The sequence below is a fragment of the Listeria sp. ILCC792 genome (assembly GCF_900186135.1).
GTDB classification, from domain to species: Bacteria; Bacillota; Bacilli; order Lactobacillales; family Listeriaceae; genus Listeria; species Listeria goaensis.
In genome coordinates this window covers 346,029-400,471 of the sequence record NZ_FYBO01000002.1, presented here as the reverse complement: position 1 = coordinate 400,471, position 54,443 = coordinate 346,029, and the positions used below count along the sequence as shown (strand labels likewise).

The following is a 54,443-nucleotide window of genomic DNA, read 5'->3' as shown; positions in this document are numbered from 1 at the left end:
TGTTAGAACGGGTAGTATTCCAAGTCATAAAAATAAAATGAAACGAATAGGAAATGGTCAGTCATGGTTTCCTAAAGAGTGGAATGATTCTAAAATTCGTGATGCTGGTAATCACATAAATAATCTTCCACAGAATAAGAACTTACCTGATGATCAGGTCAATGGGCATTTGGAGATTATGATGGTGTTAGAGTGGGGATAATAAAGAAAGATGGCAAAGTGACAACAATAATACCTGATAACTCTAAACAAACGTAAAAGAAGGAGAGGGCTAAAAATGATTGCTTTTGAAAAAATAGAGAATTTAATAAATGAAAGAAAAGAATTATTACCGGATGACCCAAGAATTAATGAAATATGGGATGAACTGACACAAATATTTTCGGAAGATGAGAAAACGACGATTGAATATCTGAATAATTGTTCTGAAAGTCAATTAAAATGGATAAGCGAAGTATTTGAAGATATATCAGAAAATTTACAAAGTGAAGATCTTATTGATACATTAGAAAAACTGCAGAAAAAATTTCCGAATTTAGATTTGGAGATGGATATTTCATATGCCAAAGAAGCATTGAATAATTAAATTAGTAAAATAAAAAGGCGCTTTACTATCTGATTGGAGTCGGATAGTAAAGCCTTGATTAGTAAGCGTGAACTCACTAATCAAGTTGTCAATAGTTAAAAAAACTAACTGTATTTTTAGAAAATACTTTTCTAGTATTAATAAGTATTGCCAGAAAATATAAGTGAATAATGATAGGTTTTAATGAATCCTTAAAAGCCATATACTGTGTTGTAAAATGATACAGAGATTCAACAAATAATCCCCAACTTACAATACTTGAGGAATTATTGGCAGAACTGGACAAAGATAATCCGGATGTCAAGTTGCTTGAGGAATTAAATCATTCTTTGTATCCTCCGTATGCTGGATTAAGTGAATTCTTTATTTGGGACGATGATTTTGATAAACGCATAGAGTTAAATAATCCTGTCGATAATGCAAAAAGAATCACATGGGAAATGCTAAACTAAATATTTTGTGTTTTTTTTGCAACAGAGTGTAGTATTTTCAAATAATTCCAGTAGATGAAGAAAAAATCTTGGGTAGCTATTTACAAATTGGGCTGCTTTTTGGGATACTATAACTGGATTAGTTGAATCGCTAGAGTGAATATTGGCCAGAATTAGAAAATCCTATTCCAGTGGAAGCAAATTCATTAAAAGAAATGCCTCATAAATTTAACGAAAAGTACCCTACAATGGAATCTGAAATAGAGTATAAATAAATTTGAAGATATAATAGCTAATACATTGAGCTTATAGGGTTGTAGCATAATGGGATTAAATTAATGTTGATTGATCATTTCACTCAAAGAGGACAGCTAAAAAAATGCTACCCTCTTTCTTATTACTCATTTATCGACTAGGTATGAAGCTATGCCCCCCTCGCTTTGCTAATGCTAAACTCTGGCGACACAACTTACCGTTTGCTACCCGTCAGACCGTTTTCCAGATGCACGCCCACTTAGAGCTTTTCCACCTCGAAAAACAAAGAAAATAACGCCAAGTACCGCGCTAATAATTCCGCCAAGTAAAGAAATACCAACAAGCACAATCGCCCCAGCAAGTTGCATAATTCCCAAAATAACAACAGCGGCAACTAAACCGTAAATAAAGCCGTAAAGAGCAAACCACCCTAAACTCACTTTTTGGCTAAAACCGTAAAAAATTTCAGCTATTGTACTGCCCACTAAAACGAGTGGGGCGGCAAAGAGAATCGCTGAAAAAATATCGGCCGTTGTAAGCGCGTCAAATAGGAGCGCCTCAATTCCAAGAACAGCCAAAATCCCTAAAATAAATACCGTTAAATAGGCGATGATAAAACGCAATTTGAACACTCCTTCCGTTAACAGTATATCATAAAATAAGTGTGAACTTTTTGTTTAAAATAAAAAGCACCTGCTTGATTCACCTTGAACGTTTCAGTGAATCAAACAAGCGTTTTTTTATTCCGTGAGAAAAGCATCTTCTTCTCGACCAACTAGCATGCGCACACCTTGAATGATGTTAAACAGGAACAAAGTGGCTGTTAAAATAACCAAGGTAACCACAACCCCAAAGGCAACAAAACCTACTGTATGTGAACTGTCCGTGCTGACGGCAACGAGTGAAAGAATGCAAAATGTTAGAAATACGCCAATTGTAGGCAATATATGTGTGAACAGGGCGACTTTAGAATGATGTTTAACATCGCGAGCCTCTCCAAAGACCCAAATGAATAAAGGGACTAATATCGGTGCAAATAAAATACTGAAATAACTAAGCGCATTGACAATTCTATGGTTATTCAATTTTGAACACCCTCCTTTAACTGATAACTTTATTATAAAGAAGGGAGAAAATGACAACCATCGAATGAAGTGACAATTTTAAGTTTTGGAATGACAGTTTTGTAAGTTTAGATAACAGATTTAAGCGTCCATACTTTACTGCGCCAGCGCCTGAACATCAGGAAAGAACGAATGCCTTCGTCAATAATATAGGCGATCCAAACGCCGACTAGTCCAAGTCCTGCTGTAATACCAAGCACGTATGAAAACGGCAAGCTGACAATCCACATGACGATGATGCCAACAATAAATGGAAATTTAACGTCGCCAGTTGAATTTAAACTGCTAATAATGATGATGTTGGTTGCTCGGAAAAGCTCGAGCGCAATGGAAAGCAAGAATAAATTTTTCGTCATAGCAATCACGAGTTCATTGGACGTAAAGAGGCTCATAATTGGTTCGGCGAAAAGGTAAAGTAAAATACTGACGACGAGCGCGATAACTACGCCGATTTTCCAACTTTTTATACCTTGCTGATACGCCTTTTCAACTTCCTTTGCGCCAACTGCGCGGCCAATTAAAATTTGTGAAGCTTGACCAATCGCTATTGCAAAAAGCGCAACGAATTGACTGACGCTAGAGGCGTACACCTTGGTTGTAAGGGCTTCGGTGCCTAGAATGGCGATAATTGCTGTTATGACCAGCTGCGAGCCAGCGTAAGACATATTTTCGCCAGCTGAAGGAAGACCTAGTTTTAATATAGAATAAAGAAGTTTTTTGGAATAATGCTTTAGCTTCCCAAAAGTAAACGTGTAGCCGATATATTTTTTGAGCATGAAAATAGCCATAATCATACCGATGAAATTGGCGATGGCTGTAGCGATTCCAACTCCGGCGACACCTAAGTCTAAGTAAGCAAATGGTCCGTAAAGGAATACATAGTTCCCGACAACATTAATGACACTAATTGTGATGGGGACAAGCATTGCTTGCCTCACGTAACCGTGGACACGGATAATCGGTAAAATGGACGAATGAATTGCGATGACAATAGAGCTGCCGCCAATAATTTCAAGAAAAGGTGAGCCAACACGAATAAGTTCTTCATCTAAACCGACAAGTCTAAGGAATGTATCGCTTGCAAATAAAAAGATAATACTCATAATAATTCCGATAATAAAAGCGACAATTAGGCCGTTAGTTATGACGCGTTCAATCATTTTATGGCGTTCGGCGCCAATCATTTGGGCAACTAAAATTTGCACACCGACACTGATAAAGCCGTACATAATAATGGAAATTACGAGAATTTGGCTGGCGACACCGGTTGCGGCAACAGCCTCATCTGAGTAATGCCCTAGCATGAAAACGTCAACATAATTTATCATGATGCGTAAAAATTGTTCAATAAAAATAGGCCACGCCAATGTAAAAAGACTCATTTTTGCGATATTTGTATGATCTGCCATGTGAAAACCCCCTTTTGATGTTTGTTTTTCCGGGCAAATGTGAATAATAAAAAAGTACGTGTACAACAAGGAACATTATAAGGGATTCAACCTTAAAAGTATAGGCTTTTTTAGGACTTCGCCTTTTTTAGTTGACTTTTAATTCAAACTAGATATAATTAGTTAGGTAAACTAATTAAAAGGAGGGGCATACATGTACCCGTCTGATGAAGATTTGGGGCAGTCAGTCATTAAAGCGTTCATGAATTTTAAGCGAGCTGAAATGTCGAGTTTCCACATGGAAGGCTACACGAAAGCTGAAACGCGTTTTATGTTTGTTCTTTTTCACGGGATTAAAATGAGTGATTCAGAGCTTGGCGTGCGCGTTTCTGAACTTGGCAAGCGACTGCGCATTTCGAAACCAAGTGTGACCCAGCAAATTAATGCGCTTGAAAAGAAAGGGCTCATTATCCGCACTCAAAATCCGACCGACAAACGCGCTGCTTATTTGAACTTTACTGAAAAAGGAAAAGCGCTGACAGAAAAAATGATTCAATCTTTTCATAAAAACTTCGAAGATATGCGCGATTTTCTCGGGGAAGAGGATATGCGCACACTCATTATGCTACTTGAAAAATTAACGGATTATTTGAACGAGAAGGCGAAACAAGAAGGAGGCGCAGTGCCAAATGATAAAACTTTTTAAGCGACTGAAGCCCTATTCATGGGGGATTATCGTTGTATTAGTTTTAACTTTTATCCAAGTTATTGGGCAGCTTTATTTGCCTACACTCATGTCAAACATCATTGATAAAGGTGTTGTGACGGGCGATAAGCCCTATATTTGGAAAACCGGTGGGCTAATGCTCTTACTTTCGGCTGGAGCAGTTGTTTTATCGGTTATTATCGTGTATATCGCATCACGTATTTCCATGGGCTTTGGACGTGATTTACGGGATAAAATCTTTACACAAGTTGAAAATTTCTCTTTGCAGGAATTTAACAAAGTGGGGACATCATCGCTTATTACGAGAACGACAAATGATGTTGTCCAAATTCAAAATGTACTTTATATGATGCTTAGAATGATGGTTATGGCGCCGATTATGCTTATCGGCGGGATTATTATGGCGGTTGGACGTGATGCAAAACTATCGTTAATTTTTGTGGTCGTTCTGCCAATCTTGCTATTACTTGTCGTGTTACTAGGCGGTAAAGCGATGCCGATGTTTAAAAAACTGCAAAAGAAAATGGATAAATTAAATCAAGTTATCCGTGAAGGCCTAACAGGTATCCGCGTTATTCGCGCTTTTAACCGCAATCAAGATGAATTAAATAAATTTGAAGAAGCGAATAATGATTATGCCATAACGGCAATTGGCGTAAACCGCCTGCTGTCGCTTATGAGCCCACTCATGATGCTCATTATGAATTTAACGTCCATCGCCATCATTTGGCTTGGGGCGCACTTCATTAGTGACGGTAACATGATGGTCGGCGACTTGATGGCTTTCATTCAATATGCCATGCAAATTATGATGAGCTTTATGATGCTTTCTGCTGTCTTCATTTTCATTCCGCGTGCTGGTGCTTCCGCAGAACGTATCAACGAAGTGCTCGATATGAGCGCAGAAATTTTAGACCCCGCTGCACCAAAAGCGGCTGACGGACGCGCAACGCTTGAATTCCAAAACGCATCTTTCCGTTATGAAGGCGCAGAAAAACCAGTTATTGCAGACATTAGCTTTAAGGCTAAAGCGGGTGAGACGATTGCCATAATTGGGAGTACAGGCGCTGGGAAATCCACATTAATTAATATGGTTCCCCGCTTCTATGACACCGAAAACGGCAGCATCCTAATGAACGGCGTCAATGTGCGCGACATGTCGCAAGAAGAATTGCGCGAAAAAATTGGACTTGTGCCACAAAAAGCGGTTCTTTTCACGGGCGACATCGAATCAAATCTCCGCTACGGGAAAGAAGACGCCACGGAAGAAGAAATGTGGAAGGCTCTCGAAATCGCCCAAGCGAAAGACTTTGTCTCCAAATTACGAAAAGGTCTTCATTCGCGCGTTGAGCAAGGCGGAAACAATTTCTCCGGCGGGCAAAAGCAACGGCTTGCAATTGCGAGAGCGCTCATCCGGAAGCCAGAAATCTACATTTTCGACGACAGTTTCTCCGCACTCGATTTTAAAACAGATGCGAAGTTGCGCAGTGCGTTAAAAGAAGAAGTAGAAGATGCCATTATGATTATTGTGGCGCAGCGCATTACATCTGTTGTTGATGCAGATCAAATCATCGTTTTAAATGAAGGTAAAGTTGCCGGAATTGGTACGCATAATGAGCTAAAAGAATCCAATGAGATTTACCGCGAAATCATGCGTTCACAACTTTCAGAGGAGGAGATAGCATGAGTCCAGGACCAGGTCCAGGTGGAGGCTCTCACGGCGGAGCAATGGGTGTGAAATCGAAACCAAAAGACTTTAAAAATACATTATTCCGTTTGCTTGGCTATATGAAGCCCCGAACGGTAGCGATTTCAGTCGTCTTTATCTTTGCGATTCTCTCCACCATTTTTAATATTTTTAGCCCGAAAGAATTAGGGAAAGCAACAACTGAAATTTTCAAAGGCGTCATGAGCCCAGCTGGCATTAATGACGATAAAATTTTCAACATTCTATTCTTCGTGTTCCTCCTTTATGTCGGAAGTTCAGTCTTCAGCTTTGTTCAGCAATACGTGATGTCAAGTGTCGCGCAACGTACCGTATATGATATGCGTCGCGATTTAAAGGAAAAAATGGCACGTATGCCGCTCAAATATTACGATACCCGTTCTAACGGGGATATTTTAAGTCGCGCTGTCAACGATATGGACAACATCGCGAATACGCTCCAACAATCCTTGACGCAGGCCATAACGGCGATTGTTCAAATTGTCGGCGTACTCATTATGATGCTAACAATTAGTTGGCAGATGACCCTAATTGTTGTGGCGACTGTACCGCTAAGTATCATTATTGTAGGTATCATCGCGAGCAAGTCGCAGGCATTCTTCGCGGCGCAACAGCGCAATTTAGGGATTTTAAATGATACGGTCGAGGAAACTTACGGCGGTCAAACGATTGTGAAGGCGTTTGGTCAAGAGAAAAAAACGCTCGTCAAATTTGATGAAGTCAACGAAGATTACTACAAAGCGGCTAAAAAAGCCCAATTTATTTCGGGTATCATGATGCCGATGATGCAATTTGTAGGTAACTTAGGTTACGTAGCCGTCTGTGTTGGCGGTGGGATTTTTGTGACGAACGGCACCTTGCAAGTCGGTGATATTCAAGCCTTCACGCAATACGTGCAACTGTTCTCACAACCCATTTCTAGCGTAGCAAACATCGCGAACGTTATTCAATCAACCATTGCTTCTGCGGAACGTGTTTTTGAAATTATGGACGAAGAAGAAGAACAAGACATGATTCCGGAAACTGTTCCTACGATTAACGAAGAAAATGGTAAGATTGTTTTCGACCATGTAGAGTTTGGGTATTCGCCTGATAAACCGCTCATGCAGGACCTGAAAATTAACGTAAGCAAAGGGCAAATGGTAGCAATTGTTGGCCCAACTGGTGCAGGTAAAACAACGATTATCAACCTGCTCATGCGTTTTTACGATGTAGATAACGGCGCGATTCGCATCGACGGCGTAGACACGCGCGACATGACGAAAGACGAAGTCCGCGCGAAATTTGGAATGGTGCTGCAAGACACATGGCTCTTTAGCGGAACCATCGCTGAAAACATCGCTTATGGTCGGGAAGGTGCCACGATTGATGAAGTAGTCGGAGCTGCCAAAGCGGCGTATGCAGACGATTTCATTCGCCGCTTGCCAGACGGTTACGACACAGTTTTAAATGAAGAGGGGACCAATATTTCACAAGGGCAAAAACAACTACTAACGATTGCCCGCGCGATTTTATCCGACCCAAGCATTTTAATTCTAGACGAAGCAACGTCTAGCGTTGACACAAGAACCGAGCTAAACATTCAGCTCGCAATGGGGAACTTAATGGAAGGCCGAACAAGTTTTGTCATCGCCCACCGTTTATCCACTATCCGCGACGCCGACTTAATTCTTGTCATGAACCACGGTGATGTTATCGAACAAGGTACACACCAACAACTCCTTAGCGAAAACGGCTTTTACGCCGACCTATACAATAGCCAATTTACAGGTTCGCAAGCAGTGTAATAGTCAGAAAAACCGAATGATAAGTCATTCGGTTTTTCTGTGCTTAAAAAATAAAGTCACACCTTATTTTTTAGTTAAAATTTCTTTTGAGCAGTCTTCTTGAATGTTAGGAGAATTTTTCGTTATGATGAAGGTAACTTATTTCCCGGGAAATAAAAAAAGTTGAGGTGGAATAAAGATGTTTTTATCAATCACAACAAGTGAATTAGAAGGAAAACTAGATGTTTATGAAATACTAGACGTACGCGATGCAGATGATTTTAGTGCGCGACACATAGAAGGTGCAACGAATATCCCCATTTCCGAATTGGAAGAAAACGTAAACACGCTTTCCAAAGAAAAAGTATACGCAGTCATTTGCTATGCAGGTGGACGCTCTCAAAGAGCAACTGAATTTTTAGACAGCCAAGGCTTCCAAGTGACCAATGTAAGTGGCGGCATGAATGAGTGGTCAAAATAAAAAGCAGACGTTATAAAAACAGCTCTCGGTACTAATCCGAGAGCTGTTTATTTGGTTGTAAAAGGAAAGCGATTTAGCATAAGTGAATCAAATTGTGGAATATGGACATTATTAAAGGCCATATACATTAAGTTATGACAAAAAATACAAATTTTGAAAAGGCATTAAATGATACAATGAATAAGAATTAAAAAAGGAGGTAGGAAAATGAAGAAAATATGGATGGCAATTAGTTTCATTGGTATTCTATCATTTAGTTACGTGGGGATTACGATTATTGACTCGCCTAAAGTAGTTGAAGCAGCAGGATGTTCTGGGAATATTAAGCGAGATTTAGGTGCATCGTACTTTAATCAAAGCAAAGACAGCAGGTACTATAAAAAAGCCGTAAAAGTTATTCAAAATAACTATAATGCATGGCTGTTTAACACGCATTCCTACAGTTACTACAATAACCATAAACTTAATGTAGATGGCTACTTTGGCTCGAAAACAACGCAAGCAGTGAAAGTGTTTCAAAGTTATGTGAAAAAATATTGGGACAGAAATTTAGCTGTTGACGGATCAGTAGGACAGCATACGTGGCATTACTTATACTGGCAATAATAAATATTGACATACATAAAAACACGAACAACTCTTTTCTGTTTAAAATAAGACTAGCGTGGTTAAAATTGTGAGAAAGACAGGAATCTTCCGGTGTTACCGATTAGCGTCTTAAAAAGTGAACCGCCCCCCAAATCTAACTTTTGGGGGGCGGTTCACTTTCTATTTTTTAAAATTGTTCAGCAAGCTTAATAGCTTCATCACGACCAGCTTGGATTAAATCTTTTGCTTGATCAGGACGAGCGTTGTGTCCTTCAACAACAACCATTTCCGTTTCCGTAACACCGAAGTGGCTTAAAATGTTTTTGACGTAGTTTAAGGACATTTCATAACTTTCTAGTGGACCGTCAGAATAAATGCCACCACGTGCATTAAGCAAAGCAACTTTTTTATCAGTTACTAAACCAACAGGACCTTCTGGCGTATATTTAAACGTCTTACCAGCTTGGTTTAAATAAAACAGGTAAGTTAAAAATTGCGCGGGAATACTGAAATTCCAAAGAGGGAAAGCCATAACGACTTTATCAGCTTTTAAAAATTGGTTTAAGTAGCCGTTTGCAATATCAGAAAGGCGTTTTTCGTCTTCTGTTAAAGGCTCGCCGGCAGCTTCTTTATGTAGCCCACTCATCATCACACCATCGTAGTAAGGCAGGTCTACTTCAAATAAATTCAGTTCAGTAACTTGGTCTCCGGGATGACTTTTTTTATACGCATCCAAAAATGTTTCATAAAGCGTCACGCTGACAGAACGCTCTGCAGGTAATCCATTCGCTTTAATAAATAATACGTTTGACATAAGATTGATTCCTCCAAATTTTTAATAATACTTATACAGTTTAGCTGAAAACCACACAAAATAGCAAGTTCTTAGCTTACAAAAAATTAGTAGCTTTTAAGAAGAATTCTAAATAGGAACATGATACACTAAAGGGGACAGGAGGGATTTAATTTGGAAATAAGAAAAATTGCGGAAGAAGAAATCCACCAAATTAAACGATTGCGAGATTATGCTTTTCGCACACCAGGCGGCGGTGGGGAGGAAGACTTTTTATTTTGGATGGAGCGGGCAACTAGGTTAGGGGCCTTTTCAGACGGAAAACTAAGCGCACAAGTGATGACGTATCCACTAGACGTATCGTTTTTAGGTCAGAAAATAAAAATGGGCGGTGTGGCTTATGTAGCTACATTTCCAGAAAATAGACGCAGTGGTTTTATTCGGGCACTCATGACAGCGTCGCTAAACGAGATGAAGGAATTAGGTCAGCTTGTCTCTTATTTACACCCTTTCGACATTCCTTTTTATCAAAAATTTGGGTTTGACCTTGTGGCAAATGAGGTTAGCGTGAGCCTAAAGCTGAAAAATCTGAAGCGGCGTTCGAGTGGTCGCGGCGAGATTGTGCGGACAAGTGCCAACCAGCCTGACTTTAGCGATGTGCGGGCGGTCTATGAAACGTATGCGACAAATCACCACGGCATGCTGGTTCGCGGTGACGACTGGTGGGGCAGACTTAGTCGGCGCGGCTATACGAATGAAGTGGCCTTATTTCGAGATGAGCAAAATGAACCGCGAGGCTACCTTCTATACGGATTCAAAGGATCAGAAATGCTTGTGCATGAACTGGTTGCGCTTGATTTCGCTGCGGAATGTGAGCTGTGGGCATTTATTTCGAGCCATGATTCGATGTTTGAAACCGTCCAGGCGACGCATTTTGGGACGCCAGCTGAAGTGGCACTAGCGCTACCAAATGTGACGGGTCTTAAGATGGAAACGGAATTCAATTGGATGGCGCGCATTGTTGAGGTGGAGGCGTTTTTAAACGCAATTTCATTTCAAACGGCAGAAAAAGTCTATGTGGAAATCCAAAATGATGTCGCTGACTTCAATCATGGCATTTTTGAGATAGGTGACAAAATTCGGCGGGTCGAAAGTGCACCAAACGATTTGCTTTTACAAACAGATATAGGAACGTTTAGCCAAATGATGTTTGGCTTTATGCGCCCGAAAGAACTTGCCTATTACGGAAAAATGACGGCGAGTGATAAGGTGCTTGCGATTTTTGAAGCAGCAATTCCAAATGTGAAACCCCGATTTTATGATGGGTTTTAAAAAATAGAGACCATTTTGGTCTCTATTTTCCTATTAAGTCCGAAAAGATTTATTTCGGACTTTTTTTAATTACATAGAAGAAATAGCAATAGACGGGTCATAATAACTTGCCAAGCCTTCAATATCTTTAATAATAAATGGTTTAGAGCTAGATTCTAAAATACCCTCTTTTACGAAAAAATTAAGGTGTCCTGAAATGCTTGATTGAGCGCAGTTGCACAAAGAAGCTAAGACAGACTGGGAAATTGCTGCAGGGAGGTGAGAGGCGTTGCCTTGCTTCTCGCCAATATAAGTGGCTAAAATTTGCAAGTTAATCGCTAGCGTTTCAACAGGAGGTAATTTATTGACAGCTGTCATAAATGTTGAAAAAGAAAGAGCAGCTAAACCTAATTCGGCTAAAAAGTGGAAAAATTTAGGCTGAACGTAAAGGTGATCAACTAAGAAATCACGATTAATCTCATATACTGTCATTTCTGTAGCGGCTCGAACTCGGTAAGGTAACTTAACTTCGAACGTGAATAAATTTTTTAAGATGGGTTTAGCATGAAACAATGTCCAATCAGAATAAAAAGTAGTCACATGCGGTTTATCTTGATAAAAGACTTCAAAAAAAGCGAGACCCTTTTGAATAAGATAAATCGTGTGCTCTTGATCACTTTGGCTTGAGGTGATAATTTGATTCCTTTTTATATGAAGTTTTCGAATGTGACTATCGGATAGACTGGTATTTTGGTGCAAATAATCAAGTAGTTCTTTCATTGGCTTGGAAGTGGAGCCTTCTGAAATAAATTCCATACATTCCTCCAGAAAATTGATTTTATATATAGTATACGATTATACAATAATAAATATAACCGTTATAGTCAATTTGAACAAGAGAAAACGAATGAAAATCCCCTTTTTTTAGACACAAAATGTTCAAAAGTAACATTTATTTGTATAAATCGCAATAAATAAAGTGGTTTATTTTATTTTCAGACACAATTTGTTCACAATTATGTTGCGGAATTATCGCTGTAAATATTTCCAATGATTTTATCCTTGTATACTAAAAAGTATCAAAGGGAGTCAAACTTACCTTTTGATTCATTTCAAGAGTGAAAGAGGTGAGAAAATTTGAAAAAGGGATTTCGCATCATCACAACGATATTTCTTGTTGCGAGCTTAGCTATCATAATTCCACTACAAGGAAGTGGGGTTTTCGATAGGATGTTTCAAACGGTCAAAGCTGAAGCCGAAAATGTTGCGAATGTGACTACATATCAGGAACTTGAAACCGCAATGGGAAATCAAGCAATTACTGAAATAAATATTATGAATGATATTGAATTTACGAACTATCCATCAACAAGCGCGGGTGAAGTGAATGTAACAGTTCCAGCTCGGAGCATTACAATAAATGGTAACAATCATCATGTGGATTTTCGTAAGCGGGGTTACTTGATGAACTTTGGTTCGACAAAAATTAACATCACCCTTCAAAATATTAAGATGTATGGCCAAAACTACTGGGGACCATTCCGAATTTACGGAACGGCTGGTGTTGGTTCTACTTTTACTTTCGATAATATCGAATACACAGGGGCCCAACTAACCGCTTCCTATCAAGCAGATGTCATTGTAAAAGGAACAGTGAAGAATGCTTCTGTTAACTCGTATGTAAGTCCATTTAATGGAACCACTTACAATGCTTTAACAAACCAAACAAACCTTGAAGTGACGAACATCACCTTCACAAGCGGATCTAACTATACAGGAACAACAGAAAATGCCACAGTTTTAATGCTTGGAACTGGCGGGACTAAAGGAAACGCCGTGATTGAAGAAGGCGCTAAGCTTAACCTGACAGGAGGCGGCAACGGACTTAGTGGCGAAGGACAATGGACAACCATTCAACTAAATGGAAATTTTGAGATGCAAAGAAATTCCGAGGTTAACATTACGACGCCGAATGCCTCAACCCGTGGAGGGATTCAATTAGGTAACGACTCAAAACTACTCGTACAAGACGATGCAAAGCTAACGCTTAATATGGATGGTCCGTTTACTGACGCTTATAATAAAAATCCAATTAACGTAGGAACAAACGCTTCATTTGAAGTAGCAGACGGAGCAAGTCTCATCGTCAATGCAACGAGTCAAGGAACTGGAACTGGCGCTCTAGTTTATACGGGAACAAGTAGTCTATTTAAGATTGGCAAAAAATCAATTTTCAAATTAAAAGCCGACGGAACCGGAGCAAAAAACCTCATTCGTATCGGCGGAACATCCACTTTTAGTTTTGAAGATGCAGGGGAAGTTGACATTGATGCTTCCGCCAATACAAATGCCAATACACGCCCCATTTATATGGTGAGTGGAAGTTTCAAAGCCTCCATTCAACGTGTAAAAGCATGGACGACAGCCAATGTCGCTGGCACGCCAACGTATGATTGGTATCCGATGTACGACATGAATATCCCGTATGTCGGCGCCAATGTTCAAACGACACTAACTGGGAATAGCATTACTCAAGAAACCCAAGATAATTTCATTGCGAACTACCGGACGCAAAACTTCAAGCGTGTATTATTTGAATATATTCCAGATGTTTCCGTCATCATAGATGCACTATCCGATAATAAAACGCAGGCAAATAGCCATACGATTACGGGAATTACAAACCCCAATGCGTGGGTCATGTTTTCCGGTGATTCAGCCATTCCAACAGGAACAATACCCGCGCAAGATAAAAGCGACACTAAGATGTACCATGTCAAAGCTGACGCTTCTGGAAATTACACGTATACACTTCCAGATGGGCAATTTTTCTCTGCAGGAAATACGGTTGTGGCCTATGCGTATTTAGACGGAAAAAACGCCACAACAAATACAGTTGTCTCGGATGAAACCCCGCCTGATAAGCCTGTTTTAAGCCCCATAAAAGATGTGGATGCATCCATTAAGGTGAAAGCCGAACCAAACGTGACAGTTACCATTTATGATTCATCGGATAAACGTATATTGGCAAGCGGGACATCAAATACAGAAGATTATGAAATTTCGATTCCGGCAGATAAGCGCCCGCTAGCACCGTATGTGTCTTACTATGCAACCGCGACTGATTCGGCAGGAAATATTAGTGAGCAGTCCAATTTTGAACTGGTAAGTGATACAACACCGCCAGAAGCAAATCCAATTACTCAAACCGTGCAACTTGGTGCGCCTTTTACAACAGATGCTAAAAGTCTTGTAGAAAATGTTTTTGATAATGCGGGTTTGGAGGATTTGACCTATACGATTATTTCAGAGCCAGACGTGAGCCGAATTGGTCATTCGACGGCTGTTGTAAGGATTCAAGACCGTGCGGCGAACTATCGTGATTTTACAATTCCAGTTTTTGTGGAAGATGGTAGCACGAGTTCGAATAATGATGCGATGTTAACAAGTACTGATTTTACGATACTAGCACAAAGCGTACCTGCTACAGAAGCGGAATTAGATGAATTAATTGTAACGAACGGTCAAGTAAAAGCTTGGAAAAAGCCTTCTGGTGAAGATATTACAGATCAAGTTGTGATTGTAAACAGAGGCGGGCTATCAAGCACACCGGGTGAATATGATGTGAAAATTTCTGTTTTAGGTGTTGAACGGACAATCCACGTAACCGTTAAAGCAGGAACGCTAGAATTTAAAGAAATTCCAACTGACATTTCATTTGGCAACGTGACCATCAAATCGAAACCACAACTTGTTACTCCAAAAAATGATGTAAAGATTACGATTGAAGATTCACGAGCTACTCCTAAAGAATGGACGCTGATGGCACAACTTACGACGCCGCTTGCAACGGACAGCGGAGATGCGCTAAACAGTTTGGTTATTCGCACAAAACAAAATGGCGTAACCGACTATTTAGAGCTGACGGATCAAGGAACTACACCTGTATACACGAATAAATCAGCTACTACAGGTACAACGGTCATCGACTTAAATACGATGCAAGATGAGGGGATATTGCTTAATGTTTTACCTGGGCTGGCAAAAGCTAAAGCTTACTATACAAAAATTAGATGGACACTTCAAGACGCCCCTTGATGAAAGGAGAGAACGATGCGACGCATAATAAAATGGTCAAGTTATCTTCTGTTACTTTCTGTGTTACTCACAACGAATCCGCTTTTTACAAAGGCTCAAAACTATGATGTTGAAGTAGGGATTTCATTTAGTGGGCAGTCGATTGAAAGTGAAACACCACATGGAAATTTACCCGAAGGAGGCACGTCTAATTGGCAGACGCCAACGGATCAAGGTGGAACTAAGCCGAATCAATTGGAGCAAACGGCTTTAGGCAAGTTACCGACTACGGGGGACCAATTTTCAGTTTTCGGATTGATTATCGGTATGGAGTGTTTGGCGATTGGCTGTAGCTTATTTTTACTACAAAAAAGAAAAGAAGATAACGATTATGGGAGGAGTAAGAAATATGAATAAGGGAACGAAATGGCTAGTAGCGAGCGCGGTTTTAACGACTGCAATTTTTAGTGAAAGTATCCATGTTTTGGCGGTTGACGGGGGGAGTATAACGTCAGATGCAGACCTGACTTATGAAAAAAACACAAGTACGACAAACCCGATTGACCCGACTGAGCCAGGCAATGTTATCACACCTGACCCAGATAATCCGGGACAACCTGGGACTGCTGGGCCATTAAGTATTGATTTTGCTTCCAATTTACGTTTTGGTTTGCAAAAGATGTCGGGTAAACAAGAAACCTACTATGCTCATTTAACTAAAGTTGTTGAGACTGCAACTGGCGCTAAAAAAGAGGTGCCAAACTATGTGCAAGTAACGGATAACCGTGGCTCAAACGGCGGTTGGCACTTGACTGTGAAGCAAAATGGTCAACTTATGAACGGAGCGAACGCTTTAGAGGGAGCCCAAATTAGTTTGCTAAATAGCACGCTTGTCACTTTGCATGATGGAAATGTCCCAACGGCTAATACGCTTATAACGCTCGATCCCGTTTCTGGTGATGCAGTTGAAATTGTCAATGCACAAGCCGGAACTGGTAGTGGAACTTGGGCGAACTTGTTTGGTAAAGATGTATCCGAAGCGGCAACGAGTGTCAAATTAGTTGTGCCAGGAAAAACACAAAAAGTAGAAGGTCAATATAAAACGACTCTCACGTTTGAACTTGTAGATTCACCAGCGTGATATTTTATTTAAAAAAAGGAGAGATTTTTGATGGAGAAATTATTAAAAGTAGCAGCAATTAGCGTTATCGTAGCAGGAGGAGTAGGGTACGGGACAGAAGCCTTTGCGGCTGATGTAACGTCTAAAGGGGACATTACTTTTACTCAAAATACAGATCCAGGAAAACCAGAAGTTCCAGGAACAGGTGAAGAAATTGATCCAGGAACGCCAGCGCCAACTCCTGGGCCGCTAAGTATTAACTATGTTTCCAATATTCATTTCGCGGACCAAATGATTTCTGGTAACAACGAAGTTTATTATGCCAATCTAGATAAAGTAACGCTTTCCGCATCTAGTACAGAAGTGGAAGTACCAAACTTTGTGCAAGTATCCGACAACCGCGGCTCAAATGCAGGTTGGCACTTAACGGTAGAACAAGTAGGTCAATTTAAAAATGGCGCAAGCACACTAACAGGAGCAAAATTATCCTTCCAAAATGCAACGATGCAATCATCAAAAGCGACTGCAACAAACACACCGACAGCGTATTCATTTGAACTTGATCCAGCGGGCACTGCATCAGATGTTGTCGATGCAGCAGCAAATAAAGGAATGGGAACATGGTCAACATCATTCGGTGACGCGACTACAGCTGCGCAAAGTATCTCACTTTCCGTACCCGGCGACACAGCAAAAATCGTTGGGAAATATGAAGCTGAGTTAAAATGGACATTAACTGACACTCCTGCTTAAAACGGTCAAAAAGTCGCGCGGAAGACCCACTTTCGCGTGACGCCATTTTAAAGGAAGGGAGAAGCATAGATGTGTAAACTAAAATGGAGCATGAGTCTCCTTACCATACTTGTCGGCTGTATGACTTTTTCCGGCAACGCTTTCGCTGTAGGCACAGAAACAAATGCAGATGTCACGTTCCAAGCTGATGATACAGGAGTCACACCACCAATTGATCCAACCGATCCTGGAGCGGATGTGACACCAACAGAACCTGTAAATCCAACAAGTGGCGCGCTTCGCATTGATTTTGCTGCGGCATTAAATTTCGGTACACAAAAAATTTCTGGAGAAGCCAAGAACTATAACGCGCTTTATACAGAAGTAACAACCGCTTTAGGTGGAAAGAAATACGTACCAAACTTTGTGCAAGTAACAGATAATCGCGGCTCTAATTCTGGTTGGTCACTTTCGGTTTCGGGCACTGAATTTGTTTCAGCTAGCCATGCTGTTTTAGAAGGTGCTGCCCTTACAATGTCAGGGGTTCATCTCACCTCCACTATGGATTCTAAATTTACACCAAGCGTTGTTGCAACAGATGTAACTTTAAATGCGTCAGGTCAAAATTTAGTCACTGCTAGAGAAAATGAAGGCATGGCAACATGGGCAATCGCATTTGGTAACCTTTCAGGAGCGGATGAGTTGGCAACTAATCCTAACGTATCACTCCACATTCCTGCTGAGGCAAGGAAAATAGCAGGCGAAACATATACGTCAACGATAACATGGACCCTTGAAGCGACACCATAAACAGAAGGGGGAACGCAAAATCCCCCTTTTCCCAAAAGAAAGGGTGGCTAAGGAGTAAAAATATGAAAAAATTTTTAGCAAGCATTTTAATAAGCCTATTAGGCCTAGGAATTTGGCTAGTTCCTTCTCATGCTGACGCAGCTTCGACGATGAACTTCTCAGTAACAGCCGTGATACCAGATAACCAAATCGATAAATCAAAAACATACTTCGATTTGAGAATGAAACCGGGTGAGACGCAAGCCCTCGAGGTCGTCGTAACAAACGGCCTAAATCGCACCATCACAATTGAAAGCCATGCTAACACAGCCGTAACGAATGATAATGGGATTGTCGACTACAGCAATACGAAGCCCAATTTAGATAAGAGTTTGAAAACCCCATTTTCCGAAATTGCCAAAATGGACGAAGAAATAACAATCCCAGCAAATGGTACAAAAACTGTTAAAGTGAACGTAACCATGCCAAAAGAAGAATATGACGGACAAATTCTAGGTGGACTTCATTTTACTGAAAAACTAGATAAAGAATCGGAAACAGAAGAGGAAGGCGTACAAATTAAAAATTTATATGCCTATGTTATTGGCGTTTTACTGACAGAAAACGACACTGAAGTCAAGCCAGACATGCAACTAGGTGACATTAATCCAGCGCAAATTAATTACCGCAATGTGCTAAAAGCGAACTTGCAAAATACGCAGCCAGTAATTCTAACAGATTTAGAAGTAAAAGCGCGAGTTACTAAAAAAGGCCGCGATAAAACATTACATGAAACAAATAAAAAAAATATGCGTCTCGCTCCAAACTCTAACTTCAACTATGGTATAAATTGGGAAAATCAAGAGTTTAAAGCGGGCAAATACACCCTCCACATGACCGCTAAATCCAATGAAAACGAGTGGAAGTGGACAAAAGACTTTGAAATCAAAGGCGATGAAGCGAAAGCTTTGAACAATAAAGCAGTGGAACTAGAAAAAGACTATACAATGTGGCTCATTCTAGGCGCCGTCTTGTTAGGCATTATCTTGCTTATCCTTGTGTTCTTACTTGGCAAGCGTTCTAGTCGTAAAAAAGATAAGTAAAGCGAGCCTTTTTGGCTCGCTTTACTTATTTCCCCGAACATATTCAAATAAGAAATCTAATTTTTCAGTGTCCGTGATATGCGCATTGCAAGTTGCCTCATCTTGGCAAATATAGTTGCTAAGCGCTTTGTAATTATGATTTTTCGTATCCGTCTTAACATCTACTGTAAAAAGTCCAACAGCCCCCATATGGTGACAAAAATGACAAATGCCTTTTTGCGGGCTAGGTAGGAAACTTCCGGACAAGCCGCGCATTGTCCCGTCAATTTCACGAACAATAAATTTTTTCATACTTCCTTTATCGTACCAACTTAAATAAGTCAGGTGTGAAAAATCAGCAGGACTTAAATGAGGCGGATGAAGTTTCTTCGCTTTTTTAAACAGTTTTTTTAATTGCGCATCTGTAGTAGCGCGAAATGGAATGCAATAAGGCTCAAGCGAATCTTTAAAATGCGTATAATCCGACTCGTTTTTTATAGAAACAAGAGGTTTCAAAAGCTCTAATTGGTCTGTCATTAAAGAGTCAAATGCTTTTTCAGCTTTGTTTAGCGAGTAATATGCAAATTCTTGCTTTACTTTAATATCATTTACTCTTTGCTCTGCATCAAGAACATGTTTCGCTTGCCGTAAAATTTGATTTAACACGTGATTTTCGATAAATGCTTCCATATAAAATCACCTCCAATCCTTATTTTACAACGAAAGAACACTTAAAATATAGTCTAAGAACATTTTATAGTCAAATAAAGCAGCTGACTTTATTTTCGATAAACAATATTTTTGATAGTGCTTTCAGATAAAAAGTATTTTTCAGCAAGTTCTCGAATCGTAGAACTGCTCTCAAAATCCTTCTTTATCAGTGCATTTCGTTCTTTTAGCCGCAGTTTAATTCCAGACTCGCTTCCCCAAGCCTTTTTTGACCGTACAGGGATATAAAGAAATTCCCCATCTACATATTTTTGAATTTCAAGAATTAATTTTTCAGGTAATATATTTTCAACAGTTTGATACTTCATAAGGCTAGCTCCTTTATTATTTAATCCATAATAAGTAGCAAAGCCCAGTATTGGCGATTAAGAATAATCCATACAAAGAATCGCCATTTCAGGCTTTGCATGGAACAGCATTACATTAGCAGACATGCTGATCACCTCCTAAATTTAAAAATAATTTTATAAAAGTAGCTAACAAATGTCGAATTCTTTTTCTGACATTGCTATAATAGAAAGTAGAAAAGAGGTGGTTGAAGTGGATTTTGGTGAAAAGTTAATTAATCTACGAAAGAAAAATAGACTAACACAAAAAGAACTTGCTAAGAAAATTGGTGTGACACCTTCAACAATCAGTAAATATGAAAGCGCAACACATAAACCACCAATTTTTATTTTAGCCAAATTAGCAGAAACACTAGGGACAACCACAGAATTTTTGCTTGACGATGTAGCAGGTTTAAGAGAAAAAAATTCTGTCAATGCATTCCCGCTAATTGGAAATCCAGAACTAGAAAAATGGTATTTAGAACTACCATACTCGTTTTCTGAAAAAGATTTGCAGTTACTTAAAGATATTTCAAGTGCTATTGAAAACCAAAAATAACGATACATCGAGGTATTCAACATATAGTTGAATGCCTATTTAGTTTACCATATACATACTCGAACGATTATGTTATTGGTGGAGTTATTTAAAACTCCACTATTTTTTTACTCTATGAATGGATTATGCGGCCCATTTTTGGGCGATGTTTTGTACGATGTGAAAGGTTCAGCCACAATTCCAGATGGTGGAAAGAATGCATTATTATACGGGAATTGTGTTTCCATCATACGCATCTTCTGCGAGAACTTCATGTGTAACATAGATGTACGTGCAACTTGATTATTAAAAGAGGAAATCGAAACATCAATTTTAATCATTTCAAAATTAGAAAACTGTACAAGTGTCTGGTTATCTTTTGTCCCGTGGTATTCTTTAATATGTTGCGGAAAAACCCAAATGCAGTTTGGATTTGTTGGTGAAGCTGTCGGAAAAGTATACGTAAATGAAATAGGATCAATAATAATTGGCGGCTTATGAGTGATGCCTATTAGATGCTTAGTTCCTTCCCTCCTACCATTAAGAGTTCTCCATGAACTAAAATCCACCTAAAGCCACTTGATTTCTATATCTTCTTTATTTATTATAACCATATCTATTATAGCTCTCAATAGTTTTTGTTTGTCTTTAAAATCCAATTTTTTTATATCCTTGAATTTTGTTGCCTCCAATATTGATTTGAAATCTTCTCTCTGCATTTTTTCTTGTTGAACTTTTTTTTCGCTGAGAATGGTTGAAATTTGAGTATCAATTTTCAAAGTCATTGAGTCAAGTTCTTCTTTTTTGTAGTTGGAATTTAAATATAGTTCTAAAAGCCTTGCCTTTTTATTTTGCAAGTCATTTAGTTTATTTTGCAGTTTGATTAATTTATTTTCTTCTTGTTTTATTTTAGATGAACTCGAATATTTTGTGATTCGATTTAAAACTATTTCCTCAAGCTTATCTGCTCGAATGATAATATTTTCACAGTCGTCATATTGATATAGACGTCTTTTAGACTTACATTGATAATAACGATATTTCATTTTTTTACCTTTGTAAGAGGTTGACTTTGAAGTGTGAGAATAAGGCATACCACATTTTCCACAAACAACTAATCCACTTAGTAGCGATTGTGATTCTTGATTGACGTTTGGCAAGTCTGCCACTCTTTTAAAAATTTGCTGAACACGATTAAATTGCTCTTCTTTTATAATAGCCTCATGAATCCCTTTTTTATGAACTTTATCCGCATAACTAACATAACCAATGTAAATATCGTTTGTAAGTAAGTTTTTGTAACGTCTTCGATTAAACACCTCATACCCTAATTCCTTCATTCTTTTTTGAACTTGCAAAATGCTTTGCGTTTCTTCAAATAAATTATAAATAAGTTGTAAATGTTCAGCTTCCTCTTTGTTTATGAATAATTTAGTGTCAATAACGTCATAGCCAAATGTCCTTCCTCTAGCAGTAACAAGCGGAAGTCCATCCTCGATACGTTTAATTTTACCCATGACAAGCCTGTCCCTGATTGTTTCGCGTTCTAGCTGTGCAAAAACGGACAATATCCCAATCATTGCGCGCCCGAAAGGTGAACTAGTATCAAGTGTTTCAGAGAGACTCACAAACTCCACATCATTCTTTAAAAAGTATTCTTCGATTAGAAGAAGTGTGTCACGTTGTGAACGCGATAAGCGATCGAGACGATATACAACAACAGCATCTATTTTATCGAGCTTAGAAAGCATGTCTTGAAGTGCAGGACGGTTGATATTAGAGCCAGTAAAACCACCATCAATGAAAATATCGTATATATCCCAACCTTTTGACAAACATAAGGCTTTCAATTTTTCGGTTTGTGCCGATATAGAATAATTCTCGGTTTGCTCTTGAGTTGAAACACGTATATAAATAGCCGCTTTCATTTTACCCCTCCTAAATAGCACGTACGTTCTGTTCTTGGTTAAAAGAAAAAGCCTTTCAGCTCTTTCTTACTTCAAGTTAATATCGACTGTTTCGTCTCCCCAATAGCTTGTTTGATATTGTAATTTTAGTGATTTCGAATCTGTTTTGGATTGCCCAATAAGATTACCTGTTACACTTGCTCCAGGGTCTAAGTCTCCTGAGTTGAGAATTTCAATATCATCTTCAACAAGTAGCTCGTCAAGATCAGTTTTATTCCCATCATCGTTTAGCTTAAAATCATATGGATTATAGCTTTGAGATTCGTCTGTGTTGTTTGTAATAGTTAAGTTAATAATGATATATTGTTTCCCACTATCAGGAGTATCAATTTCGCTACCTTTGCTATAATTGACTGTATTTACTTTTAATTCATAACCGTTGTAGCTCACTGTGTCGCCGACTCCATATGTCTTTTCCAAAGTCTTGTCTTTAGATTTACTATCGCCCGAACTTGAAACGCTTGTTTTATTAGAATCTGAATCTACTTTTTCGGTTGCTGAATCTAGTGCATTTGCTCCGATATTAGTAAGTATAATAAGAATTATAATACCAACTACAGAAATAATTGTACCGGCAATCGCTAACCCTTTTGGACGTTTAAACAAGCCAATGACACAAAATACAATCCCCAATATCCATACTATCCAGCCTACTATAGGTATCCATCCTGTGAATAATCCAATCAAAGCTAAAATGAAACCTGCAGTTCCCAATCCGTTTTTAGTTCTTTTTATTTCATTCATTTTTATTCTCCCTTTGTGATTTATTTATAATGAATTCTCTAGCGAGAATTTATTATCTGTGTTGTTGGTGGTGGCTAGCCCGTTACAATTTTCCCGTATTTTTGCATGTAGTGATCACAGGCTTCTTTTAAAAATTCCTCTGTAATTCCAAGATGGTCAGCTACTTCATAGTAATTCCGCAAACCTTTTTGGTAGCAGTCTTCTAACAAAGAGCGAGGTACTAAATATTCATGCGCTTTACGTCTTGCAAAAAATTCTTGCTTTCGATTCGTTGTTTTGCTCACATCGAGTATATTTCCATTTGAATACAGTTTATGACTAATTTCTTCTATGATTGTACAGACTTCCTCCGCTTGTGTAAGTCCTTTTAAGATGTAAATGGTGTTCTCGATAAGCAAAGCCTTTGCTCCACATGGTAAGCTTTTTTCATAGATGATTTTTAAGTCAAGTTTATCTAGTAAATAGTTTGCATCGTTCATAAACTATCCCCCTATAACACTAAACATCTGACCCCTTTTCTATGAATGTTAATATTCTGTTTTTATCGGTGTTACTTAAACCGTTTTCAAATCGCAACAGCAAAATTTCAGTTTGTGTTTCGTTCTTCCTACCAAATAACTCATCAATAGACACATCCAGTGCATCAGCAATCCGTTCAATTTCTAAATGTTTAATCGGGCGCTGCCCATTTTCAATTTTGCTCATGGTGCTGTCATCTAGCTTAACCATTTCGGCAAAATCTTTTTGAGAGATGTTTCTTCGTCTACGTAACAGAGCAATTCGTTCATGAATGTTCATGCACCACCACCAGCCTTTACTAAAGTTCAAAAGTTATTGTAATACATTTAGACGATTCTCTAAAGCAGAAAGGGTTAATATTTCGAAAAAAGAGAATAATTGAAATGTTCAATTCTGAAATAGAAATAATATTGCATAGAGGCAAATAAAAAACCACATTCTCATCACCATAAATTCATTTTACTTTTTAATGATGTAGAATGCAGATTGAGGTTGCTACTTTCACAAGCGAACAAACGTTCCTGTTTTTATTATACTAGGATTAGAGTATAAATCAAGAAAAAAATAAGTCAGAAAGTTATTTGGAAAAATTAATATTAGGAGTTTGTTGGAAAATATCTAATACCTGTTCAATAAGAAAATACAATCTGTTGAGTTGAAAAATAGTGACCTGTATTTTAAACATGGTATAATTGCAGTAACTTACTTTAAAAATTGATGAATGATATAAAGGAGCTTTAATTATGTTAACTGATTCTATGATTAGAGATGAATTGATAAAAGTCATACGAAAAGAAAATGATAAGAAGCAATTCAGAGTCATTGAAGAATTAAGTATTTGTGACGGGGCAGCAAGAGCAGATGTTGCAGTTGTTAACGGTCTTTTACATGGGTATGAGATTAAAAGTGACCATGATACCTTAGAACGGTTACCTAATCAAATTGTAAATTACGAATTAACTTTTGAGAAGACCACGATTGTAGTTGGCAAGAAATTTGAAAGTAAAATTTTAGAAATTGTGCCCGTTAATTGGGGAGTTTCTGTTGCCTATCTTAATAAGTTTGGAGCAATTAGTATCAAAAAAATAAGAAGCGCTAAAAATAATAAAGCAGTTTCTACTGATAAGTTATTAGATTTACTTTGGAGCAAAGAAATCAAATTGTTATTGAAGGAAAATAAAATCAAAGGTTACTCAAATCTTCCCAAAAATGAGTTGGCAAGTTTGACGAAACAATGTGTACCCCGAAAAGAAATTTTGGAGTACACACGTAATATTTTAAAAACTAGAGTTGGCTGGAGAGCTGATTTACCATAAAAGTAATGTGATGATTTGTCCCATATGCTCGCCAAGAGGTAAGATTACCGCCTTTATTTACTTCATTATGAGCTATTTTATAAATCATGGAGTCTCCCCATGAATAATCGAAGCCCATATATAATGGATGAATACATAATTTTTTACAAGCTTCATTTATATTTTCAAAATTGAGGCCACCTTTTTTTATAGTTTCTCCTTTATATACTAGATACTCTGACTTTGTTGTATACCGTATATTAAAAGAGGGTTGCATACCTGGTACGAACTCAAAGTCAGAGCAGTGATTGATACAATAGTCAGAATAAATTATTTCTATGTCCTTCAGTTTTTTAGATAATCGATTAAAAAATTTAGATTCTAAACGATTAAGTAAAATAAATTCATGTTTATCAAAGCCTTGGAAGGATTTTGGAAAAGAGCATGAAGCAACAATTATCTTTTTAAATTTATTTAATGATGGTATTGTTTCAATAGCAGCTTTTGCTGTGTAGACACTATTATTTAAATTTTCTATTCTTAGCTCCTCTACATCGACTATTAAAAAGGTTTTTTCTGGTGGTATGGTTTCAAAAAAACTTTCTATTATATCTTCAAAGTCATCATCCATGACTTCATTTGTTGTCACTCTGAGAGCGTATTCATTTTTGCTTTGAGAAGCTAATTGTTTGCATATTTCATTAGAGTAATTTAAATGGAACACAGGAATTGAAAAATCTGTGTTTATTCTGTTGAAATCCTCAAAAAACTCTGTAACTGAAAATCTTTCTGCCTTACAATCAGTTGAAAAATCTAAGAAAAATTCTCTGTTTTTCCAATGGGTTGTTACGCAGGCCATAGACTTTTCCTTGCTTTTTACTGTGTCTAGTGGTAATTCAAATAGAGGGACAATCTGATCTTTTACCTCATCAGTTAGATGTAATAGTCCATCTTTTTCTCCTTGCTTAGCTTTTAGTATGGGTACATACATTTTAATTCCTCCTCTGATGCAATTTTATATTATCGCCTAAACGTTAATACCTACTTATGAATAATATTCAGCCTTTTTAGTGGGGAAGCCGGCAACAATTATTATTTTTGTAATTAATTGAACTACTATATTATTTTTTGATTTGCAAAAACAATATTATTATGCGTATACTATTTATTGGCAACTTGCCCCGTTAGGGGGTGTGTTTCGATGTATTCAATCTTTTCGTTAATTGTCGCACCAATTATCGTTGGTCTAGTACTTAAGCTAGTTTCTTTGTGGTTAGAGAAGAAAAGTGACAAGTAAGCAAGTTGCTCGCTAACCCACATGTTTGATTAAATCGAACAAAAAATAAACGCCAGTCTATCGCACTAGACTGGCGTTTTGTGTGTTTCGAATTCAATCTTTTCGTTTACAAAACCATTATAGCATAAAACGCTAGTCTATACCACTGCAAGTTATTAAATTACAGGTTATCCCTCTTAATCAAATATTCCGCATATCTCTCTAACTCTTCAATCTGCTCAGGTGTCATGTCCTTAGGAGCGTGCGCAGCGATCAAATAGCCGTCTTTGTTCTTTATCTCGACTCGTTCTGTTTCTCTGCCATGTAAGTAATCTAATGAAACATCAAAAAAATCTGCAAGTTTTATTTGTACGTCAGAGTCAGGAACGCGTCTGTTTTGTTCATATGATGCATACGATGTTCTCGCAACTCCAATTTTTTTAGAAACATCATCTTGAGTAAGCTTTCTTTCTTTGCGAAGTTTAACAAGTCTATCTCCAAACAAAACCGCCACCTCCTCGACATATCAATATCGACATGTCAATATCAATATATCAATATTACTATACATTAAGCGTAGTTAGTATGAAAAATATTAAAATGCGTCAAAAAGAGTAATTGTTTCTTGACAGTAGTCAAAATGCGTAGTAATATTAAAGTACGCAATATGACACAAAAAGAAAGGAGTGTTCTCATGCGCACATGGTTAAGGGAGCTAAGAGAGGAAAAAGGTCTAACTCAAGAATCATTAGCTATTAAGGCGGATATTGAGAGAACCACTTATTCATCAATTGAACAAGGGAGAAGAAATCCATCAGTTAGAAATGCTATGCGAATTGCGTCAAGTCTTGATTTTGATTGGGTAATTTTTTTTGATGAAGAACTACGCGAAATGACGCGCGAGGGGAGTGATAAAACTCATAAACAGCCAACATAGCAATAAAACACCTAACACCAAAACAGCATACAAGCTAATCCAGTAGCACTACATTAAATATTGATACGGATAGAAAAGGAGCTATATGTATGGATTCATTCCAAATTGTAGTAATTAGCACACTTGCATATTTAATCCGAAAGGTATCGAAAATAGACTATCCAATCAATAAATCTGAAAAAAAGTCGGATAGATTTTATGAGTATTTTTACGAGTTGTTGCAATTGATAATTATTATTGTTCTATTGCAATTGGAGATTATGCTCTTTAGCTATTTGAGTAATCTCGTTTTTTAATTTGTCTAGCTCATCGGCATTCGATACTTGCAATAAGCCAGAGCGCATTTCTTCTTCTTTTTGTTCAGAAATGTATGGTGCAATTATTGTTATGTTGTTATCTATTGTTTTACCAGCAGGAATAACAATTATTGAATACAGTATTGTTATTACGAACAAAAGGCTGAAAATAATCATCCCAGTAAAAACAAATGCTATCTTACCTTTGTAAGCACCTAGTTCTTTTAAATGGTATCCAAATTGAAGAGAAGCAATCGCATTGAATCCCAAAACAAAGAGTAGGAATAAAAACCAAACTACATGTGGGATATTAAATGATTTAATCCCCTCGTAGTAAAAATAGGAAAAGACATTGATTCCTATTTTCCAGTTAGAAAAAATTATATTGGCGAAATATCCGAACACAGCAACACCCGCTAGACCTAAAAACTTTAAAAAGCTGACGTAAAATATGTTTTCATCTTTCTTCATCTCTCCACCTCATTATAAGGCGGGAAGTCGAAGAACTCGTGGACGGATATTTCTAGGGCTTGGCAAATCAAGCGTATTGTATCGGCTTTAGGAACACCAGTAGGACGCGCTTCAAGCGAACTAAGTGTAGATTGTCTTAGTCCTGATAGTGTAGCAAGTCTGTTCATTGTTAAATTTCTTTCTCGTAACAGAAAGTAGAGACGTTCAAAAATTAATTCGTGGTCATTCATCTCTCCACCTCGTTGTACGGCGGGAAGTCGAGGAACTCGGTGACGGAGATGCGAAGAATGGGACAAATGCTAGTGATGATATCGAATTTTACAGATTTACCTTTTTTGTTAGCTAAATCATTTAATGTAGCGCCTGGTAACCCAGCGAGGGTTGCAAGTCTATTTATAGTTAAATTTTGTTGGTTGGCTAATGTAATCATTCTATCTGCAATTAAATCTACGTTATTCAAAATAATATCCTCCTTACGAAATACCGTTATAACTAGTGTAATCTACTTACTTGAAAAAGTTTCCGAAAACTTGTTGACATGTTCCGAGTTTTCGGATAAACTATAAATAAAGTTACGAAAAATCGTAATGTTTAGGAGGTGAGAAACTTGAAAGTCGGTCAGCGAATTAAAAAAATACGGCTCCAAAAAAACTTTAGCTTACAAGTATTAGGTGAAAAATCAGGGATTCCAGCATCAACGCTTAGCGACCTTGAAAACAATAAGTACTCCCCAACATTAGAAAAAGCCGATAAACTCGCCAAAGCGCTAGGGGTAACCGTAAACGATCTACTAAGTGATAGACAAACAACATAGCTATAAAACACTTAGCGACAAACAGGAGGTGTAAGGAATGAATGAATTAGTTATTATGAAAAATCAAGAAGCGGTTACAAGTAGTTTAAATGTGGCAGAAGGTTTTGAGAAGGAACACAAACATGTATTAAGGGATTTGGATAACCTAAAAGGGGTGGTCCAAAATTGGACAGACCTATTTCGCGAAGATATTTACACCCATCCTCAAAATAAACAACAATACAGAATCGTTTACATGAACCGTGACGGATTCACTTTACTTGCAATGGGTTTTACTGGAAAGAAAGCTCTTCAATTTAAGCTTAAGTATATTGAAGCTTTCAACAAAATGGAGCAACACATTAAAAAGCAACTTGATACTTCAAATTTAAGCCCTGAATTACAAATGTTTAACCAAATGTTTCTAGCAGTTGCAAACGCTGAAAGAGAAGCAAAAGAAGCGAAATCAGAAATCAATGATATGAAGATGATTTTCAGCGTGAACGCTAACGAGTGGAGAGATAAAGTTAAGACTATTTTGCGTAAGATAGCTAATAACTTTGGAGGAACTGAACCTTACAGGTCAGTTATTAATATGAGTTATGAAAGGTTTGAAAGTCGTGCTCATTGCGATTTAAATAGACGACTAGAGAACAGAAAAATAAAAATGTCTGCGAAGGGCATGAGCAAGACGAGTATTCAGAAGCTGAACAAATTGGATTGTATAGCGGAAGAAAAACGACTGATTGAAATTTATTTAACAGTTGTAAAAGAAATGGCTATTCAATTTGGAATTAGAACAGATAATATAGACCATTTAAAAGTTATTTGAACAGTTTAAAGATACTAATAAACCAAGTAGCACTACAATTTAATTTACTACACATAAAAAAAGGAGAAAGACATGCAAAAAGAAATCATCGCCACATCAGCAAACGTGGCATCAGAAATGCAAGAACTTAAAGGGAAGTATCAGCAAAAGGAGTTAGCAGGTATAGCACATGTTAGTAGACCTGCGATAGGTCATTACTCAACAGGCGAAAGGAATATGCCACGGGAGATTATGCAAGGTATTACCGAGAGCTTAGATGAAAATATTTTAGCTCGTAAGTTATTGGCGAAATTCTCGCCGTATGTAGTACCGTTTGCGGACGAGGTAAGTGGTCACCCGCTATGTTTCAAAACTCTAGCTACTAAAGAACAGCTGGAGGAAGACGAGAGCGCTAACAGGATAGCGCACTTGCTAGCAAAAGATATGAATCATTTGAAGCAAGGCGAGAGAAGAGAAATCAGGGAGTACGTTAACGAGTTATTAGATGAAGTGATGATAAAAAATAGCCTATTACCGTCAATATGCGACAGCTATAACTTTAATTTACCTGAAATGATTAGGTACAGGCAAAAGCACTGGAAAGAACTAGGATATTTAAAATGAAATGAGGTGTTAGCATGGCAAGGAAAAAAGCTACGGAAGTAAATAATCTAGATTTAAGTAATTATGAAATCGTAGATTATTTTGACCCTGAAACTGGTTACAGACCGAACGTTGATTTGAAAGTGGTTAATGACATATTCGACCGCGCACCAATGAAAGACAAACCAAGCGAACCGTTAACATTCCCAAACGATCAAAATATAATGCTTGAAAATGGAAGAATGAAGACGGTAATACCGATTGAAGAAATTAAGTCAAGCAAGAGAGAGGTTGAGACACAATGATTTTATTTTTACTTTTTGTTATTTCTATAGTAATCGTGTGCCAATTAACCGTGTTTTCTTACCAAAAAGCCATCGAAAAAGAGAAGGGCATAGAACGAGAGCGAAAACCATTTATTAACTATATTTTTACTAATGAGTATTTACAAGCGAGACACGAAAAGAAAATGAAGAAGGTGACAAAATGTTAAAAAAACTAGAACATTTCTTCTTTTATGAAGATGAAGAAACGGAATGGAGTGTTTCAGATATATGTATATCAATCGTGTTTGGGTGTGCTGTAGTGTTTGCGCTCATTCTATCATTGACAGTTTTAATTTTGAATTTTGCACAATAAAAAACACCACTCGGCAAAGTGGCGTTCAGGGAAAAATGCTTACAAACATACACAAATGTATTGTAGCATCAACTCCCAAAAAAGTAAATGGAGGGATAGTAGATGATAAATACTTCTGATTTAGAAGACGGAACGATGGAATCATTCGAAATAACGAATCTTAAGGAAACGGTTTTTGATCACACGAAAGAGCTAAGAGAATTCTACGAAGCATTAAAGAAACACGCTAAATCTTTAGGCGGCTCACAAGTGTACGAAGATTTACTTGAAGCGTATGAGGAAGTAGGCGAGCACGTCGCTGAGTTAAAAAAAGAAATACCAAGATATTGGTAGGAGGTATTTAAGATGGAAAAAAGTGAAGAAATTACAGAGATTGCTAAAAGTCTTTGCGAATTCAGGGAGAATTTAAAGCAACCGTTAAAGGATGCCAGCAACCCATTTTTCGAAAGTAAATATGTACCTCTTGAAAATATCGTAGAAGTCATAGACGATGCTTTAAAAGGTACAGGTCTGTCTTATACGCAACAAATTTCTAGTGATGAGCAAAGTGTTGCAGTATCCACACAATTGTGGCATGAAGAAGGCGAGTTCGTCTTTTATGACCCAATAAAATTGCCGGCAACAAAACGAGACGCTCAAGGATTTGGTTCTGCGGCAACATACGCTAGGCGCTATGCTCTATCTGCTGTTTTCGGAATCACGAGCGACCAAGATGATGATGGAAATACAGCTGTTGAAACGATGCCTAAAAAGATAGAAGCAAATGAAGTTCCAATTATAAATGGTTTAGTTAATAGTTTATCTGCGGAAATGAATTTAGATTTTAACACAACGTGGGAAACGCTTAAGAGAAAAACAAAAATACAAGTGGATTTAATTGAGAATCTAAATACAGAGCAATCTGGTCTAATAAAAAAATGTATAAACGATGTCCGTTCAGAGAACAAAAAGAAGCTGAAACAAACAAAAAAACCATCTGAACAATTACCAGAAGGAACAGAAAGACAAGGGAGTATGTTGTAATGGAATACGCCAAAGTGCTAAAAGCAAAAGATAATCGAATATTGCTCGAGCTAATAGACGATGAAATCAACGAGAATTATTTACAGCTTTTAGCTCGCGGCGGTGATAACTATGTCAAACTTCGTTTATTGGACAACCGAGGCATCACAGTCAAGCAAAGAAAGCTCTCATACGCTCTCATACGCGATATTGCGTTGTTCACTGGTGATGAACCAGAATGCGTAAAAGAATTCTTAAGATTTGATTATGAGGCTAAAACTGGCGAAATGTTTAGCCATGCTTCCGCTACGTGCAACGAAGCCACGGAATGGATCGCGTTCTTAATAAAATTCGTGCTTAAACACCGTATACTGCTGAAACAGCACTATGAGTACTTGCTCGAAAATAACGCATGGTTCTACTATTGCTTGATGTACGGACAGTGTTGCATTTGTCGCGATAAAAGCGACATAGCGCATGTTGAAGCAGTTGGAATGGGACGCAATCGAAATAAAATTAATCACGAGGAACATCGTTTTATGGCGCTATGCCGCAAACACCACACAGAACAGCACCAAATAGGACTAGAAACTTTCATGAAGTTGTATAAGGTTATTCCAGTGAAACTAGATAAAAAAGATTTAGAAAAACTAAATTTAAGGAAGTGATAGCGTGGCAAGGCCTAAAAAAGAAGGGCTGGATTACTTTCCTTTAGATGTTCATATTTTTGAAGACGAGAAAATAGAAGCAATTGCTGGGGAATTTGGTATTAAAGGTGAGCTAGCTGTCATCAAACTGTTATGTGCGGTATATGAAAAAGGATACTTCGCTGTATGGGATGAGCTGATGAAAGCAAAACTTTTAAAAAGATTGCCAGGTACCAGCAAAGAATTATTAGATCAGATTGTAAACCGCTTAGTTGTATGGGGGTTTTTTGACGAATCCCTGTTCAACTCGGCTAAGGTATTAACGAGTTCTAAAATTCAAGCGACATTTTCGGAAGCGACAAAAAGGCGAAAAACACGAAAACCGACACTTCACTGGATTAATGTAGACAATAACAACGAATTAAGGGAAGTTAATGTAAACATTAATCCCCAAAGTAAAGTAAAGGAAAGTAAAGTAAATAAAAGTAAAGTAAATAAAAGCGATAAGACTAATTTACAATCCGATTTTTCAAAGCTTTGGCAATTATACCCTCGCAAAGAACGCAAAGAAGACGCTTTTAAAGCATATCAAAAAGCTATAAAAGAGGGTGTGAGCAATAAAGAAATTCAGAACGGCATCATGGCATATAAACAACATTTACAAGCTAAGAATACAGAGCATCAATTTATCGCGCAAGGCGGAACATGGTTTTATCAACGCCGTTGGAATGATGAATATGATATGACGACAGAAACTAAAAATAATAATACATTTAGAAAAAACACGAAGCAAGAAGTACTCCCAGATTGGTTCAACAAAGAAGAGCAAGCAACTTCTCCGCAAAGCGAACGATCAAACGAAGAAAAAGCCGTTATTGCAGCTGAAGTTGAAAAAATCAAGAAAGAGTTAGGAGTGAAGAGAAATGCGGAATCTTGACAAAACTTACACCGTCAAGCTACGAGTGAAGTTTTTAAAACAAAAATTTAAATATTTTGAGTGCGATGTGGACGCTCAAAATTACAGGTCCGCTTTTGTAAAAGCGGAAAAAAAGGCGCGAAAACTTGGAGCAGTTCGCACAATGCGAATCGAAGCTAACTTAAAAGGCTATTTCTTCGAGCCGGACGGGACGGTAAGAAATCGATGAAAAAAGCTGAAATCATAAAAAAAGTACCTAACGCGCCGTTCGTAGTTGGCGAAAAATACGAAATTTATAAAGAGCGCGATAAAACGCAATGTGTTTTGGTTTATTTTAATGAAACTATGGTGTATCAAGTACCGCGAGAAACACTAATAATCTCAAATATATAAAAGGAGATGCTAGTAAATGCAAAAAGACGTGTTAACCAAACAAGATAAAACTCTTTTAGAACGTTTAGAAAAAAGAAATTACGATACACAACGTCAAGTTGCTAGTTTAGTGCATACAAATTATTTGACGCTCAAAGAAACAGATTCTATGTCAGATGCTTCTGTTGAAGAGGCATTCAACCAAATGCGTTCAGAATTACTAAGCTAAAGAGGAGTGAGTGAAATGGTATTTACTATCGCATTGCACCGTACGAACTTAACTGAATTAGAGAAAGCAATAGAAGACAATAAAAAACGTGGATTTGTGCAAAAAGGACCAATTAGACTATTGAACGAAGGCGGAAGAACATACGTGAAAGATCGCGCGTTTTTTAAAGAAACAGGTTATTTTGCAAATGAAAAATTTGCTGTGCAGATGATAAAGGAAGTGGATAAATGAATTTTACAGAGTATTATTCCGCTGTGATTTTAAGAGAAATATTAAAACGAATAAATTCAAGTATGAAAAAGAAAGAAAAAAGAACTAAAAAGTTGATGAAAATGCCGCTCGATTCTAAAACGCGGCGTTCACAAAAATACTGGTTTGCACAACGTGATTTGGAATTTGAGATAAAAGAAATTGAAGAGTATTTTCATCAACTCTATGAACTTGATAAACAAACAAAATGGAGCAAGCATTTAACTTTTGACCAATACAATTTTACAGAAAAATATCACGAGATTATTAATGAATATTTTGACAAAAAGAAAATGAAATAAAGCGTTTTTTGATAACGAGATAGAAAATTTATACTATCAAATGCGAATGGAGAGGGAAAGTTAATGAAAAAATTTATAGCTATCACAGAAACGGATATGGGTGATAACTTTCACGAAATTGATTATTTAAATGAGTCGTGGCTTTTGATTAATGCAGAAAATGAAGCGGAAGCGATTGAAATAGCACTTGAGAATAAGCAAGTGTTGCGCGTGAAAGCAATTGATGAGGTTAATGTCAGTGATGAAAAAGGCGTTACACATCATTTTATTCTGAATGAGGGTGAGTGAATGAAAACTAATCTGTTTTATGAATCTGAAAGAGAGGCGAACAAAGATCACGTAGCTACACCGCGTTATGTGGTCGAGAATATTTATAGTTTGATTGATATTCAGAGCTTCAAGAGTCTCTGGTTTCCGTTCAATCACTACGACAGTGAATTCAAACTTATGGCAGATGAACTGCAACTTAAATATAGAGCAACTCATATTTTTGACAACTTAGGCAATGACTTTTTTACGACTGAACCTCCTAAAAACTGTGATTTGATGATTAGCAACCCGCCATTTTCACAGCAGAATGAAATCATCGAGAGAAGCTTCAAATTAATTGATTGTGGAAAAATTCAGTCGTTTGCTTTATTACTTCCGCTAGCAGCGCTAGAAACAGAAAAACGGGCAGATATGTTTGAGAAGTATCAAGATAAATTAGCCATCTTGATATTTAAAAAACGGATTAAATTTTTAGGGCATACAAATAGTTTTAATCGGGCGTGTTGTTGGGTGTGCTACAACATTCCAGTATTACGAGAGAAGCCAATACAATGGGTTTGAGGAGGAATCGGAATGAAACACGGTAAAAAGCCCACGGTGGCACAGAGTCGATTATTAGAACAAAATGGTCTAAATGTTAGCGAATGGCTTATCGTTAAGAATTTGAAAGATAAGATGTTTGTTAAACACCGAAAATCTGGAGAAGTAAAAGAGGTTGATAAATAATGATGAACCGTGTCATTTTAGTAGGACGTTTAACTAAAGATCCTGAACTTCGCTACACTCCTTCTGGCGTTGCAGTCGCGACATTTACACTTGCAGTAAACCGCACATTTACAAACCAACATGGGGAACGTGATGCAGATTTTATAAATATTGTTGTTTGGAGAAAACCCGCTGAAAACGTAGCAAATTTTCTAAAGAAAGGAAGTCTTGCTGGTGTTGATGGTCGCGTGCAAACACGTAGTTATGAAGGGCAGGACGGCAAGCGTGTATATGTAACCGAAGTTGTTGCTGAAAGCGTACAGTTCTTAGAGCCAAAGAACGCACAAGGACACTTCCCTAGCGATTTTAAACAAAATCAAGGCAATTCAACTCAACAAGCAAACCCTCAAAAACAAGCTTATTCAAGTGATTCTAAGCCCGTAGAAATTAATGAAGATGATCTACCATTTTAATGTCAACGCCACTTTTAATAAGCGACCTAATTAAAAGGAGTGGTAATATGGATAAATTTTCAGATGTTGAATTAGAGATGATGGTAGAAGAGCTAAAAAAAGTAGTGCCATTTCAGTTAGATTTAGTTGAGGAGTATTCTAAAGTTGTTGAAAAGTACTATAAAATATTCAAAGAATATCCAGAAATTAAAAAAGAAGACATACCGCAACTGTCAGTATTAGCGGCGTTTAAACAAATGGGGATTGAATAAAAAAAGCCGAGGCAGCACCCCAGTTAAGGAACTGGAAATAGGAGGAATATAAGATGGTTGAAGAGAAAATTTATAATGGATATGCATTTAGTGAAAACGAGGGTGAAAAGATACAAGTAAACAGAAAAATTTATAATCAAATGTTGGAAAAATATAAGGTTTATAGAAATGATCTTCGTTTAAATCCAGATGTCGATTTGAATGAATTTGATGTTGTGATTGGTAGAGAGCCTGGTTACCATCGCGCCAAATATAACATTATAAAAAATGCTCCAAGCCTCAATGATTTAGAATTGTTGCTACTATGCGATTCGGGAAATCTATGTTTTGGAGGCTCTAGAAGTGGTGGTTATCTAGTAGTTTCTGAGGATTAAAAAAGCCAGAGCATGCGCCCCAGCTAATAGGAATTGAACAAGTCTATTATAGCATAGGGGTGTTGAAATGTTGAGTTTATTGCCAGAAATAAACGTTCATAAAACGGTTTTAAATGCTAAGCAGGTGCTTTCATGCTATCGAGCTTTGCAACGTATTGCTGGTACCGAGTTTACTCAAAGCTTGACAGCTAGATATTCATCAGAACCAAAAGGACCAATAAACAATAGCTCGCAGATTGAGGATATAGTTATCAATCGCATTAACGGAAATAAAGCAATTGAGGAAGTAGCGAAAATAGATTTTGCTGTAAATCGACTAAATCAATTAAGCCAAGAAATCATAAAATATTCTTTTTTAACACAAAACGAATACACCGAGTTAGAGGTTCAAGAGATTGTTAGAAAATATGGTGGGAACTTTCGCGAGTTAAAAAAGAAGTCATTATTAATGTTTGCAGAAGCTTATGCTCATGGGGAGTTACTGGAATTTTAAAAACGGGCAGAAATCAGGCAGAAATCGGGCGTTTTTCGGGCAGATTTCAGACATCTTCATGAGTTATAATGCTAGTATGAAGAAATTGAGCATTAGTAGCTTATCCACATCATAACCTATCCTCGTGAAGCGTTAGTGTGGATTATGCTACATCATGTTAGGAGGGATGAAAAATGCTGAAACATCACATCACAAAGTACAGTGACGAAGCGGGGAATCGCTACGCGGTATCATGGTTACAAGTGAATTTATTTGGAACATGTCACTGCTTAAGTCAAAAACGAATGGCTTTAAAATAAAAGGGGCAGACAATCGCCTGCTCCTTTCGTCAATCATTTAGTATACGTGGTTTTGTTGCAATGTGGGCAAGGTGGTAGAGTATCTGTTGTATCGTCTAATACCACTTTATGTCCGCATGCGGCACAAGTATAAGTACCCTTACCAGGCTTTTCGCCAGTTGTGTGTTGTGACATATCATTTCACCTCCTGACTGTTAGAATGGGTTAATTATAACACTTATCTAAATATTATGCGCTTGTGTACAAAAATGGACGATAGCAAGTACAAATCCTCTTAATTTATAATGTGGTATTTGTTTACTTCGATTACAGCCCATCCTATCCGCACTGGATGTAAAACACGCTCGCGGAAACTACCTTTTTTCCTCCTGTTTAATCGATTAACAATTGAACAGGAGGTTTTTGTGTTGTATACTAAAAATAAAAACACAAAAAGGTAGGGAATGACGATGGAAACAAAGATAAGACATAAAACTCAAAAGGTTGAGTTAGTTGGCTTTAGACTTTCAACTCCTAAATTTTATAAAATAGAGGGTGAGGAAAGTGTTGATATTAGACGATATGATCACGAAGTAATCAGTAAATATTTTGAAATTCTTTTGAATTATGGAGAGGTTGAGATAAAACAAAAGATAGACAATAGGAGTATCACGTTATTGGAATATAGTGAAAACGATATCAGTTCTTATGGTTTCGGTAAATTATTGGTCTTTAAATCTGGTAAGACTCAGCAAATAATAAATGAGGATGATTTGAGTGGTGGTAGCAAAAAAAAGATGAATCAGGGTTTGAAAAATGAAATTTATTTTATAATTAATAAGACAACAGGTGTTATATTAATTGAAAGAGACTATGACAAAATATTTAATTCGAAACTATTGAATTCTTTACTCTATCATAACAAAAAATTGATGTATGATTATATAGATCAATTTAATGAAGTGAACTATAATAAAGAAACAAAAGATTCAATTGAAATGCATAAAACTAAAATAGTTTATATCAATCCCTTACCGAGTCAAGATTTATTTGACGAATTAGATGAGTTTGCTAGAATAAAAAGATTTAAAATTATAAAACGTGTAGAACCGCGCAAAAAAAATCGTGGCATAGAGAGCTGTGAAATAGAAATTGAAGATTTATTGAATATAGCAGCTGGTGGTACTAGCTTAGGTCAAAATGTTGTTTCTGTTGAATATCATATGGATGAGAGAGGAAGAGGCTTAGAAATTGAAAACATAAAGGAAATGGTTAAAACGATTTATCAATCTCATGAGATAAAAGATTTTGTGATAACTGGTAGCAGTATCGGTAGGGGAACAAAAATATTAACAAAGGATAATATTACTAAAAAATTTGAATTCGATATGGATGTAGATATTGAAGGCGAATATGTTAATATTGGAATGTTCTTTAACAATTTAGTGGATTTAATACAAGAATACATAGAAGAGTACTATGAAACAGATATATTTGAACAGGATAAGGTTAGTGAACTCGTAGTCAATCCTTAGGAGGGGTACTCATTGAATAATAGGTTAGATAGAGATTTCGGAGAAGAAATAATAGAGAAGAAAAGGAAGAGACAAAAATTTAAGTTGTTGAAAAATTATTATAGGGCGTCAAGTGGCAAAGAAAAGGTGATAGATTTATTGTTGCCATTTATACTCATTTTAATTTTAATTAGCATAACAAGCGTAAAAACTGAATGGAGTAACATTGGATTTGCTAAATCAATATTAAGTTCTACTGACATAATTGTGAATGTAATGGCTATATTAGCAGGATTTAATACAGCTAGTTTATCTATTATAGGTACAGCAAATATGAAAATGGTGAGCGAAGACACTACAAATAAAATAATTGATTATTTTTCATTTGCAATCTTGTTCCAACTAGTAATTCTTATTATAGGGATAGTACTTAAGTTTAGCTCAGGATATCTTTTGAATATAGGAAACTCAATTACCTTGAATTTAAATGTTATTTTTCTTGAATATGTTTTAATTATCGTTGGTTCTATATGGTATGCCGCGGTAATTAGTAGTATATTAATTTCAATTAGAAGCCTACCCATAATCTCTAATATTATAAAATTAATGGTCAAAAAATAATATTTTTATATAAGTCCTCACCCGAGGGCTTTTTATTATGCAAGGAGTGATTCAAATGAACTTCGAACATATGATGCGAGCAGATTTCGAAAGCGGAATAGTTGTATATCCAAAAATGGAATTAGTCAAATGCGGTACGTGCTACGGCAAAGGAAAGATATTTAAAGCTAATACTTTGTCGTTGCTAGAACTGGTGAAAAGCGATCGCATCACATGCAAAAAATGCAACGGATACGGATATGTGGAAGTGCCTGTTTAGCGCAAAGTGAACCTATTTATAAGGGAGTGTGGTGATATGTAAGTGGAGAAAGTCAATAAAAATCAATTACTACCGCTTTTTGACAAGCTTAACAACAAGCAAAAAAAGTGCATTCTACTAATGGCTGAAGGAGATTTTACACAGGCAGAGATAGCGTCGCAAATTGATGTAAGCCCCGAAACGATAAGCAGATGGAAAAAACAAAAAAATTTCATTTCTGCGTTAGATGAATACACTAGATATTATTTACATTCATTTGCGCTCGATGCAACACGGACGTTAAAAAAATTATTGAAAGCTCGCTCGGAAATGGTAAGGCTGCAAGCAGCAAAAGACATACTCGATAGAGCTGGCTATACCCCAGATGCAAATACAAGTGGAAACTCAGAAGTTCTAGACGATGGTTTCATTGATGCTATTGATAACGCGATTGAAGAGGTGTGGGAAAATGAATAAAACTATATTCAAATTTACTCCTTTTTCTCGTAAACAATTACAAGTGCTGACTTGGTGGCGTTATGAAGGTGCAAGAGATTATGAATCGATTATTTGTGATGGTTCAGTGCGTTCAGGCAAAACGTTAATTATGTCCCTCTCATTCGTTTTGTGGGCGATGCATAACTTCGAAACACAACAATTTGGAATGGCTGGCAAGACAATAGGGAGTTTTAGAAGAAATGTTGTGAGACCTCTTAAAGTGATGCTGGCAGGAAGAGGCTATAACGTTAAAGACCGCAGAACTGACAACCTTTTAGAAATAACTAAAAATGGTGTAACGAACTATTTCTTTGTTTTTGGTGGAAAAGATGAGGCTTCCCAAGACCTCGTGCAAGGTCTGACTTGCGCGGGTTTTTTCTTTGATGAAGTTGCACTTATGCCACAATCTTTTGTAAACCAAGCAACCGCTCGTTGCTCGGTAGACGGTTCTAAATTATGGTTCAATATGAATCCTGATGGACCTTATCACTGGTATAAGCTTGAATGGATAGACAAGCTAAAAGAAAAGAATGCCCTCCATATCCATTTTACGATGGACGATAACCCTTCACTAAGCGACAGTGTCAAAGATAGATATAAACGCATGTATTCAGGCGTATTCTATCAGCGTTACATTCTAGGCTTGTGGGTGCTTTCTGAGGGCATTATTTATGATAACTTTGATAAAGATGCTATGACGCTTCAAATACCCGAAAATAAGACGTTCTCGCGTTATTATGTTTCATGCGACTATGGAACAATGAACCCCACTGTATTTCTGTTGTGGGGTCTTTCTGATGGTGTCTGGTACTGTATCAAAGAGTATTATTATTCTGGTCGTGACAGTAGTAAACAACAAGATGATCAAGAGTATTTAAATGATTTAAAGAAGTTCGTAGGTGATTTAAAACCTAAAATCATTGTGGACCCTTCCGCCGCTTCATTTATAGCAGCACTAAAAAAAGCTGGCTTTACTGTTATCAAAGGTGTAAATGATGTGCTGAATGGTATTCGGGAAACGCAAACAGCAATGAACACAGGGAAAATAAAGTTTGATTCTGGTTGTAAGCATTTGTTTAAAGAGTTCGCAAGTTATATTTGGGACAGCAAAGCAGAACAACGTGGCGAAGATAAGCCGATAAAAGAACATGACCATGCGATGGACGCACTTCGGTATTTCGTTTACACAATTTTAGTACGCAAAGCGAATGCAACAATTGTTAAAAATACGTTATTTTAAAGGGGGTTTTCATTATCGCAAATACAGGAATAAAGGTTGATGGGAAAGGTTCAATTCTTCAAGGAGATATATTTATTTTTCCTTCAGATGAAGAATTGACAAGCGAAGATTTAGAGGGGTTTGTTAAGGCACATCAAAGTTTAGTGCCATCTTATCAAAGTAAGTTAAATTTGTATCTTGGTAACCATGAAATATTAACTCAACAAGAAAAAGGCGGAAATCGTCCAGACAATCGAATAGTGGGGAATCTAGCACATTACAATATTGAAACATTTAACGGATTTTTTATGGGTATCCCTCCTAAAATTACACTAGATGAACAAGCGAATAATGAAGCTTTGCAATTATGGAATAGCATTAATTCTGTACAAGATAAATTAACTGAAATAAGTAAGCAATCGAGTATTTTCGGACGTTCGATTGCTTTTTTGTATCAGAATGAAGAATCTGAAACTTGCATAGCGTATAACTCACCTCTCGAGTCTTTTATGATTTATTCGGATTCTATTTCACGTGGTCCGCTTTATTTCATTCGCTACTTTTATAACGAAGATAACGAACTTGAAGGGCAATGTTATAGTGCGACAGAAATTAACTCATTTAACAGCGATTACACGCTTTCAAGCGAGGGTGTGAATGTTTATGGTGAGGTGCCCGCTGTTGAATTTTTCGATAATGAAGAAAGACAGGGGCTTAATGACAATGTTGCAACAATTATCAATGCTCACAACAAAGCGTTAAGTCAGAAAGCAAATCAAGTTGAGTACTTTGATAATGCTTATTTAAAAGTATTAGGTCTTGCGCTTGAAGAGAACGAGGACGGGACGCCGAAAGCGAATATTGATGGAAACCAGATGATATATTCAAGCGACCCAGATGCAAAAGATGCAGTGGTTGAATTCATCGAAAAACCAGATGGAGACACAATGCAAGAAAATTTATTAGATCGGTTGATGAATTTAAACTATCAAATCAGCATGATAGCAAATATTAACGATGAATCATTTGCGGGTAACAGTTCAGGTGTTTCTCTTGAATATAAACTATTGCCAATGCGAAATTTAGCAGCAGTAAAGGAACGTAAATTTACACAGTGTTTGCGGAAGTTATATAAAATTGTTTTTTCAGTTGGCGTAGTAACAAATTCACCTGATGCGTGGCAACAACTCAATTTTAAATTCTATCGTAATCTTCCAGTTAATGCTGCAGATGAAGCAGGCACAGCGCAAGCGCTAAACGGTATTGTTTCAAAAGAGACACAACTTTCTGTATTGTCATATGTCGATGACCCAAAAGCGGAAATTGAGCGAATGCGAAAAGAACAAAATGATGAGGTTGACAACGCTGTTAAAAATTCTCCTTCATCATACGATTTCGAGAAAACAAGCGGTGATATAGATGCCGAAGAATGAAGAATATTGGATTAAACGAGAAAAAAAGTGGATTGAACAAAATATTAAAAATGACCGTGCGTATGCTCGCCAACTTGAAAAGCGATGTCAAGAGCTAATCAAACAGCTTGAACTTGAAATCAACCAAAATTATATAAAATATGCTGACGCTACAGGTCTATCCATGCAAAAGGTTTTAAAAAAAGTTTCTAAAGCTGATATAGCATCTTTTGAAAGAATTGCAAAGCGAATGGTTAAAGATAAAGACTTTAGTAAATACGCAAATGCGCGCCTTAAATTGTACAACGCAACAATGCGAATCAATCGACTAGAGTATTTAAAAGCGAAAATAGGCATTGAATTAATCGAGTTCCACTTAAAAGAAGAAGCGGTTCTTAAACAATGGCTATCACAAAGTTACGTTGATGAGATGGAGCGCCAAGCTGGCATATTAGGACTTAACAAAAGTACTAGTATGCTTTCTAAATTAAATGCAGTTTTAAATGCAAGTTTTAACGGTGCGACATGGTCGGACCGTCTTTGGGTTAGCCAAGATGAATTAAAAGCACGTTTAGATGCTATTATAAGCCGCGCGATGGTTCAAGGAACAAATCCCAAAACATTAGCCAGAGAATTAATGAAAAATGTGCGTGAGGAAGTTTCAAATAAACGATATACGATTGAACGACTTCTTCGCACTGAAACGGCACGAGTGCAAACTGATGCACAAATAGGTAGCTTTAAGCGAAATGGATACACAAAAGTCATGTTTATTGCTGAGCCGACAGCATGCGAAAATTGCGCAGATATCGCAAGTGCTAACAACGGGATATACTCTCTTGAAAAGGCACCTAAGCCACCAATCCACCCATGTTGTAGATGTAGTTTAGCGGCTTATGCGTGATTGCACGCCTTTTTCCGTGCTGTTGCAGGCGTAAAAGAACAACCTGAGTAAATTAATAGCCTCCCAAGGCTTTAAATGCGTGAAAGGAGCGTTTTAAATGGCAGAAGAAATAAAAGAAGCTTTAGAAGATAATGAACAACAAGCGGCGGAAGAAAGTAACTCGGTTGATTCAAAAGTGCCGGCTGATGAACAACCGAAGCTTGAAGCTGATAAAGTTGTCGAAAAACTTCAGAAGCGAATTGGCAAAGAACAAGCTGATAAAAATGAATTTGCTGAGCAACTCAAACAAGCGCAGTCGCGTATTTCTGAACTCGAAAAACAAAAAGATGTCAAAGAACTATCTGTTGAAGATAAAGAAATGGCGGAACGTGCCGAGCAAGAAAAAGAAATCGAGCGGTTAAAAGCACAATTAGCAAGAGCGGAAACCGTGAAGCAAACTGATGCTGTATTTAAAGAAGCAGGCTTGTCCGTGACAGACGATGTTTTAAGCATGGTCGTTTCAAACGAGTCAGATATGACATATAAAAACGCTAAGGCTTTGATTGATTTTGCGAATCAAGTTCAAGAATCAGCAGTTCAAACTTTACTAAAAGGAAAAACACCAAGAAGTTCGGGGAAAACAACAAAAACGATGTCTAAAAAAGAAATCATGAATATTCCAGATGACTTCGAGAGAAAGAAAGCTATTGCTGAGAATATTAATTTATTCAAATAAATTTTTTAAAACGAAGGAGAATGTAAAATGGCAGAAGAAAATTTAATTAAAGTTCCTGATATGGGAGAGGTAGAAGCAATTGATTTTGTAAATAAATTTGGTACGAGCTTAGATAAGTTGAAAGCGGCGCTAGGTATTACACGTCCGCAGCCGTTAAAGCAGGGAAATAAAATCCAAATGTGGAAATTCACGGTTACTTTACCGACCGATGCAAATGCCGCACAAGGTATTGTAGCAGAAGGTGCAGATATTCCACTTACACATGTTGGACGTGTGAAGGACCGTGAAATTGAGGTAGGATTCAAAAAATATCGTAAATCTGTTTCCATCGAAGAAGTTCAACGTGTAGGTTATGACTTAGCGGCGAACCAAACGGATAGAAAAGTGTTGAACAAAATCCAAAAAGATGTGCGCACGGATTTCTTTAGTTTTTTAGCAACAGCTCCAACAGATTTAGGCACAGTTTCAGGCTTACAAGAAGCGTTTGGAAAGGCGTGGGGCAAACTTGGTGATTTATTCGATGATGAAGAAATTGGTGTAATTGTTTTCATTAACCCGCTCGATGCTGGAGATTATTTAGGTGATGCCGTGATTACTAATGGGGAAGCTGTTGGTTTTGGTCTAACTCTTCTAAAAGGTTTTACGAACGTTACGGTTATGATCAACAATTCAGTACCACAAGGCGCTGTATATGCAACTGTACAAGATAATATTAATCTTGCCTATATCGATGTAAACGGAGAAGCAAGTAAAATTTTCCACAATAAACAAGTTGTATCTGATGAGCTTGGACTGATTGGGCTTGTAAAAGATGATAATACAACAAATTTAACAGACCAATCCTCAATTTTTACAGGAATTACACTATTCCCAGAAGTGGTAGACGGCGTTGTTAAGGTAGCAATCGGAACTACTGAAACACCAGTAGCATAATAAACGAGATTCGAGATTAAGGAGGCGTGAACATGTATAAAGTAATTCAAGCTTTTTCTGATAAAAATGATAGTAAGTATATTTATGAAATTGGTGCAGAATACCCTCGTAAAGGTGCAAAGAAACCGACCAAAACTCGTTTGAATGAGCTTTTAGGCGATAAGAACGCCCTGAAATCGCCAATTATAGAAGAGCAAGCGGAAATTGATAATGAATGATATTGAAGTTTTAATTTCTGGAACATTTGAAGAGAAAATAGAAGTGATAAAACGAATGACGGAAGAGCGACTTCTTCAAAAAATTGAGGAGAGCACAGTTCCAGACCAGCTGAATTACATTGTAACGGAAGTTGCTATAAAACGGTTTAATCGCATTAAAAACGAGGGAATGACTGCATATTCTCAAGAAGGCGAATCAATAACGTTCAGCACAAGCGATTTTGATGAGTTTTCAGATGATATAAACCGCTATATTGACAAAAAAAACAAGTCAAAAAAAGCGGTTAAGTTTATTAATCCGTTCGGAGGGTGAAATATGCGTTTTGACACTGCTGTTGAATTTTGGGAAGAGGATAAGAAATATAATCCTGCAACACACGAATACGGTGCTGATAGACTTATTGAAAAGGTTTTTTGCAACGTTACAGATGTCGGAACAAATCGAACAAAAGAGCTTTTTGGAAGCTACAATCAAAATGTGAAAGTGGTTAGAATAGCAGGACAAAGAGCCCCTATTTTTGATTACTTGATGATTGATAAGAAAAAATATGAATTAAAAACTTCCCGTTTCCCTTTGAAAACAAGTGTTTTACTCGTTGGCGAGGTGAAATAAATTGAAATTAAACGGTATTCAAGGACTAGAAGCGGCGTTAAGAAAAGGTGTATCACATGAAGCTGTTAAGCGAGTTGTGAAACAAAAAGGTGCAGTGATGCAACAACGGGCAAAAAAATATGCACCGGTGGATACAAGTTTTTTGAAGAACCATATTTTTCTTGAGCTCGAGGAAAACGGCGAATCTGCTGTTGTTTCAAGTGATGCGGAATATGCTCCTTATCAAGAAAATGGTACGAGGTTTCAAGCTGGAACACCGCATGTTGGACCAGCTTTCAATGATACCAAAGGTGAGTTTGTAAAGGAATTAAAGGATTTAATGAGGTGAACAAATGACTATACCGATGATAGCACCTGAACAAGAATTGTTTGATGCTTTTTTTATTGCATTAGAAAAGGAAGGCTACCGAGTATTTGACTACTTGCCACCGAAAGAAACAAAATATCCCTTCGCAGTTGTTGGAAATACACAGTTAGTTGCAGAGGCAAACAAAAGTTACATTAGCGGAAATATTAATATTTTGCTTCACGCTTGGGGAGAGCAAAAGCAAAGAAAACAGGTGAGTGATATGCTTACCTGTTTTCTTATGGTTGCTAGAGAACTAAAACAAACGGACCATTATAAATTTCAAGCAGTTTTTAATTCGGCAAGTAGCCAAATGGTGGGTGACACTTCTGTCGCGGACACGTTTTTATGGCACGGGGTTTTTTCGATTGATATGAGATTAATTTAAGAATGGAGTAGATAAATATGGAATACACTGCAAAACAAGGTACAAATACATTTCTAGCTTTTCGATTGTTAAGTACAGCGGCAGAACAAACGGGAATTAAACTAGCGCTTCAAACTACGCATAATTTTACTCGCTCGCGCGATTCAGATTCAACAGCGACTAAAGACGGAAATGTCAACTCAACTTCACCTTTAACTGTTGAAGCGAGTGTGGAGAATATTCTTAGCGATGATCCGTTGAATGATTTACTAATTGAAGCGATTGAAAAAGATGAGATTGTGGAAATTTGGGAGATTGACCGTTCTAGCAAAACAACTGAGGGCAAGTATAAGGCTTGGTATTTCCAAGTAAATGTTACAAATATAGAAGAAGACCATGATGCTGATGGAAATTCGACAAATAAAGCAGACTTTAGCGTTATTGGAAGCGGAGCAAGAGGAGAGTTAACTCTTACTGCTGACCAAGAAGAAGAAGTAAGCTACGCTTTCCGCGATTTATCTGTGTATACAGAAGTACCAACAGCGTAACCTAAAAATTAAAAAATAAGGAGCAATAAAATGGAACTGAAAATTAATAATACGGTATATATGTTTAAATTTGGAATTGGCTTTGTTCGTGAACTCGACAAGAAATATTCAATTAATCAAAATGGGCTTAAATTTGGGTTTGGATTGAATGCAACATTACCGCTTTTACTTAGCAATGATGTGGTTATTCTTTCTGATATTTTGAAAAATGCAAACGCAACAGAAACGCCGAAAATTTCACAAAATGAGTTAGATTCTTACTTAGAATCTTGCGACAACATCGAAGAAGTGTTTGAAGGTGTTCTTAAAGAATTACGAGAATCTAACGTGTCAAAGTTAGCATTGAAGACAGCGGAAGAGAACCTTCAAACAGCGCAATTGAATCAAGCGGAGGAAGCCTAACCGATATAAGGGAAGAAAGCGAGCGAGTTTACCACGAAATGTTAGTAAATTCGCTTCGCTTTTTAGGTTTTCATGCTATCAACGAAATAAAACGAATGACGCAGGTTGAATATGAAATAAGAATGGAAGCATTCCGTTTGAAATCGCTTGATAAAGAGCGAGATTTGGCAATGTCAGCTTGGTTTAATCAAGTTGTAAAAGCGACTAAAGGCAAAACAGGAAAACCAGTGTATGAGAGGTTTTCGGATTTTTTCAATTACGAAAAAGAAGAAACTAAAATTAAGCAGTCTTTCAATCCTCAATACGTTCCATACAACGAAAAAGGTACAAAGAAACTACTTGAACAAGAAAGACTGAGGAAAATTAGAAATAATTTAGCAGAGTACAGGCAGAAAAAGCAGGAAGAGGTGAGGTGATTGGGGGAATCTTATTCTGTTACAGCGGTACTTAAAGCAGTTGATTCAAGTTTTAGCCCTGTTTTTAAAAACGCACAACGTACTGTTGAAGCTTTTAAAAAAGGAACAGAAACTAGCATGGGAGCAGTTGGGAAAACACTTGGAAATGTTGGAGGTAGCCTTACAAAAGGGGTTACACTACCGCTTATGGCAATGGGAGTGGTAGCGAGTAAAGTATCAATGGACTTTGGTGCGCAAATGTCGCGCGTTCAAGCGATTTCAGGTGCAACAGGTAAGGAGTTAGAAGCACTAAAAAAACAAGCTATTTCCTTAGGGGCTAAAACAGCTTTTAGCGCTAAAGAAGCAGCGGAAGGCATGGAGAATCTAGCAAGTGCAGGTATGAAGCCACAGCAAATTATGAAATCAATGCCAGGCGTTTTAGATTTAGCAGCTGTATCCGGTGGAAATGTTGCAAATGCGGCAGAAAACGCGGCTGTTGCGCTAAATGGATTTGGTCTAGAAGCGAGTAAATCGGGTCACGTAGCAGACGTTTTTGCACGTGCAGCGGCTGATACAAATGCAGAAGCAAACGATATGGGCGAGGCGTTAAAAATGGTAGCTCCTCAAGCGCATGGAGCAAGGCTATCACTTGAAGAAACAGCAGCAGCCATTGGTATGTTATCCGATGCAGGTGTAAAAGGGTCAATGGCGGGTTCGAACTTGGGTATGGCACTGACGAAAATTCAAAATCCCTCAAAAGCAGCGGCTGACGCAATGGCTCAAATCGGGTTCAATGCTTATGATAGCAAGGGGCGCATGAAGTCACTTTCTACACAAGTTCATGAACTGAAAGGCAAACTTTCTGGTATGACTGATGAACAAAAAGGCTATTACATTTCTCAAATGTATGGTGTTCAGGGTGGGCGCGCTATGAATATCCTCCTTAATGCGCAAAAAGGAAAGCTAGACAAGCTAACTAAAAGCCTTGAAAATTCAGATGGGTCAGCGGCTAAAATGGCTAAAACTATGCAAGATAATGCTAAATCTGCTATTGAGCAACTTGGAGGTTCATTAGAATCGGCGGCAATCACGATAGGGGATAAGTTAGCGCCAACAATTAGAAAAGTAGCAGATTTTATCGGGAAAATGGTCGATAAATTCACAAATGCGTCACCACAAGTTCAAAATTTTATCTTAACTTTGTTAGGGATTGCGGCGGCAGTTGGTCCAATCATGCTAATAACTGGAAAGCTTATGATGTTTACAGCAAATGTTAAGACGGCGGCAACAGCAATTGGATTGCTTGGTAATTCGGGCAAGTCCATTTCATTATTGAGTAAAGGATTTGGACTGTTAAAAAGTCCAATTTTTTTAGTTATAGCGGCAATTTCTTTATTAGTTGTTGGATTTGTTCAGCTTTATAAGCATTCAGAAACATTCAGAAACATTATAAAAACAGTTGGGGACGCGCTTAAGAAGGCGTTTTCAAATCCTGACGCACTAACATTTGGTCTTGCAGGTGGCATTACAGCTTTAATTGGTTTGTTTATGAAATTCGGTAAACAAATATTAGGTGCGTTGAATCCATTCAAAGCTTTTTCAAAAGTGGGTTCAAAAATGGAAGGGACTTTCTCTTCTCTAACTAAACCACTTTCATCATCAACAAAAAGCATGGGTGGGATGGGTACCTCACTTGTTAAAATTGGCGCTGTTATTGGACTAGTAACAGCGGGAATTGGTGTGTTTGCGGCTGGGATTGCTAGGCTTGCAGAGACTGGAACGAAGGGTATTGTTGCTGTCACAGCAGTTACTGTAGCGATTGCGGCACTGGCTGGTGTATTTGCCTTGCTGGGACCAGCCTTAACAGCTAACGCTTTAGGTATTGGTGTATTTGGTGCGGCAGTTGCTGCTATTGGTCTTTCGATTGCGGCGGCAAGCGCAGGACTTGCCATGTTAATAAATGCAATTGTAACACTTAGTGCACATATGACCGAAATAATTCCAACGCTGACAACTTTAGGTGTTGGGTTTGCGAATATGATTGTTGGATTTGTAAAAGTTATCAATGCGAACATGCCTTTGATTATCAATACATTTGTAAATATGGTGACTACTTTCTTGACTACTTTAGCAAATGCGATGCCTCAGCTCGTGCAGGCAGGGATCCAAATGATTCTTTCGATTCTTAGCGGAATTGCGGCAAATATGGGTAAAATTACTACAAAGGCTATAGAAATTGGTGTGAACTTTCTTAATGCGTTAATTAAGAAACTCCCTGCTTTAGTAGAGGCAGGCGTTAAATTTGTTGTGAGCGTTCTAAATGGAATTGCTAAAAATATCGACAAACTTGTAACAGCAGGCGCAAATTTAATTGCTAAATTTTTGAACGGTATTGCTAATAATTTAGGAAAGATTGTAAACGCAGGTGTGAATATCATTGTTAAATTTTTGAACGGTATTGCTAAGAAAATACCTGCAATTGTAAGCGCGGCAATGAATTTAGTTGATGCAATGGTTCGCGGGATTGTCCAAACTTCAGGGAGATTGCTTGATGCTGGTATAAATTTAGTAAACGGACTAGCCAACAAGATCAGTTCTAGGCAAGGAGCAATAAAATCAGCCGCTTTGAATCTACTTAAAGCGATTATAGGCGTTTTCGTCCCTGATTCTCTAGTAAATGCTGGTAAAGCAATTATTAATGGATTTTTAAAAGGATTGAAATCGGCGTTTGGCGGTGTTAAGAAATTTATTGGTGGAGTAGCAGATTGGATTAAAGACCATAAAGGACCTATAAGTTATGACAGAAAGTTGCTTATTCCAGCAGGAAACGCTATTATGCAAGGCTTAAATAAAGGATTGGAAAATGAATTTAAAAACGTCATGGGGACCGTCAAAAGCATGACAGGGTCAATTTTTGATGCTTTTTCTTCTCAATCTCAACTAGATTTCACTTCACTTTTTCCAGAAAACGGAAAAATAAAGGTCGAAACTGAACTATCAAGAACAGTTAACACAAATTCTAATGACATTGGAACTGGCACATATCCAAATGAATCAGATGAAAGACCTATCGTTGTTAATGTGCACCAAGATTGGACAGGGGACAAAGTGCGGACATGGCTTAAGCGTGAAGACGCAAAAGCTCGAGTGAAAATAAATACTATAAGAGGTGATGGACGTTGATGGATTTATTAATTAAAAACAAAAAAGAAACGGTTTTTTTATCTGATCTTCAAATAAAAGTTTTTAATATTGAAGTTTCATCACCCGAATTAGCAGTATCACAAAAAGATATTCGGGCAAGAAGCGGATTTGTAACAACAAATGTAAAAAGAGTTTCCAAAAAAATTAAAGTTAGTGCAGAAATAGAAGCAAATTCAAAAAGAGAAATGCAAGAAAAACGTGATAGGCTTTACGCTTTACTTTCAAGCGTAAAGCCTTTTCAAATAACAGAATATGATTTTGAGGGCTTTGGTCTATATTCTTTTCGAGATTTAACAATTTTAACAAATCGAGAATCAGAAAGAATGAAATATTCTTATCCGTATCACTATAAAGTGTATCTAGATTCAGTAATTAAACCAGAGTTAAAAAATGCTACAGAAAAGAAGCTTGTCTATAGAATAGAACTTTCGTTTACAACTAGTGATTTGCCATTTGGAGAATCAGACGAGAAAACAGCGCTTGTTCAACATGAAAAGTTTCAATATATGGGCACGGTTGCATGTAATCAGCTAGAATCACCTTTTACACTGAAAGCAACTGCTTTGAGCGATGGAACAAATGCAAATTTCACTGTAAATGATCGAACGTTAATATTTACTGGCGCTTATAAACAAGGTGATGTTTTTGAATTTAACGGTGTTTCAAATTTGCAGAATGCTATAAATATCAACGATAAAACAAACTATGAATATTTTGTTTTAGTTCCGTCATTTAATTATTTCAATACAGTAACAACAAATAAACTTGATGATTTCAAGCTAGAAGTTGTTAATTTCAAAGAATTATATGCGTAAAGGTGGTGGATATCATTGTATTCATTTTATGACCCTCTAGGAAAGAAAGAATATTTAGCACAAGCGGAGATTAACTTCACGCACAGCGTTAACGGAGAAAAATCCATTTCTGGGACAGTTGAATTAGATTCTAGTGTTATTGATAAAATTGATAAGCGTTGGTCACTAGTTTTTCAAAACGAAAAATATGTAATTACTATGACGTACCGTGAAGATGACGGCGAGACTGTCATATTAGAATTTGAAGCAATACATGAGTTTTTCGATGTGTTCAATAAGTCAGTTATTGATACTTCAACAACTGGATCACACCCGTACAAGTGGTATTTAGAACAGCTTTTTGCTGACACAGGTTATTCTTATTTACTTTACGTAGACGTTGAGGCATTGGACAAAGAAAACTGGGGCATGGACACAAAAATGAGTTTGTTTGCGGACATCATTAACGCGGGTGATGTTGAATATGAAGTTACTGATAAGGTTGTTCATATTTACGATAAAATCGGTTCTGATCTTTCGACAATTGTAAGAAAGGGTTTTAATTTACAAGATTTCGGAGTAGAAGCCGACTTTTCAAATTTCATTACTTACATGAAAGGATATGGAGATTACTTTGATGAAAACGACCAAACAAAGGGACGTTTGACGGTCGAATATACTTCGCCACTTGCAGCACAGTACGGCATTCTAGCAGGAAAGCCCTACTCCAACGAAAATTTTACGATCAAAGAAAACTTAGAAGCAAAAATAAAAGAACAGGTGGATAATTCGCTTTCTGTTAGTCTAAATTTAACGGTTGAGGACCTACAAGAGGCAGGATATCCATATGCAATGCCAAAATGTGGCGATTACATTACTGTTATAAATGAGCTAATGAATTTTCAGCAAAAAGTAAGAATCATAAGTGTTAAGTCTAGCTATGACATCGACAACACTAGAATTAGCATTGATGTGACTTGTGGCAGTCTGAACATGGCTGATAAGAATGAAGCCACAGACATTTCAAACGGAAATGCAATTGATGACATTATCAATGGGACGGGTAAAATTCCTCCTTCATGGCTAACAGATTTTATAGTTTCTGCTTCGGAGGCTTTAAATAATGCTAGAAGCGAGCTTAAATTTACTGAGCAAGGAATCGTAGCAATTGAAAAAAATAACGCTAACAACCTTGTCGTTTTAAATTCTTCTGGAATGGGTGTTTCGACAGATGGTGGGAAAACTTACGAAAGTGCAATAACTGCAATGGGCATTAATGCCAAAGCAATTGTTGCAGATACTTTCAAAGGAGTACGTATAGAAGGAGCAGAAGGTTATTTTGATGTGATTTATTCAAGTTTTATGCCACCGTTGCCATTTCCGCAATATCGGCAGGAATTAAGCATTGGCTCAGGTAACGCATTTAGCCTGTCAGCTAAGAAAGATGACCAGCCTTATCCAGCCATGCAAATGCGATTAAATACCAGTGGCGATTTAGGGTTTGTAATTGAGGCTGTAAATGAATCTACAGGGGTTGTTGATCCTGATAGAGTTGTTAGGTTATCACCGTTTGCAGGCATTGAAACCCCGTTAATTCAAAGTTCTGGCTGGTGTAGCATCGGAGCAGATGCTGATGGGAAAGTAATGTCTATTGACCGTACGACATGGACAAGCGGAGGGGGTTCAATTCGTTATGTGCCGCATCGAGCGTTAACGTTTGAGTCTGCTTCTTCTGAAAAATATAAAACGAACATTCGAACTTTTAAATCGAAAACATTTGGGAAGTCAGCGACAGAGGTTATAAAAGAAACACACGTTTATACGTATACGATTGAAGCAGATGAAGCGGAAGAAAAGCGAATAGGTTTTATTGCGGAACAAGCATCAACTGAATTAACGAGCGAGGATAACAAATCAGTTGATCTATATAAATCTGTAGCGTGGCTGTATCAATATGCGAAAGAAAAAGAAAGTGAAAATCAAGCGTTGAAAGAAGAAGTTGGCGAGCTTAAAAAACT

The 54,443-nt window shown here is 37.4% G+C and carries 78 protein-coding genes (2 of these 78 cut by a window edge); 60 read left to right on the top strand and 18 right to left on the bottom strand.

The window, feature by feature from the left end; translation table 11 throughout:
- From CFS60_RS04690 to CFS60_RS04680, 3 genes are all read left to right on the top strand, one after another.
- A protein-coding gene (locus tag CFS60_RS04690) for an EndoU domain-containing protein (protein ID WP_255387546.1) crosses the window boundary here: on the top strand, nt 1–202 show its 3' end. The gene continues 338 nt to the left of window position 1, outside the view; the window shows 202 of its 540 coding nt (coding positions 339–540); its start codon lies beyond the left edge, outside the window; the stop codon is at nt 200–202.
- Nucleotides 203–277: 75 nt separating this feature from the next.
- Nucleotides 278–586, top strand: coding sequence for a hypothetical protein (locus tag CFS60_RS04685; RefSeq protein WP_088809392.1), 309 nt, complete (start codon nt 278–280; stop codon nt 584–586).
- A gap of 269 nt (nt 587–855) precedes the next feature.
- A complete protein-coding gene (locus CFS60_RS04680; protein WP_179946376.1) occupies nt 856–1,038 on the top strand; it encodes a hypothetical protein in 183 nt (60 codons plus the stop codon).
- A gap of 458 nt (nt 1,039–1,496) precedes the next feature.
- Here the strand turns inward: CFS60_RS04680 and CFS60_RS04670 are convergent, their stop codons facing one another.
- The 3 genes from CFS60_RS04670 to CFS60_RS04660 all read right to left on the bottom strand — a co-directional run bounded on the left by CFS60_RS04670 (nt 1,497) and on the right by CFS60_RS04660 (nt 3,805).
- Nucleotides 1,497–1,895 carry a hypothetical protein gene (locus CFS60_RS04670; protein WP_088809391.1) on the bottom strand — a complete coding sequence of 133 codons (399 nt, stop codon included), beginning with the start codon at nt 1,893–1,895 and terminating at the stop codon, nt 1,497–1,499.
- Between the two features lie 117 nt (nt 1,896–2,012).
- Nucleotides 2,013–2,357 carry a DUF4870 domain-containing protein gene (locus tag CFS60_RS04665; protein ID WP_088809390.1) on the bottom strand — a complete coding sequence of 115 codons (345 nt, stop codon included), beginning with the start codon at nt 2,355–2,357 and terminating at the stop codon, nt 2,013–2,015.
- A gap of 107 nt (nt 2,358–2,464) precedes the next feature.
- Nucleotides 2,465–3,805 (bottom strand): MATE family efflux transporter, encoded by a 1,341-nt coding sequence (locus CFS60_RS04660; RefSeq protein WP_088838893.1) that lies wholly within the window; start codon nt 3,803–3,805, stop codon nt 2,465–2,467.
- Nucleotides 3,806–3,998: 193 nt separating this feature from the next.
- Between CFS60_RS04660 and CFS60_RS04655 the strand changes: the two genes are divergently transcribed.
- The 5 genes from CFS60_RS04655 (at nt 3,999) to CFS60_RS04635 (ending at nt 9,090) form a co-directional block, all read left to right on the top strand.
- On the top strand, nt 3,999–4,490 hold the full coding sequence (locus CFS60_RS04655; protein ID WP_088809388.1) for a MarR family winged helix-turn-helix transcriptional regulator: 492 nt from the start codon (nt 3,999–4,001) through the stop codon (nt 4,488–4,490).
- Complete coding sequence (locus CFS60_RS04650; protein WP_088809387.1) at nt 4,474–6,198, top strand: ABC transporter ATP-binding protein; 1,725 nt, start codon at nt 4,474–4,476, stop codon at nt 6,196–6,198. Before CFS60_RS04655 ends, CFS60_RS04650 begins: the two co-directional genes overlap by 17 nt.
- A complete protein-coding gene (locus CFS60_RS04645; protein ID WP_088809386.1) occupies nt 6,195–8,024 on the top strand; it encodes an ABC transporter ATP-binding protein in 1,830 nt (609 codons plus the stop codon). Before CFS60_RS04650 ends, CFS60_RS04645 begins: the two co-directional genes overlap by 4 nt.
- A gap of 178 nt (nt 8,025–8,202) precedes the next feature.
- Nucleotides 8,203–8,484, top strand: coding sequence for a rhodanese-like domain-containing protein (locus tag CFS60_RS04640; RefSeq protein ID WP_088809385.1), 282 nt, complete (start codon nt 8,203–8,205; stop codon nt 8,482–8,484).
- A gap of 207 nt (nt 8,485–8,691) precedes the next feature.
- Nucleotides 8,692–9,090, top strand: a complete 399-nt coding sequence (locus CFS60_RS04635) for a peptidoglycan-binding protein (RefSeq protein ID WP_088809384.1) — start codon at nt 8,692–8,694, stop codon at nt 9,088–9,090.
- Between the two features lie 169 nt (nt 9,091–9,259).
- Here the strand turns inward: CFS60_RS04635 and CFS60_RS04630 are convergent, their stop codons facing one another.
- On the bottom strand, nt 9,260–9,886 hold the full coding sequence (locus CFS60_RS04630) for an FMN-dependent NADH-azoreductase (protein WP_088809383.1): 627 nt from the start codon (nt 9,884–9,886) through the stop codon (nt 9,260–9,262).
- 153 nt (nt 9,887–10,039) lie between these two features.
- On the opposite strand from CFS60_RS04630, the gene eis reads away from it, so the two are divergent.
- Entirely contained in the window at nt 10,040–11,197 is a 1,158-nt protein-coding gene (eis, locus tag CFS60_RS04625; protein WP_088809382.1) for an enhanced intracellular survival protein Eis, read from the top strand.
- A gap of 69 nt (nt 11,198–11,266) precedes the next feature.
- Here the strand turns inward: eis and CFS60_RS04620 are convergent, their stop codons facing one another.
- Nucleotides 11,267–11,992 (bottom strand): Crp/Fnr family transcriptional regulator, encoded by a 726-nt coding sequence (locus CFS60_RS04620; RefSeq protein ID WP_088809381.1) that lies wholly within the window; start codon nt 11,990–11,992, stop codon nt 11,267–11,269.
- Nucleotides 11,993–12,313: 321 nt separating this feature from the next.
- Here CFS60_RS04620 and CFS60_RS04615 point away from each other — a divergent pair, with 321 nt between their 5' ends.
- The 6 genes from CFS60_RS04615 to CFS60_RS04590 all read left to right on the top strand — a co-directional run bounded on the left by CFS60_RS04615 (nt 12,314) and on the right by CFS60_RS04590 (nt 18,997).
- The gene (locus CFS60_RS04615; protein ID WP_088838892.1) at nt 12,314–15,274 is read left to right on the top strand and encodes a pectate lyase-like adhesive domain-containing protein; all 2,961 of its coding nucleotides are present in this window, start codon (nt 12,314–12,316) and stop codon (nt 15,272–15,274) included.
- A 15-nt stretch (nt 15,275–15,289) separates the two neighbouring features.
- Nucleotides 15,290–15,670: an LPXTG cell wall anchor domain-containing protein gene (locus CFS60_RS04610; protein WP_088809379.1), complete on the top strand. Its 381-nt coding sequence runs from the start codon at nt 15,290–15,292 to the stop codon at nt 15,668–15,670.
- A complete protein-coding gene (locus CFS60_RS04605; protein WP_088809378.1) occupies nt 15,663–16,394 on the top strand; it encodes a WxL domain-containing protein in 732 nt (243 codons plus the stop codon). Before CFS60_RS04610 ends, CFS60_RS04605 begins: the two co-directional genes overlap by 8 nt.
- Nucleotides 16,395–16,424: 30 nt before the next feature.
- Nucleotides 16,425–17,126: a WxL domain-containing protein gene (locus tag CFS60_RS04600; protein ID WP_088815495.1), complete on the top strand. Its 702-nt coding sequence runs from the start codon at nt 16,425–16,427 to the stop codon at nt 17,124–17,126.
- 69 nt (nt 17,127–17,195) lie between these two features.
- On the top strand, nt 17,196–17,915 hold the full coding sequence (locus CFS60_RS04595; protein WP_088809376.1) for a WxL domain-containing protein: 720 nt from the start codon (nt 17,196–17,198) through the stop codon (nt 17,913–17,915).
- A 62-nt stretch (nt 17,916–17,977) separates the two neighbouring features.
- The gene (locus tag CFS60_RS04590; protein ID WP_088809375.1) at nt 17,978–18,997 is read left to right on the top strand and encodes a DUF916 and DUF3324 domain-containing protein; all 1,020 of its coding nucleotides are present in this window, start codon (nt 17,978–17,980) and stop codon (nt 18,995–18,997) included.
- Between the two features lie 21 nt (nt 18,998–19,018).
- On the opposite strand, the gene CFS60_RS04585 is transcribed toward CFS60_RS04590, so the two are convergent.
- Both CFS60_RS04585 and CFS60_RS04580 read right to left on the bottom strand, forming a co-directional pair.
- Nucleotides 19,019–19,666 carry a FusB/FusC family EF-G-binding protein gene (locus CFS60_RS04585; protein ID WP_088809374.1) on the bottom strand — a complete coding sequence of 216 codons (648 nt, stop codon included), beginning with the start codon at nt 19,664–19,666 and terminating at the stop codon, nt 19,019–19,021.
- A gap of 89 nt (nt 19,667–19,755) precedes the next feature.
- Complete coding sequence (locus CFS60_RS04580) at nt 19,756–20,013, bottom strand: CD3324 family protein (RefSeq protein WP_088815492.1); 258 nt, start codon at nt 20,011–20,013, stop codon at nt 19,756–19,758.
- A gap of 232 nt (nt 20,014–20,245) precedes the next feature.
- Here CFS60_RS04580 and CFS60_RS04575 point away from each other — a divergent pair, with 232 nt between their 5' ends.
- On the top strand, nt 20,246–20,593 hold the full coding sequence (locus CFS60_RS04575) for a helix-turn-helix domain-containing protein (RefSeq protein WP_088809372.1): 348 nt from the start codon (nt 20,246–20,248) through the stop codon (nt 20,591–20,593).
- A 107-nt stretch (nt 20,594–20,700) separates the two neighbouring features.
- Here CFS60_RS04575 and CFS60_RS04570 read toward each other — a convergent pair whose 3' ends face one another.
- The 5 genes from CFS60_RS04570 to CFS60_RS04550 form a co-directional block, all read right to left on the bottom strand.
- Nucleotides 20,701–21,141, bottom strand: coding sequence for a competence protein ComK (locus tag CFS60_RS04570; protein WP_088815491.1), 441 nt, complete (start codon nt 21,139–21,141; stop codon nt 20,701–20,703).
- Entirely contained in the window at nt 21,142–22,500 is a 1,359-nt protein-coding gene (locus CFS60_RS04565; RefSeq protein WP_088815490.1) for a recombinase family protein, read from the bottom strand. It lies immediately after the preceding gene.
- A 66-nt stretch (nt 22,501–22,566) separates the two neighbouring features.
- Nucleotides 22,567–23,283, bottom strand: coding sequence for a DUF4352 domain-containing protein (locus tag CFS60_RS04560; protein ID WP_208611150.1), 717 nt, complete (start codon nt 23,281–23,283; stop codon nt 22,567–22,569).
- Between the two features lie 74 nt (nt 23,284–23,357).
- Nucleotides 23,358–23,762 carry an ImmA/IrrE family metallo-endopeptidase gene (locus CFS60_RS04555; protein ID WP_088815489.1) on the bottom strand — a complete coding sequence of 135 codons (405 nt, stop codon included), beginning with the start codon at nt 23,760–23,762 and terminating at the stop codon, nt 23,358–23,360.
- A gap of 19 nt (nt 23,763–23,781) precedes the next feature.
- Nucleotides 23,782–24,081, bottom strand: coding sequence for a helix-turn-helix domain-containing protein (locus CFS60_RS04550; protein ID WP_088815488.1), 300 nt, complete (start codon nt 24,079–24,081; stop codon nt 23,782–23,784).
- 464 nt (nt 24,082–24,545) lie between these two features.
- Here CFS60_RS04550 and CFS60_RS04545 point away from each other — a divergent pair, with 464 nt between their 5' ends.
- On the top strand, nt 24,546–25,118 hold the full coding sequence (locus CFS60_RS04545) for a sce7726 family protein (RefSeq protein ID WP_088815487.1): 573 nt from the start codon (nt 24,546–24,548) through the stop codon (nt 25,116–25,118).
- On the opposite strand, the gene CFS60_RS04540 is transcribed toward CFS60_RS04545, so the two are convergent.
- Nucleotides 25,087–26,088 carry a beta family protein gene (locus tag CFS60_RS04540; protein WP_088815486.1) on the bottom strand — a complete coding sequence of 334 codons (1,002 nt, stop codon included), beginning with the start codon at nt 26,086–26,088 and terminating at the stop codon, nt 25,087–25,089. The two genes, CFS60_RS04545 and CFS60_RS04540, sit on opposite strands and share 32 nt — an antisense overlap.
- A gap of 210 nt (nt 26,089–26,298) precedes the next feature.
- Between CFS60_RS04540 and CFS60_RS13770 the strand changes: the two genes are divergently transcribed.
- Nucleotides 26,299–26,394 carry a type I toxin-antitoxin system Fst family toxin gene (locus CFS60_RS13770; RefSeq protein ID WP_117590147.1) on the top strand — a complete coding sequence of 32 codons (96 nt, stop codon included), beginning with the start codon at nt 26,299–26,301 and terminating at the stop codon, nt 26,392–26,394.
- Nucleotides 26,395–26,554: 160 nt separating this feature from the next.
- Here CFS60_RS13770 and CFS60_RS04535 read toward each other — a convergent pair whose 3' ends face one another.
- Nucleotides 26,555–26,878 (bottom strand): helix-turn-helix domain-containing protein, encoded by a 324-nt coding sequence (locus tag CFS60_RS04535; protein ID WP_088815485.1) that lies wholly within the window; start codon nt 26,876–26,878, stop codon nt 26,555–26,557.
- A 189-nt stretch (nt 26,879–27,067) separates the two neighbouring features.
- Here CFS60_RS04535 and CFS60_RS04530 point away from each other — a divergent pair, with 189 nt between their 5' ends.
- Nucleotides 27,068–27,310, top strand: coding sequence for a helix-turn-helix transcriptional regulator (locus CFS60_RS04530; RefSeq protein ID WP_088815484.1), 243 nt, complete (start codon nt 27,068–27,070; stop codon nt 27,308–27,310).
- A gap of 242 nt (nt 27,311–27,552) precedes the next feature.
- On the opposite strand, the gene CFS60_RS04525 is transcribed toward CFS60_RS04530, so the two are convergent.
- Genes CFS60_RS04525 through CFS60_RS04515 form a run of 3 tightly spaced genes read right to left on the bottom strand, consistent with a single transcriptional unit; the run spans nt 27,553 to nt 28,537 of the window.
- A complete protein-coding gene (locus CFS60_RS04525; RefSeq protein ID WP_088815483.1) occupies nt 27,553–28,077 on the bottom strand; it encodes a hypothetical protein in 525 nt (174 codons plus the stop codon).
- Nucleotides 28,074–28,307, bottom strand: a complete 234-nt coding sequence (locus CFS60_RS14135) for a helix-turn-helix transcriptional regulator (RefSeq protein WP_088815482.1) — start codon at nt 28,305–28,307, stop codon at nt 28,074–28,076. Before CFS60_RS14135 ends, CFS60_RS04525 begins: the two co-directional genes overlap by 4 nt.
- Entirely contained in the window at nt 28,304–28,537 is a 234-nt protein-coding gene (locus tag CFS60_RS04515; protein ID WP_088815481.1) for a helix-turn-helix transcriptional regulator, read from the bottom strand. Before CFS60_RS04515 ends, CFS60_RS14135 begins: the two co-directional genes overlap by 4 nt.
- A 138-nt stretch (nt 28,538–28,675) precedes the next feature.
- Here CFS60_RS04515 and CFS60_RS04510 point away from each other — a divergent pair, with 138 nt between their 5' ends.
- The 21 genes from CFS60_RS04510 (at nt 28,676) to CFS60_RS14020 (ending at nt 37,505) form a co-directional block, all read left to right on the top strand.
- Nucleotides 28,676–28,891, top strand: a complete 216-nt coding sequence (locus CFS60_RS04510) for a helix-turn-helix domain-containing protein (protein WP_244169925.1) — start codon at nt 28,676–28,678, stop codon at nt 28,889–28,891.
- A gap of 37 nt (nt 28,892–28,928) precedes the next feature.
- The gene (locus CFS60_RS04505) at nt 28,929–29,702 is read left to right on the top strand and encodes a Rha family transcriptional regulator (protein WP_088815479.1); all 774 of its coding nucleotides are present in this window, start codon (nt 28,929–28,931) and stop codon (nt 29,700–29,702) included.
- A gap of 72 nt (nt 29,703–29,774) precedes the next feature.
- On the top strand, nt 29,775–30,305 hold the full coding sequence (locus CFS60_RS04500; RefSeq protein ID WP_088815478.1) for a hypothetical protein: 531 nt from the start codon (nt 29,775–29,777) through the stop codon (nt 30,303–30,305).
- Nucleotides 30,306–30,319: 14 nt separating this feature from the next.
- Nucleotides 30,320–30,589: a hypothetical protein gene (locus tag CFS60_RS04495; RefSeq protein ID WP_088815477.1), complete on the top strand. Its 270-nt coding sequence runs from the start codon at nt 30,320–30,322 to the stop codon at nt 30,587–30,589.
- A 181-nt stretch (nt 30,590–30,770) separates the two neighbouring features.
- A complete protein-coding gene (locus tag CFS60_RS13815) occupies nt 30,771–30,923 on the top strand; it encodes a hypothetical protein (RefSeq protein ID WP_159458145.1) in 153 nt (50 codons plus the stop codon).
- 102 nt (nt 30,924–31,025) lie between these two features.
- Nucleotides 31,026–31,256: a hypothetical protein gene (locus CFS60_RS04485; RefSeq protein ID WP_088815475.1), complete on the top strand. Its 231-nt coding sequence runs from the start codon at nt 31,026–31,028 to the stop codon at nt 31,254–31,256.
- A 12-nt stretch (nt 31,257–31,268) separates the two neighbouring features.
- Complete coding sequence (locus CFS60_RS04480; RefSeq protein ID WP_088815474.1) at nt 31,269–31,946, top strand: ERF family protein; 678 nt, start codon at nt 31,269–31,271, stop codon at nt 31,944–31,946.
- Nucleotides 31,946–32,593: a putative HNHc nuclease gene (locus tag CFS60_RS04475; RefSeq protein WP_088815473.1), complete on the top strand. Its 648-nt coding sequence runs from the start codon at nt 31,946–31,948 to the stop codon at nt 32,591–32,593. The genes CFS60_RS04480 and CFS60_RS04475 overlap by 1 nt, the downstream gene beginning before the upstream one ends.
- Before the next feature lie 4 nt (nt 32,594–32,597).
- A complete protein-coding gene (locus CFS60_RS04470) occupies nt 32,598–33,509 on the top strand; it encodes a DUF4373 domain-containing protein (RefSeq protein WP_088815472.1) in 912 nt (303 codons plus the stop codon).
- Nucleotides 33,496–33,717, top strand: coding sequence for a hypothetical protein (locus CFS60_RS04465; protein ID WP_088815471.1), 222 nt, complete (start codon nt 33,496–33,498; stop codon nt 33,715–33,717). The genes CFS60_RS04470 and CFS60_RS04465 overlap by 14 nt, the downstream gene beginning before the upstream one ends.
- Before the next feature lie 180 nt (nt 33,718–33,897).
- Nucleotides 33,898–34,089, top strand: a complete 192-nt coding sequence (locus CFS60_RS04460; RefSeq protein WP_088815470.1) for a hypothetical protein — start codon at nt 33,898–33,900, stop codon at nt 34,087–34,089.
- Between the two features lie 15 nt (nt 34,090–34,104).
- On the top strand, nt 34,105–34,320 hold the full coding sequence (locus CFS60_RS04455; RefSeq protein ID WP_088838891.1) for a hypothetical protein: 216 nt from the start codon (nt 34,105–34,107) through the stop codon (nt 34,318–34,320).
- A complete protein-coding gene (locus CFS60_RS04450) occupies nt 34,317–34,640 on the top strand; it encodes a DUF1140 family protein (RefSeq protein ID WP_088838890.1) in 324 nt (107 codons plus the stop codon). Before CFS60_RS04455 ends, CFS60_RS04450 begins: the two co-directional genes overlap by 4 nt.
- Before the next feature lie 63 nt (nt 34,641–34,703).
- A complete protein-coding gene (locus tag CFS60_RS04445) occupies nt 34,704–34,928 on the top strand; it encodes a hypothetical protein (RefSeq protein ID WP_088838889.1) in 225 nt (74 codons plus the stop codon).
- The gene (locus CFS60_RS04440; RefSeq protein WP_088838888.1) at nt 34,929–35,471 is read left to right on the top strand and encodes a sugar-phosphate nucleotidyltransferase; all 543 of its coding nucleotides are present in this window, start codon (nt 34,929–34,931) and stop codon (nt 35,469–35,471) included.
- 12 nt (nt 35,472–35,483) lie between these two features.
- Nucleotides 35,484–35,636, top strand: coding sequence for a hypothetical protein (locus CFS60_RS13890; protein WP_179946596.1), 153 nt, complete (start codon nt 35,484–35,486; stop codon nt 35,634–35,636).
- Nucleotides 35,636–36,088, top strand: coding sequence for a single-stranded DNA-binding protein (gene ssb / locus CFS60_RS04435; RefSeq protein WP_088838887.1), 453 nt, complete (start codon nt 35,636–35,638; stop codon nt 36,086–36,088). The genes CFS60_RS13890 and ssb overlap by 1 nt, the downstream gene beginning before the upstream one ends.
- A 47-nt stretch (nt 36,089–36,135) precedes the next feature.
- Nucleotides 36,136–36,339, top strand: coding sequence for a hypothetical protein (locus CFS60_RS04430; RefSeq protein WP_088838886.1), 204 nt, complete (start codon nt 36,136–36,138; stop codon nt 36,337–36,339).
- A 53-nt stretch (nt 36,340–36,392) separates the two neighbouring features.
- The gene (locus CFS60_RS04425; RefSeq protein ID WP_088838885.1) at nt 36,393–36,713 is read left to right on the top strand and encodes a hypothetical protein; all 321 of its coding nucleotides are present in this window, start codon (nt 36,393–36,395) and stop codon (nt 36,711–36,713) included.
- A 67-nt stretch (nt 36,714–36,780) separates the two neighbouring features.
- Nucleotides 36,781–37,206, top strand: coding sequence for an ArpU family phage packaging/lysis transcriptional regulator (locus CFS60_RS04420; RefSeq protein ID WP_088838884.1), 426 nt, complete (start codon nt 36,781–36,783; stop codon nt 37,204–37,206).
- A 173-nt stretch (nt 37,207–37,379) separates the two neighbouring features.
- Nucleotides 37,380–37,505, top strand: a complete 126-nt coding sequence (locus CFS60_RS14020) for a hypothetical protein (protein WP_255387545.1) — start codon at nt 37,380–37,382, stop codon at nt 37,503–37,505.
- 33 nt (nt 37,506–37,538) lie between these two features.
- On the opposite strand, the gene CFS60_RS14130 is transcribed toward CFS60_RS14020, so the two are convergent.
- Nucleotides 37,539–37,679: a rubredoxin-like protein gene (locus tag CFS60_RS14130; protein ID WP_088838883.1), complete on the bottom strand. Its 141-nt coding sequence runs from the start codon at nt 37,677–37,679 to the stop codon at nt 37,539–37,541.
- Between the two features lie 275 nt (nt 37,680–37,954).
- Between CFS60_RS14130 and CFS60_RS04410 the strand changes: the two genes are divergently transcribed.
- From CFS60_RS04410 to CFS60_RS04315, 20 genes are all read left to right on the top strand, one after another.
- Nucleotides 37,955–39,019, top strand: coding sequence for a hypothetical protein (locus tag CFS60_RS04410; RefSeq protein ID WP_088838882.1), 1,065 nt, complete (start codon nt 37,955–37,957; stop codon nt 39,017–39,019).
- A gap of 12 nt (nt 39,020–39,031) precedes the next feature.
- A complete protein-coding gene (locus tag CFS60_RS04405) occupies nt 39,032–39,619 on the top strand; it encodes a hypothetical protein (protein WP_088838881.1) in 588 nt (195 codons plus the stop codon).
- A 55-nt stretch (nt 39,620–39,674) separates the two neighbouring features.
- Nucleotides 39,675–39,878 (top strand): hypothetical protein, encoded by a 204-nt coding sequence (locus CFS60_RS04400; protein WP_088838880.1) that lies wholly within the window; start codon nt 39,675–39,677, stop codon nt 39,876–39,878.
- Nucleotides 39,879–39,920: 42 nt separating this feature from the next.
- The gene (locus CFS60_RS04395) at nt 39,921–40,334 is read left to right on the top strand and encodes a phBC6A51 family helix-turn-helix protein (RefSeq protein ID WP_088838879.1); all 414 of its coding nucleotides are present in this window, start codon (nt 39,921–39,923) and stop codon (nt 40,332–40,334) included.
- Entirely contained in the window at nt 40,327–41,595 is a 1,269-nt protein-coding gene (locus tag CFS60_RS04390) for a PBSX family phage terminase large subunit (RefSeq protein ID WP_088838878.1), read from the top strand. The genes CFS60_RS04395 and CFS60_RS04390 overlap by 8 nt, the downstream gene beginning before the upstream one ends.
- A gap of 95 nt (nt 41,596–41,690) precedes the next feature.
- A complete protein-coding gene (locus tag CFS60_RS04385; protein WP_220387228.1) occupies nt 41,691–43,007 on the top strand; it encodes a phage portal protein in 1,317 nt (438 codons plus the stop codon).
- The gene (locus tag CFS60_RS04380; protein ID WP_088838876.1) at nt 42,994–43,890 is read left to right on the top strand and encodes a minor capsid protein; all 897 of its coding nucleotides are present in this window, start codon (nt 42,994–42,996) and stop codon (nt 43,888–43,890) included. The genes CFS60_RS04385 and CFS60_RS04380 overlap by 14 nt, the downstream gene beginning before the upstream one ends.
- Nucleotides 43,891–43,987: 97 nt before the next feature.
- Complete coding sequence (locus tag CFS60_RS04375; protein ID WP_088815452.1) at nt 43,988–44,605, top strand: DUF4355 domain-containing protein; 618 nt, start codon at nt 43,988–43,990, stop codon at nt 44,603–44,605.
- 27 nt (nt 44,606–44,632) lie between these two features.
- The gene (locus CFS60_RS04370; RefSeq protein ID WP_088815451.1) at nt 44,633–45,538 is read left to right on the top strand and encodes a hypothetical protein; all 906 of its coding nucleotides are present in this window, start codon (nt 44,633–44,635) and stop codon (nt 45,536–45,538) included.
- Between the two features lie 32 nt (nt 45,539–45,570).
- Nucleotides 45,571–45,756 carry a hypothetical protein gene (locus CFS60_RS04365; RefSeq protein WP_088815450.1) on the top strand — a complete coding sequence of 62 codons (186 nt, stop codon included), beginning with the start codon at nt 45,571–45,573 and terminating at the stop codon, nt 45,754–45,756.
- Nucleotides 45,749–46,069, top strand: a complete 321-nt coding sequence (locus CFS60_RS04360; RefSeq protein ID WP_088815449.1) for a phage head-tail connector protein — start codon at nt 45,749–45,751, stop codon at nt 46,067–46,069. Before CFS60_RS04365 ends, CFS60_RS04360 begins: the two co-directional genes overlap by 8 nt.
- A 3-nt stretch (nt 46,070–46,072) precedes the next feature.
- Nucleotides 46,073–46,369 (top strand): hypothetical protein, encoded by a 297-nt coding sequence (locus CFS60_RS04355; RefSeq protein WP_088815448.1) that lies wholly within the window; start codon nt 46,073–46,075, stop codon nt 46,367–46,369.
- Between the two features lies 1 nt (nt 46,370).
- Entirely contained in the window at nt 46,371–46,697 is a 327-nt protein-coding gene (locus CFS60_RS04350; protein WP_088815447.1) for an HK97-gp10 family putative phage morphogenesis protein, read from the top strand.
- A 4-nt stretch (nt 46,698–46,701) separates the two neighbouring features.
- On the top strand, nt 46,702–47,103 hold the full coding sequence (locus tag CFS60_RS04345; protein WP_088815446.1) for a hypothetical protein: 402 nt from the start codon (nt 46,702–46,704) through the stop codon (nt 47,101–47,103).
- 17 nt (nt 47,104–47,120) lie between these two features.
- Nucleotides 47,121–47,630, top strand: coding sequence for a phage major tail protein, TP901-1 family (locus tag CFS60_RS04340; protein WP_088815445.1), 510 nt, complete (start codon nt 47,121–47,123; stop codon nt 47,628–47,630).
- Between the two features lie 30 nt (nt 47,631–47,660).
- Complete coding sequence (locus tag CFS60_RS04335; RefSeq protein WP_088815444.1) at nt 47,661–48,032, top strand: tail assembly chaperone; 372 nt, start codon at nt 47,661–47,663, stop codon at nt 48,030–48,032.
- A 38-nt stretch (nt 48,033–48,070) separates the two neighbouring features.
- Nucleotides 48,071–48,448, top strand: coding sequence for a hypothetical protein (locus CFS60_RS04330; protein ID WP_088815443.1), 378 nt, complete (start codon nt 48,071–48,073; stop codon nt 48,446–48,448).
- A complete protein-coding gene (locus CFS60_RS04325) occupies nt 48,449–51,610 on the top strand; it encodes a phage tail tape measure protein (RefSeq protein ID WP_088838875.1) in 3,162 nt (1,053 codons plus the stop codon).
- A complete protein-coding gene (locus CFS60_RS04320) occupies nt 51,610–52,446 on the top strand; it encodes a phage tail domain-containing protein (protein WP_088815441.1) in 837 nt (278 codons plus the stop codon). Before CFS60_RS04325 ends, CFS60_RS04320 begins: the two co-directional genes overlap by 1 nt.
- Before the next feature lie 15 nt (nt 52,447–52,461).
- Nucleotides 52,462–54,443: the 5' portion of a phage tail protein gene (locus CFS60_RS04315; protein ID WP_088838874.1), read on the top strand. The gene runs 67 nt beyond the window's last position; 1,982 of the gene's 2,049 nt are visible here — the first part of the coding sequence; it begins with the start codon at nt 52,462–52,464; its stop codon lies off the right edge, out of view.

Coding starts and splice junctions, on each gene's coding strand:
- CFS60_RS04320 (WP_088815441.1), top strand. CDS start 51,610: ATGGATTTATTAATTAAAAACAAAAAAGAAACGGTTTTTTTATCTGAT.
- CFS60_RS04340 (WP_088815445.1), top strand. CDS start 47,121: ATGGAATACACTGCAAAACAAGGTACAAATACATTTCTAGCTTTTCGA.
- CFS60_RS04645 (WP_088809386.1), top strand. CDS start 6,195: ATGAGTCCAGGACCAGGTCCAGGTGGAGGCTCTCACGGCGGAGCAATG.
- CFS60_RS04595 (WP_088809376.1), top strand. CDS start 17,196: ATGTGTAAACTAAAATGGAGCATGAGTCTCCTTACCATACTTGTCGGC.
- CFS60_RS04370 (WP_088815451.1), top strand. CDS start 44,633: ATGGCAGAAGAAAATTTAATTAAAGTTCCTGATATGGGAGAGGTAGAA.
- CFS60_RS04590 (WP_088809375.1), top strand. CDS start 17,978: ATGAAAAAATTTTTAGCAAGCATTTTAATAAGCCTATTAGGCCTAGGA.
- CFS60_RS04635 (WP_088809384.1), top strand. CDS start 8,692: ATGAAGAAAATATGGATGGCAATTAGTTTCATTGGTATTCTATCATTT.
- CFS60_RS04375 (WP_088815452.1), top strand. CDS start 43,988: ATGGCAGAAGAAATAAAAGAAGCTTTAGAAGATAATGAACAACAAGCG.
- CFS60_RS04600 (WP_088815495.1), top strand. CDS start 16,425: ATGGAGAAATTATTAAAAGTAGCAGCAATTAGCGTTATCGTAGCAGGA.
- CFS60_RS04345 (WP_088815446.1), top strand. CDS start 46,702: ATGACTATACCGATGATAGCACCTGAACAAGAATTGTTTGATGCTTTT.
- CFS60_RS04685 (WP_088809392.1), top strand. CDS start 278: ATGATTGCTTTTGAAAAAATAGAGAATTTAATAAATGAAAGAAAAGAA.
- CFS60_RS04610 (WP_088809379.1), top strand. CDS start 15,290: ATGCGACGCATAATAAAATGGTCAAGTTATCTTCTGTTACTTTCTGTG.
- CFS60_RS04480 (WP_088815474.1), top strand. CDS start 31,269: ATGGAAAAAAGTGAAGAAATTACAGAGATTGCTAAAAGTCTTTGCGAA.
- CFS60_RS04580 (WP_088815492.1), bottom strand. CDS start 20,013: ATGAAGTATCAAACTGTTGAAAATATATTACCTGAAAAATTAATTCTT.
- CFS60_RS04550 (WP_088815488.1), bottom strand. CDS start 24,081: ATGAACATTCATGAACGAATTGCTCTGTTACGTAGACGAAGAAACATC.
- CFS60_RS04335 (WP_088815444.1), top strand. CDS start 47,661: ATGGAACTGAAAATTAATAATACGGTATATATGTTTAAATTTGGAATT.
- CFS60_RS04365 (WP_088815450.1), top strand. CDS start 45,571: ATGTATAAAGTAATTCAAGCTTTTTCTGATAAAAATGATAGTAAGTAT.
- CFS60_RS04420 (WP_088838884.1), top strand. CDS start 36,781: ATGTTGAGTTTATTGCCAGAAATAAACGTTCATAAAACGGTTTTAAAT.
- CFS60_RS04525 (WP_088815483.1), bottom strand. CDS start 28,077: ATGAAGAAAGATGAAAACATATTTTACGTCAGCTTTTTAAAGTTTTTA.
- CFS60_RS04485 (WP_088815475.1), top strand. CDS start 31,026: ATGATAAATACTTCTGATTTAGAAGACGGAACGATGGAATCATTCGAA.
- CFS60_RS04445 (WP_088838889.1), top strand. CDS start 34,704: ATGAAAAAATTTATAGCTATCACAGAAACGGATATGGGTGATAACTTT.
- CFS60_RS04585 (WP_088809374.1), bottom strand. CDS start 19,666: ATGGAAGCATTTATCGAAAATCACGTGTTAAATCAAATTTTACGGCAA.
- CFS60_RS04555 (WP_088815489.1), bottom strand. CDS start 23,762: ATGAACGATGCAAACTATTTACTAGATAAACTTGACTTAAAAATCATC.
- ssb (WP_088838887.1), top strand. CDS start 35,636: ATGATGAACCGTGTCATTTTAGTAGGACGTTTAACTAAAGATCCTGAA.
- CFS60_RS04495 (WP_088815477.1), top strand. CDS start 30,320: ATGGCAAGGAAAAAAGCTACGGAAGTAAATAATCTAGATTTAAGTAAT.
- CFS60_RS04660 (WP_088838893.1), bottom strand. CDS start 3,805: ATGGCAGATCATACAAATATCGCAAAAATGAGTCTTTTTACATTGGCG.
- CFS60_RS04440 (WP_088838888.1), top strand. CDS start 34,929: ATGAAAACTAATCTGTTTTATGAATCTGAAAGAGAGGCGAACAAAGAT.
- CFS60_RS04505 (WP_088815479.1), top strand. CDS start 28,929: ATGAATGAATTAGTTATTATGAAAAATCAAGAAGCGGTTACAAGTAGT.
- CFS60_RS04460 (WP_088815470.1), top strand. CDS start 33,898: ATGCAAAAAGACGTGTTAACCAAACAAGATAAAACTCTTTTAGAACGT.
- CFS60_RS04390 (WP_088838878.1), top strand. CDS start 40,327: ATGAATAAAACTATATTCAAATTTACTCCTTTTTCTCGTAAACAATTA.
- CFS60_RS04630 (WP_088809383.1), bottom strand. CDS start 9,886: ATGTCAAACGTATTATTTATTAAAGCGAATGGATTACCTGCAGAGCGT.
- CFS60_RS04380 (WP_088838876.1), top strand. CDS start 42,994: ATGCCGAAGAATGAAGAATATTGGATTAAACGAGAAAAAAAGTGGATT.
- CFS60_RS04330 (WP_088815443.1), top strand. CDS start 48,071: ATGTTAGTAAATTCGCTTCGCTTTTTAGGTTTTCATGCTATCAACGAA.
- CFS60_RS14135 (WP_088815482.1), bottom strand. CDS start 28,307: ATGAATGACCACGAATTAATTTTTGAACGTCTCTACTTTCTGTTACGA.
- CFS60_RS04355 (WP_088815448.1), top strand. CDS start 46,073: ATGCGTTTTGACACTGCTGTTGAATTTTGGGAAGAGGATAAGAAATAT.
- CFS60_RS04500 (WP_088815478.1), top strand. CDS start 29,775: ATGCAAAAAGAAATCATCGCCACATCAGCAAACGTGGCATCAGAAATG.
- CFS60_RS13890 (WP_179946596.1), top strand. CDS start 35,484: ATGAAACACGGTAAAAAGCCCACGGTGGCACAGAGTCGATTATTAGAA.
- CFS60_RS04465 (WP_088815471.1), top strand. CDS start 33,496: ATGCGGAATCTTGACAAAACTTACACCGTCAAGCTACGAGTGAAGTTT.
- CFS60_RS04400 (WP_088838880.1), top strand. CDS start 39,675: ATGAACTTCGAACATATGATGCGAGCAGATTTCGAAAGCGGAATAGTT.
- CFS60_RS04565 (WP_088815490.1), bottom strand. CDS start 22,500: ATGAAAGCGGCTATTTATATACGTGTTTCAACTCAAGAGCAAACCGAG.
- CFS60_RS14130 (WP_088838883.1), bottom strand. CDS start 37,679: ATGTCACAACACACAACTGGCGAAAAGCCTGGTAAGGGTACTTATACT.
- CFS60_RS04650 (WP_088809387.1), top strand. CDS start 4,474: ATGATAAAACTTTTTAAGCGACTGAAGCCCTATTCATGGGGGATTATC.
- CFS60_RS04425 (WP_088838885.1), top strand. CDS start 36,393: ATGGTTGAAGAGAAAATTTATAATGGATATGCATTTAGTGAAAACGAG.
- CFS60_RS04455 (WP_088838891.1), top strand. CDS start 34,105: ATGGTATTTACTATCGCATTGCACCGTACGAACTTAACTGAATTAGAG.
- CFS60_RS04530 (WP_088815484.1), top strand. CDS start 27,068: ATGCGCACATGGTTAAGGGAGCTAAGAGAGGAAAAAGGTCTAACTCAA.
- CFS60_RS04655 (WP_088809388.1), top strand. CDS start 3,999: ATGTACCCGTCTGATGAAGATTTGGGGCAGTCAGTCATTAAAGCGTTC.
- CFS60_RS14020 (WP_255387545.1), top strand. CDS start 37,380: ATGCTGAAACATCACATCACAAAGTACAGTGACGAAGCGGGGAATCGC.
- CFS60_RS04640 (WP_088809385.1), top strand. CDS start 8,203: ATGTTTTTATCAATCACAACAAGTGAATTAGAAGGAAAACTAGATGTT.
- CFS60_RS04430 (WP_088838886.1), top strand. CDS start 36,136: ATGGATAAATTTTCAGATGTTGAATTAGAGATGATGGTAGAAGAGCTA.
- CFS60_RS04450 (WP_088838890.1), top strand. CDS start 34,317: ATGAATTTTACAGAGTATTATTCCGCTGTGATTTTAAGAGAAATATTA.
- CFS60_RS13815 (WP_159458145.1), top strand. CDS start 30,771: ATGTTAAAAAAACTAGAACATTTCTTCTTTTATGAAGATGAAGAAACG.
- CFS60_RS04545 (WP_088815487.1), top strand. CDS start 24,546: ATGTTAACTGATTCTATGATTAGAGATGAATTGATAAAAGTCATACGA.
- CFS60_RS04540 (WP_088815486.1), bottom strand. CDS start 26,088: ATGTATGTACCCATACTAAAAGCTAAGCAAGGAGAAAAAGATGGACTA.
- CFS60_RS04560 (WP_208611150.1), bottom strand. CDS start 23,283: ATGAATGAAATAAAAAGAACTAAAAACGGATTGGGAACTGCAGGTTTC.
- CFS60_RS04605 (WP_088809378.1), top strand. CDS start 15,663: ATGAATAAGGGAACGAAATGGCTAGTAGCGAGCGCGGTTTTAACGACT.
- CFS60_RS13770 (WP_117590147.1), top strand. CDS start 26,299: ATGTATTCAATCTTTTCGTTAATTGTCGCACCAATTATCGTTGGTCTA.
- CFS60_RS04475 (WP_088815473.1), top strand. CDS start 31,946: ATGGAATACGCCAAAGTGCTAAAAGCAAAAGATAATCGAATATTGCTC.
- CFS60_RS04410 (WP_088838882.1), top strand. CDS start 37,955: ATGGAAACAAAGATAAGACATAAAACTCAAAAGGTTGAGTTAGTTGGC.
- CFS60_RS04360 (WP_088815449.1), top strand. CDS start 45,749: ATGAATGATATTGAAGTTTTAATTTCTGGAACATTTGAAGAGAAAATA.
- CFS60_RS04620 (WP_088809381.1), bottom strand. CDS start 11,992: ATGGAATTTATTTCAGAAGGCTCCACTTCCAAGCCAATGAAAGAACTA.